Genomic DNA, 56050 nt, shown 5'->3' on the forward strand with positions numbered 1-56050 from the left:
ATGTCGGCCGCGACCTCCTTCAGCCGCGCCTCGTCGCGCGACACCAGCACCAGGTCGTACCCCTCCAGCGCCAGCTTGTCCGCGAACGCTCGGCCGATCCCGCTCGCCGGCCCGGTGATGAGCGCAGTCGCCACGTGTCAGTCCTCCCGTCGGTGACGCACCCCAGTCTGTCACTACTCTGGTCTGGTGCTCACGGACATCGACACCTGGGTGCTCGACCTCGACAACACGCTGTACCCAGCCGGCTCCGCCTTGGCCGGCCAGCTCACCCACGGCATCCTCTCGACGATCGCCGAGTACTACGACACCGACGTCGCCGGCGCTCGCCAGATCCAGGCCGAACTGGTCGCGCAGTACGGCACGTCACTGCGGGGAGCGATGGTGACCGGCACCATCGATCCGCACGACTTCCTCAGCTTCGAGCGCCGGATCGACTACTCGGTCATCGCTCCGGACCCGACGCTCGCCACCGCGCTCACCGCACTGCCCGGCCGCCGCTACGTGTACACGAACGGGTCGGCGTACCACGCCGAGCAGGCACTCGGGCAGCTCGGCTTGACTGCCTGCTTCGACGGCATCTTCGACATCCTCGCGGGCGAGCTGATCCCGAAGCCGTACGCCGAGAGCCTGGACGCGTTCCTGAATCTCTTCGGTATCGAACCCACCCGGGCAGCCATGTTCGACGATCTCGAAGTCAACCTCACCCTCCCGCGGGAGCGCGGGATGGCGACGATCCTGATCGACGGCAGCGGTACGCCGTACGAACAGCTCGACCGGCGGCACTGGCGGGTGCGAGATCTGCCGTCCTTCCTGCAATTGCTGGCCGCCCAGCGATAGGGCCCGGCGTACAGCCCGTTGCCGCCTAGGACCAAGTGGTTGGCATCGTGAGGGTCGAGCGCCATGACCGAAACCGGCGTGGTGGACAGCCGCCGTACTGTCCGACCACCGTCGTCGGAGCGACGTCTGAGGAATTGGTCGAGAGTTCGTGGCGGCTTCGCGATCAGTAGGCGAGAACGACCAGAATGTGACGGCAAATGGTCTGAGGACTTACCCTTCACGGGGGATATCGAGGAGGGTGGCGAATGGCAGCTACGGACAAGGCGCTGGCCGGCCTGCGGCAGATGATCGCGTCCGGCAAGCTCGGCCCGGGGGCCAAGTTCCCGCCGGAGCCCGAGCTGTGTGACCACCTCGGCGTCTCCCGCAGCTCGTTGCGCGAGGCGGCCCGGTCGCTGGCCGCGCTCGGCGTGATCGAGTCGCGGCACGGCTCGGGGACGTACGTCTCCGCGCTGGATCCCGCCGAGATCATCAGCCGGTTCTCGCTGTCGGTCGAGCTGATCCCGCTCGAGGGAGTCCTCGAGCTCCTCGAGGTCCGCCGGGTGCTCGAGTCCCACGCCACCGCCGCGGCCGCGGCCCGCCAGGACCCTGAGCTGCAGGCGCGGCTGGGCGACATCCTCGACCGCCTCGAGGCGACCACCGACGCGACCGAGATCCAGCACCTCGACGCCGAGTTCCACGGCGCGATCTGTACGGCGGGCGGCAACCCGACCGTCACCGCGCTGACCGGCGTGATCCGCGGCCGGGGCGGTCACTACCGCATCTTCGAACCCGGCGCGGACTTCGACGCGATCAAGCGGACCAGCGACCGCGGCCACCGCGCGATCCTCGACGCCATCGCCACCCGCGACCCCGCGGCCGCCGCCACCGCGGCCTCCGCCCACATCGCCCAGACCGAACTCTGGCTCCGAGCCATCCGCCCCGAACCCCAGGTGGAACTCCCCGCCGACTGACCACCTTGGGCACCCACCAACCACAATCCGCGGGCAAGAACGGTTGACCGGTGCCCAAGGTCGCGCCGCGCGACGGCGACATGGTCGTGGTTTGATTTTTTCTGGTTCTTGTCGAGATCTTGCGGTGAGTTGGTTGGATGCATAACCTCCAGACACGTTCGTCCGGAGGGGATCCGCCAATGTCCCGATCACACCTGCGCCTGACTGCCGTCGCACTCTCGACCGCCCTGCTCGGCGGCCTGCTCATCAGCCCCGCGTCAGCTCACCCGGCCGCGCGGATCACCCGCGCCGGCCTCGATCCCGCGCTCGTCGCCGGACGTGGAGCCGACGTCCCGTTCGTCGAGCAGGAGGCCGAGAACGCCTCCTTCACCGGCGAGAAGATCGGCCCGAGCCGGGAGGCGTACACGTTGCCCGCCGAGGCGTCCGGGCGGACCGCCGTACGCCTGCAGCCCAAGCAGTACGTCGAATTCACGCTGACTCGGGCCACCAACGCTTTGACGCTTCGCTACAGCATTCCGGATGCGCCGGGCGGTGGTGGGATCACAGCGCCGCTGGACGTCACGGTGAACGGCAAGCACAAGCGGACGATGACGTTGACGTCGCAGTACGCCTGGCTCTACGGGATGTATCCGTTCTCCAACGACCCGAACGTCGACCCGATCCCGGGCTGGTGGAAGCCCGAGCCGGACCCGGTCGCCAAGCCGTTCCGGCCGAACCACTTCTACGACGAGCAGCGCATGCCGCTCGACCACACATACCAGGCCGGTGACCGGGTCCGGTTCGCCGTACCGCGCAACACACCAGCGGCCTGGACCGTCCTCGATGTCGCCGACTTCGAGCTCGTCAACGCACCGATCCGGCAGCCCGCCCGGTCGCTCGACGTCCGGCTGTTCGGCGCCGACCCGACCGGCCGGCATGACGCGGCGCCCGCGATCGAGCGCACCATCGCGGCGGCGCAGAAGATCGGCTGGTCGGTATTCATTCCGGCCGGCACCTTCCAGGTCAACCGGCACATCGTGGTCGACAAGGTGACGATCCGCGGCGCCGGGAACTGGTGGACGATCATCAAGGGCAAGGTCCTCCCCTTGCCCGAACCCGCGCCGGACAAGTCCGTACACAGCGCCCCTGGTTTCTACGGGAAGTACGCCGCCGACGGCGGGAGCACCCGGGTACACCTGGCCGACTTCGCGATCGAGAGCGACGTACGCGAACGGATCGACACCGATCAGGTGAACGGGATCGGCGGCGCGATCGGTGGCGGCTCGACGATCGAGAACCTCTACCTGCACCACACCAAGGTCGGGATCTGGCTGGACGGTCCGATGGACGGCCTGCTGATCCGCAACAACGTCATCACCGACGCGGTCGCCGACGGGATGAACCTGCACCTCGGCGTCTCGAACGTGAGGGCGACCAACAACTTCATCCGCAACAGCGGCGACGACGGCCTCGCGATGTGGTCGGAGTCCAACCCTTCCGGCGCGGTGAACCACGACAACGTCTACGACCACAACACGGTCCAGACGCCTGTACTCGCGAACAACATCGCCATCTATGGCGGTCGCGACAACGCGGTCACGGACAACCTGGTCGCCGACCCGATCCGCGAGGGCAGCACGTTGCACGCCGGATCGCGGTTCAACGCGACGCCGTTCGAGGGGACGCTGACGTTCGCCCGCAACACCACCGTCCGGGGCGGTCCGCGGGATCTCAACTGGGACATCGGGCTCGGCGCGATCTGGCTGTACGCGTTGCAGTCCACGATGTCCGGGACGATCGAGATCACGGACAGCTCGTTCCTCGACTCGACGTACAACGCGGTGATGTTCGTCGTCGACTGGCCGGTCAAGGACGACTACGCGATCACGAACGTTGCCGTGCGCAACATCAAGGTCGACGGGACCGGGACGAACGTGGTCAACGCCCGGGTCGGCGGCTGGGCGACGTTCGAGAACGTCGACACCCGCAATATCGGCGCTCCGTTCGTCAACAACTGCGGCACGTTCCACTTCGACGGGCCGCCGGAGTTCGACGTACGGCTGCTGGCCGGCAACGACGGCGGCTGGACCGGCGCGACGTGGTGCGAGGACCGCCCTGCCGTCGTACCGCCACCGCCGCCGTCACCCTGGAACTGAAGCCCGGACCGTCAGCCCATCACAATCGCCCGGTGCCGGCGCGCTCCCGCCTGAGGGGCCGCGGTTCCGGCGATTGTGATGGCGTGGCGGTCCGGAATGCCAGCACCAGAACGATCGCGCCGACCAGGACGATGGCCCCGCCGACCAGCGCCGCGGTGTGCATGGCGTGGATGAAGGCGTCGTCCGCGGCCTTCACCAGATCCGGGCGGCCCACCGTGCCCGCCACGTGCCGGGTCGCCTCGGCCGACGTCCCGGCCGCCTCCCGGACGCCGGCCGGCAGACCGGCCAGCGACGACGCGATCCGATGCTGGTATGCCGACGAGACGATCGTGCCGAGGATCGCGACACCGAGGACGCTGCCGACCTGACGGAGGACGTTGTTGACCGCTGATCCGGCACCCATCCGATCGAGCGGGAGCGTCGCCATCACGGCGGCCGTGGTGGGCGCAGTGGTCATGCCGATCGACAGGCCGACCAGCCCACCGACGACGCCGATCCACACCAGCGGGGTGTCGACGTCGTACAGCACGTTCAGCGCGGCACACACTGCGAGCGTGAAGACCGCCGTACCCGAGACCTTGGCCACTCCGAACCGGGCCGCCAGCCGGGCGCCCAACTGTGAGCCGACGATCACACCGGTTGCGGCAGGCAACGACATCAGGCCGGCCGACAGCGCGCTCATCCCGCGCGCACCCTGCAGGTAGAACGCGAGGTAGAAGCTCTGGCCGGTCAGGTTGAGAAAGACGACCGCCAGGGTGAAGTTGCCGGCCGCGAAGCGGCGGTTGCGGAACAGGCGCGGGTCGAAGCTCGGCTGCTGTTCGCGCCACTCGGAGAAGATGAACCCGGCGAGCAGGACCAGACCGCCGACGATGCTCGCCCAGACCTGCCAGCGGCCCCAGCCGCCCTGGTGGCCGCCTTCGATCAGTCCGTACGAAAGACCTAGCAGGCCGAGGGTGGACAGCCCGAGGCCGAGCGGGTCGAGCCTGCGGCGCTGCGGGCTCCGGGGGTTCGGCAGGACGAGTGCGGCGCCGAGCAGGCCGAGCGCGACGATCGGCAGGTTGATGGTGAAGACCGATCCCCACCAGAAGTGGTCGATCAACAGGCCGCCGGGCACCGGGCCGACGGCGACGCCGACGCCGGCCGACGAGCCCCAGATCGCGATCGCGCCGGCCCGGCGCTCCGGCGGGAAGGTCCAGCCGATGATCGCCATCGACGGCGGCATGATCAGCGCGCCGCCGAGGCCCATGGCCGCACGCGCCAGGATGAGCGCGACGGGGTCGGTGGCCCACGCGGCCCAGGCCGACGCGGCGCCGAAGATCAGCAGCCCGAGCATGAGGATGGTCCGGTGGCCGTAGCGGTCACCGAGCGCACCGGCCAGGAACAGCGCGGTGGCGAACAGCAGCGAATAGATGCCGACGGCCCACTGCAACTGGCCGGGCGTGGCGCCGAGCCCGTGCACCGGGTCGGCGAGGCGTTCGAGCGCGATCCCGAGGACGGTCGAGTCGATCCAGATCAGAACGGCCGAGACGACCAGGATCGCGAGGATGCGGCGTTGTTCGAGCGTGCCTGGTGGGGGGTCGATCGTGGACACGAAGTCTCCTATGATTGTCAGGACCCTGACGAGATTCACATCGTCCTAGATTGACAGGAACCTGTCAATCACCTTTTCGTCTTCCCGTGTCCGCGGGACCGGCAGAATGGGGAGCATGGAAGACGACGGCTGCGTGACTTTTCTCGTCCGGCACGCCTGGCTGAGCATGCGTTCGGCCCTCGCGGAGGCTCTCGACGAGCACGGGCTGTCGGTGCAGCAGTACGGGACACTGCTCTGCGTGCGGAAGGATCCGGGCCTGACCATCGCCGACGTCGGCCGAGTGGTCGGCACGACCCGGCAGTCGGCGAACGAGCTGATCACCGGGATGGAGCGGGCCGGCCTCGTCGAGCGGCAGCCGAACCCGAAGGACCGGCGTACCCAGCAGGTCCACCTGACCGCCGCCGGGGCGCGGCGGCTGGCCGAGGCGGCGCCCGCGATCCGCAAGCTCGAGGACGAACTCGAGGCGTCCTTTACCGCCGCCGACCGCAGCACCGCCCGCGCCTGGCTGACCCACATGGTGGAGACGATCGAGGGCTGAGCACGCGGTCCTTGGCTGACGAGGCGAGTTAAGGTCGGGGGCATGCGCGCACACGCTGAGCGGTTGACCGGCCTCGGTACGACGATCTTCGCCGAGATGTCCGCCCTCGCGGTGGCCACCGGCTCGGTCAACCTCGGCCAGGGATTCCCCGACAAGGACGGGCCGGACTCACTGCTCGAGGACGCGATCGACGCGATCCGCGCCGGCGCGAACCAGTACCCGCCGGCCCGCGGCGTCCCCGCGCTCCGGCAGGCGATCGTCGATCACCAGAAGCGGTTCTACGGTCTCTCGTACGACCCCGACACGCAGGTCCTGGTCACCACCGGCGCCACCGAAGCGGTCGCCGCCGCGCTGCTCGCGTTCGTCGAGCCCGGCGACGAGGTGATCGCCCTCGAGCCGTACTACGACTCGTACGCGGCCGGCATCGCCTTCGCCGGCGGCCGCCGTGTCCCGGTCACCCTGCGCGCCCCGTCGTACCGGCTCGACCTGGACGAACTCCGGGCCGCGGTCACTCCGCGCACCAAGGTCCTGCTGATCAACTCGCCGCACAACCCGACCGGCACCGTCCTCACCGACGAGGAGCTCCGCGGGATCTGCGCCGTCGCGATCGAGCATGACCTGGTCGTCATCACCGACGAGGTCTACGAGCACCTCGTGTACGACGGACTCGAGCACCGGCCGCTCGCGTCGTACGACGGAATGTCCGAACGGACCGTGTCGATCAGCAGCGCGGGCAAGACGTTCGCGGTCACCGGCTGGAAGATCGGCTGGGTCACCGGATCGCCTGCCGTGGTGACGGCGGTGACCACCGCGAAGCAGTTCCTCACCTTCACCTCCGGTGCACCCTTCCAGCCCGCCGTCGCCCATGCGCTTGCCCTGGGCAACGACTACTTCGACGCCCTGCGCGCCGACCTGCAGTCGCGCCGCGACCTCCTCTGCGACGGTCTGGCCGACCTCGGCTTCGAGGTCCACCGCCCGCAAGGCACCTACTTCGTCACCACCGACATCCGCCCCCTCGGCCACACCGACGGCATCACCTTCTGCCGCCAACTCCCCGAACGCACCGGCGTAGTAGCCATCCCCCACCAAGTCTTCTACGATAACCAAGCCTTCGGCCGCCCACTGGTCCGCTGGGCCTTCTGCAAACAACCCACAATCCTCCAAGAAGCGTTGACCCGCCTCCAAAAACTCTGAGGCTTGTGGATGCCCGCGAGACATCGACCGGGCGCTTGTGGCAGACTTGAAGTAGCTCGCCAGGTGCTGCTTGGTGAGAAGTGAAGCTGGGACCCCCACCGGAGGATGGGACCCAGCTTTCGCGCTTTCTAGCGGACTTCCACCTGGTGCTCGGTCAGGATCTCCGACATCGCCAGCAACCACCGCGGCTCGCCGAGCCTGGCCGCCGTGACCGCGCCCGCGACGGCGTCGGGGATCCACAGCATCGGCTCGTCTCTGGGCCGCGCGAAGCCGACCTTGAACCCGCGGGGAATCAAGCCCTTGTCCCGGGCGTAGTCGACCAGCCGAAGGTCACGGCGGTCAGGTGTGGCGGTGCGCGATTCCAGCCAGACGTCGGTCACGCCGATCAGGGCCAGCTCGTAGAACAGGCGCTCCATGCAGCACCGTCGGGCACGCTCTTGCTTCGACCGATGGACCGGCGATCCCGCGGTGACGATCGCGGCCAGATCGAGCGACGCGATCGCAGCCGCGATGCTGTCCCGGCGTTTGCTGGACTCGTCGACCCAATGCAACCGGCCGGTCTTGGTCAGAGTGAGGTCACGTAGCACCTCCCGCATTCCACTCACTGATGCGGTCTCGATCACCGCGGCGGCCAGTGTGTACGTGCCTCGCGGATGTAGCGGACCGTCAACGATCACCGACTCGTCGACCCAAGCGGACAAGGTGAATTCGCCGGCGGATGGGAGGGTGGAGTCGCGCACTCGAAGGATTGTCCAGGAAATCCCGGTGCGATCGTTGGCGCCATCCACAGGCTTTGGCGGGCAGCCTGGGGCATCGCGGGGCAGATGCCGGGCGCGGCCTCAGTCAGGTGTTGTGGGGAGGAAGCGGGAGAGGGTTTCGGGGTCTCGGGGGATGGCTGTGGTTGTGTCGTCGGCGGTGAGGATGGGGCGTTGGATGAGGATGGGGTGGGTGATCATCGCGTTGATCCAGTCGGGGCGGTGGGCCTCGTCTCGGGGGAGGTCTTGGAGGGGTTTGGCTTCGGGTTCGTTGTGGCGGACCAGGTGCCAGGGGTCGAGGTCGAGGCGGGTGAGGACGGCTTCGAGTTCTTCGGCGGTGGGTGGGTCATCGAGGTAGCGGCGGACGGTGTAGTCGACGCCGGCCTCGTCGAGGGCCTGGGTGGCGGCTCGGCATTTCGAGCAGGCGGGGTTGATCCAGATCTCCACGGGGTGGCCCTTCGGTCAGCGGCGGTGGAACCAGAGCTTGGTGGGTTGCTGGAGCATGAGGACCAGCAAGGTGATGTGGATCGCCAGACCGAGAATGCTGCCAGGCAGTGCCACCACCCCGCCCGTGATGCCCATCGCGGCGACGCCGATGAGCAGATAGCGGGCCCACGGGCGGCGTTTGCGCAGGAAGATCGCCGGCAGCGTGTACACGACGGCACAGAACAGGGCTGCGGCCACCGCGACGCCCTGATTGTCCTTGTCACCCGTGAGAACCTCGGCGACCTGCTCGCCCGCGGACGTCAGCGCGAGGCCGGCGAGCAGCACGCACAGCGCCCCGAGACCGAGCGCGATCATCGCGGCGATGGTGACCTGCTTCGGCGGATTCTCCTGGTAGCTGGACGTGTCCGCACCGTACAGACCGCCGTACGCACTCGGACGATCGCCGTACGGCGCTGAGCCGGGCGGCTGCGATCCGGGCGACTGCGGACCGGAGGGACCAGGGACTGCCGGACCGGAGGCGGAACCGAAGACGCCGCGGTACGGACCGGGCCTGTCCTCGGTCGAGTCGTCGCCGTGCTGCTCGGTCATGTGGTGAAGAGTTCCTTCCAGCTGCCCCCTGCCCCCGATCCTCCCAGATCAACCAAGCGTGACGGTGATATCGAGGTGCGGGAAGACCAGGTACGGCTGCAAGTCCTCGGCGGTGAGAGGAGCGGCGGGCCTGAAGCGCACCGTCGTACCGGTGGTTCCATCCGATGCGATCGCCTCGAGATCACCGACCGGGACGCCATGTTCGTACCGCTGGGTCCAGGAACCATTGAGGCGACGGTTCGTGTGCGTCAACGAAGCGCTGAGCGCCGCGACCACTGACATGCCCCGGCGCGGACGTCCATCCGGCAGCAGCGGGGCGCCCGAGGCCCGGAAGAAGCGCAGGTCCTCGGTCGCCATGATCGGCTTCTTCACGAGGTTGCCGTCCTCGTCGACGCGAGTGTCGGTCCCGCGGCCGTTGTCCGTGACCGAGATCGAGCCGTCAGCGTGGAGAATGACCACGCAACTCCCCCGCCGTCCCGCCGCCTCGGCCTCGTCGTCCGGGTAGGCGATGACCTCCAGCACGAGGTGCAGTACGCCGGGCGCGTAGACGTCGGCGTGATCGCGGATCTGCTGCAAGTGAGCGAGATCCACCGATCCGGACCAGTCGTGCGTGGTGTTGACCCAGTCGGCCCGAGGTTGTGTCACCAACCCATTCTCCCCGATAAGAAAGCCGGGCCCGGTTGAAGAAACCGGGCCCGGCTGAACGAGGTCAGGCGGGGGCAACCTCGAGGGTGTCCTTGGCCTCGCTGAGTGTCACCTGGACGGTTTCGCCATCCCGGATGGTGCCGTTGAGGATGCCTCGGGCGAGCTCGTCGCCGATCGCGGACTGGACCAGGCGGCGGAGCGGCCGGGCGCCGTAGACCGGGTCGTAACCGGTCATGGCGAGCCACTCCATCGCGCCTTCGTCGACCTCCAGCATGATCCGGCGGTCCGTCAGCCGCCGCTGCAGCGCGGCGATCTGCAGCGCGACGATCTGCGTCAGCTCCTCACTGCCCAAAGCATCGAACAGCACGATCTCGTCGAGCCGGTTGATGAACTCCGGCTTGAACGACTGCCGCACCACGGCCATCACCTGGTCACGCTTGGCCTTGTCGTCCAGCGACATGTCGGCCAGGTAGGCCGACCCCAGGTTGCTGGTCAGGATCAGGATCACGTTGCGGAAGTCGACCGTACGGCCCTGGCCGTCGGTCAGCCGACCGTCGTCCAGCACCTGCAGCAGGATGTCGAAGACCTCGGGGTGCGCCTTCTCGACCTCGTCGAGCAGGATCACCGAGTACGGCCGGCGGCGGACAGCCTCGGTGAGCTGGCCACCCTCCTCGTACCCGACGTACCCGGGCGGGGCACCTACGAGCCGCGCGACGCTGTGCTTCTCGCTGTACTCCGACATGTCGATGCGAACCATTGCCCGCTCGTCGTCGAACAGGAAGTCGGCCAGCGCCTTGGCCAGCTCGGTCTTGCCGACACCGGTCGGACCGAGGAACAGGAACGAGCCAGTCGGCCGGTCCGGATCGGAGATGCCCGCGCGCGCCCGCCGTACGGCGTCACTCACGGCCTGGACCGCCTCGCGCTGACCGATCAGCCGGCGACCCAGTTCGTCCTCCATCCGGAGCAGCTTGCCGGTCTCGCCCTCGAGCAGCCGGCCGGTCGGGATGCCGGTCCACATCGCGATCACCTCGGCGATCTCGGTCGGGCCGACCTCCTCGTTGACCATCGCGTCCGGGCCGTCGGTCACCTCGGGCTCGGCGGAGGCTTCCTCGAGCTCCTTGGTCAGTTCCGGGATCTCGCCGTACAGGATGCGGGACGCGGTCTCGAAGTCACCCTCGCGCTGGGCCCGCTCGGCCCGGCCGCGCAGCTCGTCGATCCGCTCCTTGATCTCACCGACCCGGTTCAGGCCGGACTTCTCCTTCTCCCACCGCGATTCCAGCGCGCGCAGCTCCTCCTCGCGGTCGGCGAGGTCTGCGCGCAAGCGCTCGAGCCGCTCCTGGCTGGAGGCGTCCTCCTCGCGGGCAAGCGCGAGCTCCTCCATCTTCAGCCGGTCGACGGTACGGCGGAGCGAGTCGATCTCGACCGGGGAGGAGTCGATCTCCATCCGCAACCGGGACGCGGCCTCGTCAACCAGGTCGATCGCCTTGTCAGGAAGCTGGCGGCCGCTGATGTAGCGGTGCGACAGCGTCGCCGCGGCGACCAGAGCGGAGTCCGAGATCGCGACCTTGTGGTGCGCCTCGTAGCGCTCCTTCAGACCGCGCAGGATGGCGATCGAGTCCTCGACCGACGGCTCGCCGACGAACACCTGCTGGAAGCGTCGCTCCAGCGCCGGGTCCTTCTCGATGCGGGTCCGGTACTCGTCGAGGGTGGTGGCGCCGATCATGCGCAGCTCACCACGAGCCAGCATCGGCTTCAGCATGTTGCCGGCATCCATCGAGCCGTCACCGGTCGCACCGGCGCCGACGACGGTGTGCAGCTCGTCGATGAAGGTGATGATCTGACCGTCGGACTCCTTGATCTCGGTCAGCACGGCCTTCAGCCGCTCCTCGAACTCACCGCGGTACTTCGCACCCGCGACCATCGCACCGAGGTCGAGGCTGATCAGCCGGCGACCACGCAGCGACTCGGGCACGTCACCAGCCACGATCCGCTGAGCCAGCCCTTCCACGACGGCGGTCTTGCCGACGCCGGGCTCACCGATCAGGACCGGGTTGTTCTTGGTACGGCGGGAGAGCACCTGGACCACCCGGCGGATCTCGGAGTCACGCCCGATCACCGGGTCGAGCTTGCCGTCCTTTGCCCGCTCGGTCAGGTCGACGCCGTACTTCTCCAGCGTCTTGGTGGTGCCCTCGGCCTCCGGGGAAGTGATCCGGCGGTTGCCACGCATCTCGTCGAACGCCTTCAGCAGCGCGTCCGGCGTCACGCCGAGCGCGGTTTTGGCAGCGCCCTCAACGGTGGCGAGTGAAATCAGCAGGTGCTCGGTGGAGACGTACTCGTCCCCGAGCCCGAGGGCCCGCTGCTCTGCCTGGTTCAGCACGTCGCCGGTCTTCGGCGACAGGCTCGGCGCCTGCACGCTGCCGCCACTCGCCTTCGGCAGCCGAGCGAGCTGCTCGGCGGTCTTGCGGCGTACGGCGTCGACGTCGCCGCCCGCGGCCTCGAGGAGACCGATCGTGGTCCCCTCGGGCTGCGCGAACAGCGCGGACAGCAGGTGAACGGGCTCCACGGTCGGGTTGCCCGCCGCGGAGGTCTGACGGATCGCGACCGACAGGGTTTCCCGGGCCAGCGTCGTCAACCGCTGAACGTCCATCTGGTTCCAGCCTTTCAAGCTCACGTAACAACAGTCACTGGGTACAACCTATCCAAACTTGAGTCCATTCCACTCAACTCTGCCAAAACCTGGGGACAATTCAGGGTTGCGGGTAGCTCGCATCGACGGTCGTGGCGACGCGTCCGGTGGCGATGTCGTACACGTGCCCCGAGACGCTCACTTTGGGTGACAGCAACGGGGAGTTCAGTAGCCGCTCGACGTCGGTTTTGACGGTGACGTGCGGGTCGGCGACAGCGGACGCCTCCAGCGCCACCTCGGCGAGGCCGGTCGCCTCGGCGGCTCGTTGGCGGAACCCGGGGTCGGCCAGGAGGCCGGTGCCGCACTGCGTGTGGTGGATGACCGCAACCTCGAAGAGCGTGTCCGCCCCGCCGCTCCACTGCTCGGCGAGGAACGAGAGATAGGCGACGTCCTCGACGACGGCAGGCGTGACGCGTCCACCGGCATTGCGGATGACGGGCGCGTCGCCGAGTTGAAGGCCGAGGACGATCGCGGGATCGACCCGGTGGTCGAGGCAGGTAACGACGATCACCGGTACGGCGGGCAGGCCGAGCGTCGCCGGCGAGTACGTGCGGGCGAACTTCTCGTTGCACTCGAGCAAGGGACTCAGCTTGGTCATCGGTGCCCCTTCGAAGGTCCGACCCCATGACGGGAGGCGATGTCCCGGATTGCGGCGGCGAGCAGGTCCGGGTGCTCGCTCGTGGTCAGGTGACCGCCAGGAAACGTCAGTACGTCGGCGCCAGGCACGCGAGCCCTGGCTGCGTCGACCTGGCGATGCTCGTACGGGTCTTCATCGCTGCCCCCGACGTAGATGGCGACGTCCGGCAGGGCACGGGTGACAGCGGCGAGATCCCAGCGTCGGGCGTGGCGGCGGTGTTCCTTGACGAACCCCGCTGCTTCATGGAGGAACAACGCACCGTCTCGGCGGATGATCGCCGACCGCAGTTCGGCGAGCTCCTCCTCGCTGGGCGGGTAGTTCCGCGAGTACAGGCGCGCCCCCAGCATCGCCGCGTTGAACCGCTTCTGCGACTGCTCCGCCTGGCGCGCCGCCAACGCGCCGATCGGGGTACGCAGCAACGGCGTGCCTTGCCACGGGTGCGTGTGACCGTCGGCGAACAGGCCGCCGTTCATCATGAACACAGCCACGATCTCCGGGCCGGCGTCCGCCCGCTCCGCCTTGCGGCGCAGCAGTTCGAGCAACGCCAGCGACGTGTAGTCGAAGGTGACGACGACGGTTCGGCGTACGCCGTGATGACGCCACAACGCCTCGACCAGATCGGCGCGCTCCATCGTGGAGTACCGGTAGTTGCGCGGCGCATCCGAGTCCCCCTGCCCGACCGGCTCGACGTACAGCCGTGGACCAAGGTCGTCGCCTAGCATCCCGTCGACCTGCGCCCAGCCGTACGAGCCGTCCGGGAATCCGGGCAGCATCGTGAGCCAGGTTGCGTCGACGCCCGGATGTGCGCCGACGAGACGCTGGAAGACCCGGATCGGGCCCCCGGGCACCACCCGGGCGGACTCCGGGTCGTAGGGAATCCGCTCTCCGCCGGCGTACCACTGCTCCGCTGTCACCAGCACGCGGTCCCGCGGCCGCGCCGCCGCGTCGTTGTGAGCCATTGCTCCTCCTCATTTTAGTGGACACTGTCCACATTACATGCTTAGTGGACAGTGTCCACTTGTTAGTCTGTTGCCCATGACACCGGAGGTGACGCGGCGGCGGGCGCGTGGCGCGGTCCGCGACGGCCTGGTCGCCGCGGGGCTGGAGCTGGCGCGGACGGGCGGCCCGGAAGCGGTGCTGCTGCGGGAGGCGACCCGGCTGGTCGGCGTCGTACCAAATGCCGCCTACCGGCATTTCGCCGATCGCGACGAGTTGCTGGCCGCGGTCTGCGCCGCGGCCATGCGCGAGCTGTCCGACCGGATGGCGGCCGGCGTCGCCCGGGTGCGCGGCAAGCATGGCGATGCCGCAGCCGCCGGTCGCCGTTTGGGCGCGATCGGTTCTGCTTACCTGGAGTTCGCTCGCGAGGAACCGGGGCTGTTCGCAACGGCTTTCGCCGTACCGCAGCAGCATGAGTACGCCGCTACGCTCGATGGGACCGGACAGGACCTGTCACCGCTGGGGCAGTTGCGGGCCGTGCTCGACGAGCTGGTCGTCGCCGGTGTGCTCGAGCCCGGACGCCGGGACGGCATCGAGTACCCGATCTGGTCGACGGTGCACGGATTCGCCGTGCTTGCCGGACAAGGCCCCTTGCGCGACGTCCCCGACACGACCCGCCGACGATTCGAGCAGCTCACCCTCGCCTTCATCGCCGGCGGCCTGACCTGAGTGCTGGGTCAGGTGCTGAACTCGGAGCCGCGGATCCGGTAGACCTGCAGGTTGAGGTCGTAGTACTTGTCGGTCTCGCCGACCCACTGCATGCCGAGTCGGCGAGCCGTCGCGATCGCGCGCTTGTTGTTCGGGCGGGCGACGGCGAACAGCTCGTCGACCGCGCCCTCCTTGAACGCCCAGCGCATCAGCTCACGGCTGGCCTCGGTCGCGTACCCGTGGCCCCAGGCGCTCGGCCGCAACTGCCAGCCGATCTCCAGATCCTCCTCGTACGGCGGGAGCAGGCGGATCATCAGCGCGCCGACCAGCTCACCGTCGTCGCGACGGGTGACGGCCCACCGGCCCGCGGGAACGACGAAGTTCGGCTGGGCCTCGATCCAGGACTGCAGCACGAGCCGCATGCTGGTCGCGTCGGGGACCTGTTCGACGGCCGGCGACAGCCAGGGCGCCACATCGGCCGAGCCGTAGATCTCCAGCGCGGCGTCGGCGTCGTCTTCTTCCCAGTCCCGGATGAGCAGCCGGTCTGTCTGCAGACTGAGTGTCACCTCGCCAGCGTAGGCGGTCCTGCGCCGGATACAACAGAAACGCCGACAGCCCCGGATCGCCGAGGCGATCACGGGGCTGCCGGGTCAGAGCGAGCCGCAGGGCGGTCCGGTGAGGGACCACCCTGCGGGGGTCGAAGGGCGCCGGGGGGACGGCGCGCCTTCGACTGTGGAGGCGTCGGGGGGACGACGACCTCCACTGGCCGAAGGCTCCGAGGGGTGGGGGTTCGGAGGCCTCCGGCGGTCTGTGCCGGAAGAGCACGTGCTTTGTACCCATTCCGGGTGCCGCGCGAAACGGTGGGGCTCAGAGCCCGGGCGCGGCCGGGAGCTGGGTGCTGGTCAGCGGGGGACCCGCTCGCTTGTCAGCGGGGGCCCAGCTCCAGGGGCTGGGTCCGGATCCAGCGGGTCGTCGTCTGCTGCCGGCCCATCGCGATCACGTCGCCGGCCGGTCCGGCCGAGAAGACCCGGCTGCCCGTGTTCTGCCGTGACACACCGACACCACGCTGGACTTCTGCCAGGAGCTGGTTGACCCGCCTTCGCAGGTCCTCCACCTCCGACTGTAGCGCGAGGATGTGCCGAATTCCCGCCAGGTTGACGCCCTCTTCTTGTGACAAATGCTGCACGTACCTCAGCTTCGCCACGTCGTACGCCGAGTACCGCCGGCCCCGGCCGGACGCCCGGCTCGGCGTCACCAAGCCGAGCCGGTCGTACTGGCGCAGGGTCTGCGGATGCATGCCGGCCAGCTGGGCCGCCACCGAGATCACGTAGATCGGGGTGCGGTCGTCCCAGGTCGGCACCTGGCTGAACGGGATACCCATCACGAGCTCCCGAACAACCCGGCCCGCAGATCGGGCTGGTCCGACGTCGAGCTGAACTCCTGCAGCTTGGCGCGCTGCTCGTCGGTCAGCTCGTGCGGGACCTGCACCTCGAGGGTGAGCAGGATGTCGCCCTTGGTGCCGTCCCGCCGTACCGAACCCTTGCCACGGACGCGCAGCTTGCTGCCGTTCGCCGTACCGGCCGGGATCCGGACCGTGACGGGCATGCCGTCCAGGGTCGGCACCTTGATCTCGGCGCCCAGCGCGGCCTCGGTGAAGCTCACCGGGACGTTCAGCGTCAGGTGCTCGCCCTGCCGGCCGAAGATCCGGTGGGCGTGGACATGCACGGTGACGTAGAGGTCGCCGGCGGGGCCACCTCGCTCGCCGGCCGCACCCTTGCCCTTCAGCCGGATCCGCTGGCCGTCCTGCACGCCCGCGGGGATGCGGACCTGCATGGTCTTGCTCGACTGGCCGCGGCCGGAGCCGTGGCAGGTCTCGCACGGCTGGTCGACGACCAGGCCGCGGCCCTTGCACTCGGTGCACGGCTCGGTCATGGCGAACACGCCGCCCTGGACCGAGGTCTGCATCCCCGTGCCCTCGCACTTCAGGCAGACCTTCGGCACCGTGCCGTACTTCGCGCCGGTGCCCCGGCAGGTCTTGCACGGCTCGTCGCTGGTCATCCGCAGCGCCACGGTGACACCGTTCACGGCTTCGGCGAACTCGATCGACGCCTCGGTCTCGATGTCCGCACCGCGCCGCGGACGGGCCGTCGACGTGCTGGTCGTGGTCCGGCCACCACCGCCGAACATGCCGCCCAGGATGTCGCCGAGGCCGCCACCGCCGCCGCCCGCACCCGAACCGCCGCGGTTGAACAGGTCGCCGACGTCGAAGTTGAACCCGCCGCCGCCCTGACCACTGCCACCCGGCATCCGGAAACCGCCGCTGCCGAACAGCCGGCGCGCCTCGTCGTACTCCTTGCGCTTCTTGGGATCGCCGACGACGTCGTACGCCTCGGAGACCTCCTTGAACTTGGCCTCCGCGGACGCATCACCGGCGTTGGAGTCGGGGTGGTACTTGCGCGCCAGCTTGCGGTAGGACTTCTTGATCTCGTCGGCCTCGGCGGTCTTGGAGACGCCGAGAACCTTGTAGAAGTCCTTCTCGAGCCAGTCCTTCGTGCTCATCCGACGCCTCCCCTCCCATCGAGTCCGTTACTCCGCGGACTTGTCCGCGGCCTTGTCGTCATCTGTGTTCTCCACCGGTACGTCGGCCTGTACGGCGTCGGCCGGTAGTTGCTCGGTCGGTTCCGAGACGGCCACCCGGGCCGCCCGCAGGACACGCTCGCCGAGGCGGTACCCCGGCTGCATGACCATCGTCGCGGTCGGGCCGTCCACCTCGTCGGAGTAGTTGTGCAGCAGGGCCTCGTGGATCCGCGGGTCGAAGGAGTCGCCCTTCTCGCCGAACTTCACCAGGCCGAGCTTCTCGGTGACCCGTTCCAGCGATTCCGCGACCGCCTTGAACGCACCTTCGAGCTCACCGGCTTCCCGGGCCCGGCCGACGTCGTCCAGGATCCCGAGCAGCTCGGTCAGGACCGACCCGATGACGAGCTCGCGGCTCGCCTCGCGGTCCCGGTCCACCCGGCGCTTGTAGTTGACGTACTCGGCCTGCAGTCGCTGCAGGTCCGCCGTACGCTCGGCGAGCGCCTCGGTCAACAGAGCCTCCTGGGCTGACGGGCCGATCAGGTCCGACGGGTCGCGTGGCGGCTGGGCACCCGGGGTGCCCGGCATGCCCGGTGCGGCACCCGCCGCGGGAGCCTCGGAAGGCTCCCGCAGCGCGCCGGTGTCCGGGTCGATCCGGCGCTTGTCCCGGACGACGGGCTCGCCGTCGCCGAACTCGCTGCCAGTCGGTCGATCCGTCACTTGTCCTCCGTCTTGTCCTGCGGCCGGTCCTCGTCCACGATCTCGGCGTCGACGACGTCGTCGTCGTTGCTGCTCGAGCTGCTCTCGTCGGACGAGGAGCTGCTGTCCTCGGAGCCGCCGGCGGCCTGGGCGTTCGCGTACATCGCGGCACCCATCTTCTGGCTGGACTGGGCGAGCTTCTCCGAGGCGGTCTTGATCACCTCGGCGTCGTCACCCTCGAGCGCCTTCTTCAGCTCCGCGACGCCGTCCTTGACCTCGGTCTTGACGTCGTCGGGGATCTTGTCCTCGTTCTCCTGCAGGAACTTCTCCGTCTGGTAGACCAAGCTCTCCGCCTGGTTGCGGGACTCGACGGCCTCGCGGCGCAGGCGGTCCTCCTCGGCGTACTGCTCGGCGTCGCGGACCATCTGGTCGATGTCGGTCTTCGGCAGCGCGGAGCCACCCGTGACCGTCATCCGCTGCTCCTTGCCGGTGGCCAGGTCCTTGGCGTTCACGTGCACGATGCCGTTCGCGTCGATGTCGAAGGTGACCTCGATCTGCGGCACGTTCCGCGGCGCCGGTGGCAGCCCGGTCAGCTCGAAGTTGCCGAGCGACTTGTTGTCGCGGGCCATCTCGCGCTCGCCCTGGTACACCTGGATCATCACCGACGGCTGGTTGTCCTCGGCCGTGGTGAAGATCTCCGAGCCCTTGGTCGGGATCGTGGTGTTGCGCTCGATGATCTTGGTGAACACGCCACCCTTGGTCTCGATGCCCAGGCTCAGCGGGGTCACGTCGAGCAGCAGGACGTCCTTGACCTCACCCTTCAGCACACCGGCCTGCAGGGAGGCGCCGACGGCGACGACCTCGTCCGGGTTCACGCCCTTGTTCGGGTCCTTGCCACCGGTCAGCTCCTTGACGAGCTCGGCCACCGCGGGCATCCGGGTGGAGCCACCGACGAGGATCACGTGGTCGATCTTCGCCACGTCGATGCCGGCGTCCTTGATGACGGCCTTGAACGGGGCGCGGGCGCGCTCCAGCAGGTCGTTGCTCATCTTCTGGAACTCGGCCCGGGAGAGCTTCTCCTCCAGGTGCAGCGGGCCGGACTCGGTCAGGCTCAGGTACGGCAGGTGGATGGTGGTCTCGGCCGCGGCGGACAGCTCGATCTTGGCCTTCTCGGCGGCCTCGGTGAGGCGCTGCATGGCCATCTTGTCGCCGGACAGGTCGGTGCCGTTCTTGTTCTTGAACTGGGTCACCAGCCACTGCACGATCCGCGCGTCCCAGTCGTCACCACCGAGGTGGTTGTCACCGCTGGTCGCCTTCACCTCGAAGACACCGTCGCCGATCTCCAGCAGGGACACGTCGAACGTGCCGCCGCCGAGGTCGAAGACCAGGATGGTCTGCTCGGTGCCCTTGTCCAGGCCGTAGGCCAGCGCGGCCGCGGTCGGCTCGTTGACGATCCGGTGCACCTTCAGGCCGGCGATCTCCCCGGCCTCCTTGGTCGCCTGGCGCTGCGCGTCGGAGAAGTAGGCCGGCACGGTGATGACCGCGTCCGTGACCTGCTCCCCGAGGTACGCCTCGGCGTCCCGCTTCAGCTTCTGCAGCACGAACGCGCTGATCTGCTGCGGGGTGAACTTCTTGCCGTCGATGTCCACGTTCCAGCTCTCGCCCATGTGACGCTTGACGGAGCGGATGGTGCGGTCGACGTTCGTGGTGGCCTGGCGCTTCGCCACCTCGCCGACCAGGACCTCGCCGTTCTTGGCGAAGGCCACCACCGAGGGCGTCGTGCGCGCTCCCTCGGCGTTGGGGATGACGGTGGGCTCGCCACCTTCCAGTACGGCGATGACGGAGTTCGTCGTACCGAGATCGATACCGACCGCGCGGGCCATGTGTTTACCTCCACACTGTGTGAGTTCGGGGACGTCCCCCGGAACCCCGGACTTGAGTGATGCAGACTCAATGTTGCCGTTCGCCGGCCCCGGTTTCAAATCCGTGACCGCGCAAACTTGAGTTCACTAGGCTCAACATGGCACATGGGTCAGGTCATTCCCAAGGCAACCCCCGGATTTCCGGGTCCCGGCCAGGGTCGGGCCAGGGAGCACCCGAACTGACCCCTGCCGGAGAAAAGGTTTTCCGTGGGAAGGTGTCACCGTGAGACTCCGCCCTATGACCGCCGCTGACTTCGCCGCGGTACTTGCGCTCAACGCCACCGCGGAGGGTCTGGTCGAACCACTCGGCCCGGACCGCCTTGACTGGCTCCGCCTGATCGCCGCGCACGCCGCGGTGGTCGACCTGGACGGCCGCCCGGCCGGCTTCGTCCTCACCTTCACCCCGGGATCGGCGTACGACGGTCTCGAGTTCGGCTGGTTCAGCCAGAACTACGCCGACCGCTTCCTGTTCATCGAACGGATCGTCGTCGACCCCGAACACCACCGCCAGGGCATCGCAACGATGGTCTACCGCGCGATCGAACGCGCCGCCCAACCCTTCGACCGCGCCGTCACCCGCGTCCGCTCCGACCCACCCGACCAGGCCGGCCTCGCCTTCCACGCCGCCCGCGGCTACATAGAAGTAGCCAAACAACGCCACGCCAACGGCACCACCAACGTCCTCCTGACCAAGGACCTGACCACCTGACCGCCTGGGTCGGGGCGATCGACATCTGGATCGACGGACCGCCAGCCCATCACAATCGCGCCAACCTCCGGGCTTCCCGCGTGCGCCGTGGGCCGAAGCGCGAATGTGATGGGCTGGCGGTCCGCCTGTGGACGAACTTCGGCACGATCCGCTACGGTCCGTCATCCTCGGACGTGTGTTCCAGGTCATCGAGGTTCTTCAGCGCCGCGGAGGGACAGCGACATTTGCGGAGCTGCGGGCTGCTGTCTCGGCGCGTGCCATCCGCGGGGCACTGGCCGACGGGGCGATCCGGCGGATCGCCAAGGGCGTCTACGCGATGCCTCCGGCTGCCGATCCACTTGCCGCGGCCCATGCACAGGCCGGAGTCGTGTCCCATCTGAGTGCCGCCGTCCTCCACCGTTTCTCAGTGCTCGACCTGCCGACAGAGCCGCACATCACAGTTCCGCGCGGGCAACACCGCCGATTGAGTCCGGTCGCTTGCGAGCTGCACTGGGCCGATGACGTTCCCGCCGACGGGTTCGTGACCGGCAAGCTCCGGACCGTCCTGGACTGCGCCCGTACTCTGCCGTTCGCCGCCGGCCTCACCGTCGCGGACTCGGCCCTCCGGCTCCATGCGGTCGATCGCTCGCAACTGATGGTCGCGGCCGCCGAACTGAGCGGCCCCGGTTGCCTTCGGGCCCGGCGGGTGGCGGCATCCGCGGACGGCAGGGCGGAGTCACCACTGGAGTCCGTCCTGCGGGCGATCCTGATCGAAGCGGGCATCGACGGTTTCGAACCTCAGGTCGTGGTTCGGGACCACGGATTCTCCGCCCGAATCGATCTTGGCCACCTAGGACTACTGATCGCCCTCGAGGCCGAGAGCTTCGCGCATCACGGCACGCGGACGGCACTCACCAGAGACTGCCGCCGGCACGTCAACCTCACCATCCGTGGCTGGCGTCTACTCCGCTTCTCCTGGGAGGACGTGATGTTCGACCCCACCTGGGTGGTGGAGGTGATCCGGCAGGCGATGGCCGGATCTCCAGGCCATCACAATGCGGCCGAAACCGTCTCCGCCGGCCGTGGCCGGCGCGCGCTGTGACGATTGCGATGGCCTGGGGGTCCGCCCCCACGGACGTTCACCTCAGACCGGCCGACCCCCGACGAACGTTTGGGCTATGAGGGGGACGGCGGGGCGGTAGGAGAGGTGTAGGTGGGTGGGGGCGTTGAGGATGGTGAGGTTGGCTTGGGCGCCGGGGGTCAGGTGGCCGATGTCGGGGCGGCGGAGGGAGGCGGCGCCGCCGGCGGTGGCGGACCAGAGGGCTTCGGCGGGGGTCATGTGCATTTCGCGGACGGCCAGGGCGATGCAGAAGGGCATGGAGGAGGAGTAGCCGGAGCCGGGGTTGCAGTCGGTGGCCAGGGCTACGGTGACGCCGGCGTCGAGGAGGCGGCGCGCGTTCGGGTACGGCGAACGGGTGGAGAACTCGATCGCGGGGAGTAGGCCGGCAACGACGCCGGTGGAGGCGAGGGCGTCGATTTCGGCGTCGGTGAGGTAGGTGCAGTGGTCGGCCGCGGCCGCGCCGACTGAGCAGGCCAGCTGGACGCCTGGCCCCTCGCCGAGCTGGTTGGCGTGGACACGGGCCTGCAGACCGCGTGCCAGTCCGGCCTCGAGGATCGCGCGACCCTGGTCCTCGTCGAAGGCACCTCGCTCCACGAACACGTCGACCCACTTGGCATGCTCCGCGGCCGCGTCGAGCATCGGCCCGGTCACCAGCGACACATAGCCCGCTGGGTCATCGGCGTACTCGGCCGGGACGACATGCGCTCCCAGGTACGTCGTCTCGTCGGTGAAATGGCTCGCGATCTCGAGCGCCCGCGCCTCATCGCCGACGGTCAGCCCGTACCCGGACTTGATCTCGACCGTCGTCGTCCCCTGCCGCCGCATCTCGGTCACCAGCCGGGCGACGTTCGCGGTCAACTGCTCGTCGGTGGCCTGCCGAGTCGCCGCCACCGTCGTCCGGATCCCGCCGGCGGAGTACGGCGTACCCGTCATGCGGGCCGCGAACTCCTCGGCCCGGTCACCGGCGAACACCAGGTGGGAGTGCGAGTCCACGAACCCCGGGATCACCGCCCGACCGCCGACGTCCATCGACGAGTCCGCCGCGGGCGCCTCGCGCTGTGAGCCGACCCACGCCACCTTGCTGCTCTCGATCACCAGCGCCGCATCGTGAATCTCGCCGAGCAGGTCACCTCGCGCCGGATCGTTGGTCACCAGCGAACCGATCCCGGTCAACAGCAGAGAAGTCATCGCGTCACCGCCGCGATCGAGGCGGCCAGCTCGCCCGCTACATCCAGCGAAATATGCTTGCCCTCAGCAACCACGTGTTTGCCGGACACCACCACATCGCGAACGTCGGCGGCCGACGCCGCGAACACCGCGGTCTCCGCGGCCCCGCCGGTCCCTGCCGTACGGACGCTGTCCAACCGGACCGCGACCAGATCGGCGCGCGCCCCCACCTCGATCACCCCGGCGTCGCCGAACCCGATCGAGCGATGACCGTCGACCGTTGCCGCGCGCAACAGCTCCGGCGCCGACCAGTGACCGCGCTCCTGGGAGGCGAGCCGCTCGTTGAGCTCCACCGCGCGCATCTCCTCGAACAAGTCGATCACCGCATGACTGTCCGACCCCAGCGTCAACGGCGACCCCACGTCGCGCAGTGCCGTCGACGGCCCGATCCCGTCGGCCAGGTCCCGCTCGGTGGTCGGGCAGACGCATGAGTACGTCGCTGAACTGCCGAGCAACCCCACATCGACATCGGTCAGGTGGGTCGCATGGACGGCACTCGTCCGGCCACTGAGCAAGCCGGCTTCGTCGAGGACCTGCGCCGGCGTCCGCCCGTACGCCTCGAGACAGGCCGTGTTCTCGGCGACCTGCTCGGACAGATGGATATGAAGCGGTACGTCGGGGAACGCCGAGGCGACCGCGCCGAGTTGTTCTTGCGGCACCCCGCGGACCGAATGCGCGGCCGCACCGATCACGACATCATCGGAGCCGGACAGCACCGACACCCGCGATGCCCAGGCCGCGGCGTCGCCATCGCTGAAGCGTTGCTGCACGTCGTTGAGTGGCTGATCGATCCCGCCGGCGACGTAACACGTGTCCAGCAAGGCGATCCGGATCCCGGCATCGCGAGCCGCCGCGATCAACGCCGCACCCATCGCGTTCGGGTCGTCGTACCGGCGGCCGCCCGGGGCGTGATGCAGATAGTGGAACTCGCCGACCGCGGTGATGCCGGCAAGCAGCATCTCGCCGTACACGGCCCGGGCGAGGTCGTAGTACGAGTCCGGGGTCAGCGCCGCGGCGACGGCGTACATCTGCTCGCGCCAGGTCCAGAAGGTGCCGCGCTCGGTCTGCGTTCGGCCGCGCAGCGCTCGGTGGAAGGCGTGGCTGTGGCAGTTCGCCAGGCCTGGCAGCACCAGCCCGTCCAGGCGGACAGCGTCGCCGGGGTCGGCGTCGGCCGAGACCGAAGCGAAACGGCCGTCGACGACTGTGACCAGGACGCCCGACGCGATGCCGGTCGGGAGGAGTGCGGTCGAGCACCAGTACGACGTCACTTGGCGAGGTCCCTCAGTACGGCGGCCAGCGCGTCGACGCCGGCGAGACAGTCGTCCAACTCGGCGTACTCCGCGGGCGAATGGGACACGCCGGTCGGGTTCCGGACGAACAGCATCGCGGTCGGGATCCCGGCCGCCGAGAACACCCCGGCGTCGTGGCCGGCGCCGGTCGGGAGCACCGGTGCACCATCCAGTACGTCGACCAGCCGGTCCCGCAGGCCGGCCGGGAAGTCCACGATCGGTGACACGGACTCCGGCGTCACCTCGAGCGTCGTACCGTCGCGTTCGGCTCGCTCGGTCGCCTGCTTGGTGATTGCTGAGAGCAACGACTGGAGAGCGTCGTCAGTGGCGGCGCGGGCGTCCAGCCAGGCGGTGACCTGGGACGGTACGGCGTTCGTACCGTTGGGCTCGACGGAGAGCCGGCCGAACGTCGCGCGGGCTCCGGCGAGGCGGGCCTGCTTGTTGGCGGCGAGCGCGGTCATGGCGTAGGTGAGCATCGGGTCATGCCGGTCTTCCATCAGGGTCGTGCCGGCGTGGTTTGCTTCACCGCCGAACGTGAACCGATACCTACCGTGCGGCCAGATCGAACTCGCGACACCCACCGGCGCCGTCAGCCCGCGGCCCTGCTCGACATGCAGCTCGAGGAACGTCCCCATCCGGTCGAGCAACGGCGACGGCCCGAGACCCGCCGGATCCGTCCCCGCGGCCTCCAACGCAGCACCGAGTGAGACGCCTGAGCGATCCTTCAAAGCCAAAGCCTTCGCGGCAGGCAACACCCCGGCCGCGACCCGGGATCCCAAACAAGGCATCCCGAACCGCGACCCCTCTTCCTCTACAAACGCACCTACACCGATTGGCACCGACGGCGTGAACCCTTCAGCCCGCAACTGATCAACAGCAGCCAGAGCCGAAACCACACCAAGAGGCCCGTCGAACGCCCCTCCATCAACCACAGAGTCCAGATGACTACCCGTCACCACACCTGCGCGATCCGATGAACCCCACCAGGCGATGAGGTTGCCTATGCCGTCGGATTCCAGGGTCAGGCCGCGGGTGGCGCACTGGTCGGTGAACCAGTGCGTCGCCTCGCGTTCTGCCGGCGTCCAGCCGCCCCGGTGGTAGCCCCCGGTGTCGGGGTCACAACCGATGGCGGCCAGCGCCGTCCACATGTCCTCGAAACTCAAGACAGCGGGTTCTTCGACAGCCAGTCCTTCGCGACCGCGTCCGCGCTCTCCTTGCCGACGTCGATGCGCTTGACCAGGTCGGTCAGGGCCTCGGTGGTCAGCTTCGCGTCGACCGCGTTGAGCGTCGCCACGATGTCGTCGGACTTGTGGTCGGTCCGGATCAACGGAACGATGTTGTTCGGCGGCAGGATGTTCTCCGGGTCGTCGAGCTGGACCAGGCCCTCGTCCTTGATCACCGCCTGGGTGGTGAACAGGTTCGTCACCTGGATCTGGTTGTCCAGCAGCGCCTTGATGCTCAGCGGACCACCTGCGTCCAGCGTCTTGTACTCCTTGAACTCGACGCCGTACTTGTCCTTCAGGCCCTTCAGACCGGCCGACCGGACCTTGAACTCCGAGCTGCCACCGGCGACCAGTTCCTTGCCGACCGGCTTCAGGTCGGCCAGCGACTTCAGGCTGTACTTGTCCGCGGTCGCTTTGGTCACCACGATGGTGTCCTCGTCGGTGGCCGGCGACATCTCCAGCACCTCGAGGCCCGGCGTCAGCGCGCCCTTCAGCGCGTCGTACGCCTTGTCCGGGTCGGTCTCGGTGGAGTTCTTGTCGAAGTACGCCAGCGCGGCGCCGGTGTACTCCGGGACCAGGTCGACGGACCCGTCCTTGATCGCGGCCATGTAGGTCTCGCGGTTGCCGATGTTCGGCTTCTTCTTGACCTCGATGCCCTTGGCGGCGAGGGCCTGGCCGTAGATCTCCGCCAGCAGCTGGCTCTCGGAGAAGTCGGCCGAGCCGACGGTGATGCTCGACACCTTGGACGGTGCGGGTGAGGAGCCCGCGTTGTCGCTACCGAGCTGGTCGCCCCCACCCCCACAACCGGCCAGGCCGAGCACCGCCACTCCGGCGATCGCAGTACGGATGAGTGTGGATCTCAACACGAGAGCCTCCAGTGTTCTCGTCAGCCACCGGCAGGTGCCGATGGGTGTTGCCAAGTTCATCAGGTACGTCGGACAGTTCAGCTGATCTTGAGCCCCTGCGAGACCGTGATCCGGCCGATCACCGCGAAGAGCACGTCGAGCAGGATCGCGAGCAGGGCCACCAGCAGGGCGCCGGTGAACATCTGCGGAAAGTCCCGGAGCTTCAGCCCGTCGACCACGTAGCGTCCGAGACCGCCCAGCGACACCAGCGCGGCGATCGTCGCGGTCGAGACGATCTGCAGCGTGGCGCTGCGCAGGCCGGAGATGATCAGCGGCAGCGCGATCGGGATCTCCACCTTGGTCAGGATCTCGCGGCCGGTCATCCCCATCCCCCGGGCCGCGTCGATCGTGGCCGGATCGACACCGGACACCCCGGCGTACGTCGAGGCCAGGATCGGCGGTACGCCGAGGGCGAACAGCGCGATCAGCACCGGCAGGAAGCCGATCTGGTCGGTCAGCAGGACCGCGATCATCAGCAGGCCGAGGCTCGGCAGGGCGCGGGCGGCGTTGCCGAGGTTGATCGCCAGGAACGCGCCGCGCCGGGTGTGGCCGATCCGCAGGCCGATCGGCAGCGCGACCACCGCGGCCAGCCCGAGCGCGGCAAACGTGTACCAGACGTGCTCGACGATCCGCGCCCAGATCCCTTCGTTCCCGGACCAGTTGTAGGAGTCGGTGAGGTACTGCCACATGTCAGGCCACCTCTCCCACGGGAGCGGCGACGCGCGCCCACGGAGTCAGGAGTCGCTGCAGCACGACCAGGATCACGTCGGCGACCAGCGCCAGCAGCAGCGACAGCACCACGCCGACCACGACCGGGGTGAGGAAGTCCTTCTGGAAGCCGAGCGTGAACAGCTCACCCAGACCGCCGATGCCGATCACCGCGCCGACGCTGACCATCGAGATGTTGGCCACCGTGACCACGCGCAACCCGGTGAAGATCACCGGTACGGCGATCGGCAGGTCGATCGCGATCACCCGGTGCAACGCGCCGTACCCGACCGCGACCGCCGACTGCCGGACGTCGGCCGGTACGGAGCGAAGTCCGTCGATCACGTTGCGGATCAGCAGGGCGACGGTATAGATGGTCAGCGCAACGATGATGTTGACCGTGGACAGCACCTTGGTGCCGAGGACCGCCGGGATCACGATGAACAGCGCGATCGACGGCAGTGAGTACAGCACGCCGCCCAAGGCGATCAGCGGGTTCGCCAGCCAGGAGTACCGGGTGGCGACGTACCCGAGGGGCACCGAGATGATCAGCCCGAGGATCACCGGGATGATCGCCAGGTAGAGGTGCTCGCGGAGTTGTTCCCAGATCAGCGCGACGTTGTCGGCGATCCAGCTCATGATCGCAACACCTCGGCGACAGTGGCCTGGTCGACGACCCCGATCGCACGGCCGTCGTCGTCGACGCACACGCCACACCCGGTCGGTGAGGTGAGCACGGCGTCAAGGGCCGCGCGGAGCGAGTCGCCGCGCTTGAACACGGAGCCGATCGGAAGCAATTCCGTCGCACTCCCGTTGCGCCACCCGACCGGTACGCCGTCCTGCACCGCGAGCGCCTCCGGCAACGGCTTGAGCGGCAACTCGTCCGGATGGACGAACGTCAGCGCCCGGTAACCGCGATCCTGCCCGACGAACCCCCGGACGAAGTCGTCGACCGGATTCGCGAGCAGCTCCGCCGGCGGGGCGAACTGGGCCAGCTTGCCGCCGACCTGCAGGACAGCGACGTTGTCGCCGAGCTTGATCGCCTCGTCGATGTCGTGGGTGACGAACACGATCGTCTTGCCGATGTCGCGCTGCAGCCGGAGCAACTCCTCCTGCAACTGATGGCGGACGATCGGGTCGACGGCACTGAACGGCTCGTCCATCAACATGATCGCCGGGTCGGCCGCGAGCGCGCGGGCGACGCCGACTCGTTGCTGCTGGCCACCGGACAGCTGGGCCGGATACCGCTCGGCCAGCTTGGGGTCGAGGCCGACGCGCTCGAGCAGTTCCATCGCCGTACTGTGCGCCTTGCGCTTGTCCCAGCCGAGCAGCTTCGGCACGGTGGCGACGTTGTCCACGACCGTCCTGTGCGGGAACAGGCCGGCGTTCTGGATCACGTACCCGATGCCGCGGCGCAACGTGACCGCGTCCTTGCCGTTGATGTCCTCACCGTCGATCGAGATCGTCCCACCGGTCCGCTCGATCGTACGGTTGATCATCCGCAGCGACGTGGTCTTGCCGCAGCCGGACGGACCGACGAACACGGTGATCTCGTTGCTCGGGATCCGCAGGGACAAGGTGTCGACGGCGACGGTGCCGTCCGGATACCGCTTGGTGACGTCCTCGAACTCGATCATGGCGCCCCTTCGCGCTCGTCGTCGGTCGCCCGATCGACCCTAGCGGAACGAGAGACCGAAGCCACGTGATCGCCCGGTTTCTCGCTCCCCGAGAAAGTGCACCATAGCGGTAGGGATTGCTACAGTCGCACTCTGCTATTACCTTCGCCGTCCCGCCGCCCCAGTCAGGGCAGTCAGGATTCCCGCATCGGAACCCTGACACCTTGTTCGGCCGCGACCTCCGCGGCCTTGTGGTAGCCGGCGTCGACGTGCCGGATGACACCCATCGCCGGGTCGTTGGTGAGTACCCGCTCGAGTTTCTGCCGGGCCAAGTCGGTGCCGTCGGCAACCGATACCTGGCCGGCGTGGATGGACCGGCCCATCCCGACGCCGCCGCCGTGGTGGATCGACACCCAGGACGCGCCGCTGGCCACGTTCACCATCGCGTTCAGCAACGGCCAGTCCGCGATCGCGTCCGAACCGTCCAGCATGCCTTCGGTCTCCCGGTACGGCGATGCCACGCTGCCGGTGTCCAGGTGGTCCCGGCCGATCACGATCGGCGCTTCGAGCTCGCCGGAGGCAACCATGTCGTTGAACCGGACGCCGGCCTTGTCCCGTTCGCCCTGGCCGAGCCAGCAGATCCTTGCCGGCAGCCCCTGGAACGCGACCCGCTCGCCGGCCATCTTGATCCAGCGCGCCAGGTGCTCGTTGTCCGGGAAGAGGTCGAGGATCGCCTGGTCGGTCTTGGCGATGTCGGCCGGGTTGCCCGACAGCGCGGCCCACCGGAACGGGCCCTTGCCCTCACAGAACAGCGGCCGGATGTATGCCGGTACGAAGCCGGGGAACTCGAAGGCCCGGTGGTAACCGGCCTTGCGAGCCTCGTCGCGGATCGAGTTGCCGTAGTCGAACACCTCGGCACCCGCGTCCTGGAAGCCCACCATCGCGGCGACGTGCCGGGCCATCGAGGCCTGCGCGCGCTCGGTGAAACCGGCCGGGTCCTTCTCGCGGGCGGTGGTCCAGTCGTCGAAGTCGATCCCCACCGGCAGGTACATCAGCGGGTCGTGCGCCGAGGTCTGGTCGGTGACGATGTCGATCGGCGCGCCCAGCTCCAGCAGTTCCGGCACGATCACCGCGGCGTTGCCGAGGACACCGATCGACAGCGGCCGGCGAGCTTTCTTGGCCTCCTCGGCCAGCCGCAATGCGTGCTCCAGCGAGTCCGCGCGGACGTCGAGGTACCGGTGCTCGATCCGCCGGTCGATCCGGGAGGAGTCGACATCGATACAGATCGCGACACCGTCGTTCATGGTGACGGCCAGCGGCTGCGCGCCGCCCATGCCGCCGAGTCCGGCGGTCAGCGTGATCGTCCCGGCCAGCGAGCCGCCGAACTTCTTCGCGGCGACCGCGGCGAACGTCTCGTAGGTGCCCTGCAGGATGCCCTGGGTGCCGATGTAGATCCACGACCCGGCCGTCATCTGGCCGTACATGGTCAGCCCCATCGCCTCGAGCTTGCGGAACTCCTCCCAGGTGGCCCAGTCGCCGACCAGGTTCGAGTTCGCGATCAGTACGCGCGGCGCCCACTCGTGAGTCTGCATCACACCGACCGGCCGGCCGGACTGCACGAGCATCGTCTCGTCGTCCTTCAGCGTGGTCAGGGTCCGGACCATCGCGTCGAACGAGTTCCAGTCGCGGGCGGCCTTGCCGGAACCGCCGTACACGACGAGCTCGTCGGGGTGCTCGGCGACCTCCGGGTCGAGGTTGTTCTGCAGCATCCGCAGCGCGGCTTCCTGCTGCCAGCCGCGGGCGGTCAGGGTGGTACCGCGGGGCGCGCGCACAGGACGGGGTCCGGACATGGGTGATCCAGCCTTTCTAGTTCAGCGGGCCGGTGACGGCCTCGGTGACGGTGATATAGGTGCCGTCGGCAACAAGCCGGACGGAGTGCTCGATCTCGGGGGCGAGGTGCCGGTCGGTGCCCGGTCCCTCGACGTGGGCCCGCAGGGCGGTCCGGACGGCGGCGGTGGCCGGGGCCGGAGTGAGTGGCGCGCGCAGGTCGAGCGCCCGCGCGGCGGTCAGGATCTCGATCGCCAGCACCCGCTGGAGCCCGTCGATCGCCTTGCGCAGCTTGCGTGCGGCCGACCAGCCCATCGAGACGTGGTCCTCCTGCATCGCGCTGCTCGGGATCGAGTCGACGCTGGCCGGTACGGCGAGCCGCTTCAGCTCGGACACGATCGCGGCCTGCGTGTACTGCGCGATCATGTGACCACTGTCGACCCCGGGATCGTCGGCCAGGAAGGCGTTCAGCCCGTGGTTGCGCGCGACATCGAGGAAGCGATCGGTACGGCGCTCGCTGATCGACGCGACGTCCGCGACGGCGATCGCGAGGAAGTCGAGCACGTAGCCGACCGGAGCGCCGTGGAAGTTGCCATTGGACTCGACCCGCCCGTCCGGCAGGACAACCGGGTTGTCGATCGCGGAGGCGAGCTCATAACCCGCGACGGTGGCCGCGTGGGAAGCGGTGTCGCGCGCGGCGCCGTGCACCTGTGGTGAGCAGCGCAAGGAGTACGCGTCCTGGACGCGGTTGCAGTCCGGGCCGCGATGGCTGGCGACGATCGCGCTGTCGGCGAGGATCGCGCGCAGGTTGGCGGCCGCGAGGGCCTGGCCGGGCTGGGGGCGCAGGGCCTGGAGTTCCGCCGCGAATACCCGGTCGGTGGCGAGCTGCCCTTCGACGCTCATCGCGGCGGCGATGTCGGCGGTCTTGAAGAGCCGGTCGAGGTCGGCCAGCGCGAGCAGCAGCATGCCGAGCATGCCGTCGGTGCCGTTGATCAGCGCGAGGCCTTCCTTCTCGGCCAGCACGACCGGCGTCAGGCCGTGCGCCGGCAGCGCATCCCGGGCGTCAAGAAGATTGCCCTCGGCATCTCGGACCGGACCTTCGCCCATCACCGCGAGCGCGACGTGGGACAGCGGCGCGAGATCACCGGAGCAGCCGAGGCTGCCGTACTCGTGGACCACCGGAGTCAGGTGCGCGTTGAGCAGACCGGCGTACGCCTGGGCGGTCTCGACCTTCACGCCCGTACGGCCGGTGGCGAGGGTGGAGAGTCGCAGCAGGGCAAGCGCCCGGACCACTTCGGTCTCCACCTCGGGGCCGGAGCCGGCCGCGTGCGACCGGACCAGGCTGCGCTGCAGCTGGGCGCGCAACTCGGGCGCGATGTGCCGGGTCGCGAGCGCGCCGAAGCCGGTCGATACGCCGTAGTGCGGGGTGTCCGCGTGGGCGAGGGCCTCGATGGCGGCCCGCGACTTCGCGATCTCCTCGAGTGCCTGGTCGCTGATCCGCACCTGGGCTCCGTGCCGCGCCACCGCGACCACGTCGGCCGCGGTCAGCGGCCCGACGCCGACGATCACTTCATTGGTGTGTTCCACTCGAACATTGCACCGCGCGGCACCGGCAACCGACAGCAGCGCCGCACAGTTTCTGTCTCGGATCTGAGACACCTTGGTGGACCACCTGACACCTAGAGTGAGGGAATGGTGTTCGAGATCCGGCCGGCGAGGCCGGAGGATGCGGCGGGGATCGCTCGGGTCTGGGCCGCGGCCGTGCCACATCTGGTGAAGACGGCGGGCGCGATCGAGGTTCAGCTCCGCAGCGGCACCGGCCGGGTCGACCTGATCGCGGTCGACGGCTCCGACGTGGTCGGCTTCGGCAACATCTTCCTGCCTGGTCCCGAAGACCGGTCGCCGCGGGTCCGGATCGCGGTCCAGGTCCCCCCGGACCTGCGCAAGCGCGGTATCGGGGGCGCCCTGGCGGAGACGATCTGCACGGAAGCCGCCGCGGCCGGTGCGGCGAGCCTGCTGGTCGTCGTCGCGGACGACGACGGGTCCAAGGAGTTCGCGACCCGGCGTGGGTTCACCATCGGTCGCCGGATGAGCCATTCCAGTGCGGAACTGAGCGCCGTACCGGAACCGCCGGCGCTTCCCGCGGGTCTACAGGTCGTGAACTACGAACAAGCGGATCCGCGGGAGTTGTGGCGTGCCGTGGTCGCCGTCGCCGACGGTGATCCCAGTGGCCTGTCGTTCGCACCGCCGTACGACGAATGGCTGGCCGTCGACTGGGGGAACCCGGATCTGCGGCGCGACCTCAGTGCCGCGGTGCTGGACGGCGACACGGTGCTGTCGTTCGTGACCACGACCGCGGATCCGGGGCGGGGAGTGATCTGGTCGAACTTGACCGGGACGATCCCGGCTGCGCGTGGGCGCGGGCTGGCCAAGGTGGTGAAGTCGGTGGCGCTGACGCGGGCCCGGGACGCGGGGTTCGTCACGGCGAACACCGGGAACGACGCGGCGAACGCGCCGATGCTGGCGGTGAACGCGTGGCTCGGCTATCACGTGTCGTCGGCCGCCTGGACCGCGGAGAAGACCCTCTGATGCGGATCGCCCTGACCCTGGTGTTCTTCGGCGTCCTGTCGTTGTTCGTTGGTGCCTTGGTGTCCGGCGAGGACTATTTCGACTGGGGCGTCGCCGGCGGGCTGTTCGCGCTGGCCGTGGCGGGCGAGGGCGTGCGGTTCTGGCTGAAGCGGAGCCGCGCCAAGAAGCGCCAATCGTCCGGGATCTGAGACCGGGACGGTTACCCTGCCGTTGTGAGCGGCAACGTTCCCGCCTCGACCCGGACCCTGCGGGTGCTGACGTTCCTGGCCACCCAGCCCGGACCGGTACCGATGGAGCGCATCGCCTCCGCGGTCGACCTGCCACGCTCATCGACGTACCACTTGCTGCGGGCAATGATCGACGAGGGCTTCGTCGTGCACCTGCCCGAGGAGAAGCGCTACGGGCTCGGGGTGGCCGCGTTCGAGATCGGTTCGGCATACCTTCGGCACGATCCGCTCGAGCGACTTGCCCGGCCGCTGCTCGTCCAGCTCGTCGCGGAAGTCGGTCAGACCGCGCATCTCGGCGTACTGCATGGTCGTGAGCTCGTCTACCTGCTGAAGGAACAGCCGCCTCGCCCGGTCACGTTGGTCACCGACGTCGGCGTACGGCTCCCGGCCACCCTCACCGCCTCCGGCCGCGCGCTGCTCGCCGAGCTCCCGCCGGCCCAGGTCCGCGCGCTCTTCCCCACTCCGGAGAGCTTCGTACGGCGTACCGATTACGGACCCCAGACCCTCACCCAACTCCGCCGGCTCCTCGCCGACGAGAAACGCCAGGGCTTCGCGGTCGAGGACTCCTTCATCACCCCCGGCGTCGCCTCCGTCGCCAGCGCCGCCGTCGACCACGCCGGCCACCCAGCCGCCGCCATCAGCGTCACCTTCCGCACCGACGCCGTCCCGCCCTCCGAACGCCCCCACCTGGCCCACCGAATCCGCCAAGCCGCCACAGCCCTCACCCGCCGCCTCCACGGGTAGTGGACGTCCACCACTCACCAAGGCCCGCACCACCGGCAACCGCACGCTCACCGACCTGCCTGAGCGGCGCGGACTCGGGGGTTGGTGAGTGGGGGACGTCCGGGTCCACCGCCGTCCGGCGCTGGGGATCGACCGTTGGGCGATAACCGGTTGCGAGGGGGCAGCGACTTTAGGTGAGATCGGGGTGACGGTCACACCGCGGAAGGATGACCTCGCCGGTACGCCGACAGTCGATCCGGCCGAGCTGGTCACGGTGTTGTTCGGCGGGCGCTCGGCGGTGACGATCCCGGTAGGTGCTGAGTGGGTGTCCGATCCGGTGCGCGTCGCCGTACCGGATGACACCGACCTGGTGGTCAGCAGGTACTTCCCGGGTCCGACCGGTCCGCTCACGCAACACCCGGCCGGGTACGCGACCGGCTTCTCCGCCACCGGGGACCAGACGGCCGGCGACGGGTCGTCGTACCAGGCGATCCCGGGCATGGCCCGTTACATCATCGAGGGCGTCGACGTGCAGAGCCGGGCGCGTTCAACCTCAAAGAGCTCTAGCCGGACTCGGCGGGATGCTCGACCTGGCGGTCGCCCCATTGCGTCATCAGACCGCGGGCGATCTCCAGGTCCTCCCGCAGCGAACGGTCGGCCAGGTCGTCCGGCAGAGCCGCGAGCGCATCCGCCAGCCACGGGCCGACCGCGGCCGGCGCGAGATCGTCAGGCGTCAAGCCGGCCAGGCGAATCGCGCGTACGGCGGTGACCAACTCACTGGCCAGCACTTCGCGCAGCGCGTCCAGGAGCTGAGCAGTCAGTACGGCGGCCTGCGGCGCGAAGCTGGCGTGGTGCTCGGCTCCCCGCGACAGCGTCGCCGTACCGAGAGTGGCCGGCTGAGCCGCTGAACGAACCGAGGCCAGCGCATCGTGCGCGACGTACTCGATCATCATCACCCCGGAGCTCGCCTCGGCCCCGCTGGCCAGGAACCGGGTGAGTCCGGTGAATTCCGGGTCGACCAGGTTCGCCACCCGGGACGTCGACAGCGTCGCGACGCTGTGCAGGCTGAGCCGGAGCGAGTCGAGGGCGAGGGCGATCGGCATCGCGTGCCAGTTGCCGTTGTGCAGCACGGTGTCGCCGGCCACGAGCGGGTTCTCCGCGGAGGCGTTGATGTCGATCCGCAGGCTGTTGCCCAGCGCGTCCACGTGGTCGACGGCAGGCCCGAGTACCTGGGCGAAAGCGCGCAGACCGAAGGGATCCTGAATGCGGGCCGGCGGGAGCGGCAGGTCGTCGAGCAGTCCGCGCATCCGGCGCGCGACCCGGACCTGCCCGGGTTGCGGACGGGCCTCGTGCACGCGAACGTCGTACACCTCGGCATTGCCGCGCAGCGCGACATGCGACAGCGCACCGACCAGCGGTACGACGTTGATCAGCGTGGAGGCCTCGACGTACGCGAGGCAACACTCGGCCAAGGTGATCGCATTGCTCGAGAGCAGCGGGAGCGCGCTGACTCCGTCGACGACGGGGCCGAGGGCCAGTCCGAGCTCGGCCAGTGGACCGAGGTCACCGGTGCCGATCGCACCGCCCCGGTGCAGATCCGGCAGGACGTCATCGTTGAGCAAGGCAACGATCGCGTCGGCGACCTCGGGCTCGAGCCCGGAACCGCCCGAGGCGAGCTGGTTGACCCGGATCAGCAGCCCGAGCCGGACCACATCCTTCGGGTACGACGTCGTACCGGTGGTGGAATGCGATCCGAGCAACCGGGCGCCGTGCTCGGGGTCGGCGGTGAGGACGTCCCGGTTGGCGCCGACGCCCGTGGTCCGCCCGTACACCGGTCGATGCCGCGCGACCTCGGCCACCGCGGTGGCCGACTCGTGCATCCGCTTCCGCGCGTCGTCACTCAGCCGCACCGCGGTACGCCGTTGCCCCAGCGCCACCGCTTCCAACGGGCTCAGCCCGGCCCCCACCAGCTCCACCGGTTCCATCCACCCAGTGTGAGCTGCCACACCCGCCCACAGACACCAGCGACCCGAATCCGCCGTCTCGAATCCGAGACGTGTCCGAGCCTCAGACAGCAAAACGGGGCCTCGAACAGGTTATTTCCTGTCCGAGGCCCCGATTCAGGTTCAAGCCGACGGCGGTTACTTCTGGCCGTAGCGCTTCTTGAACTTCTCCACGCGGCCCTGGGTGTCCATGACGCGCTGCTGACCCGTGTAGAACGGGTGGCTGGCGGACGAGATCTCGACGTCGACGACCGGGTAGGTGTTCCCGTCGTGCCACTCGATGGTCTCGTTGCTCTCGCGCGTCGACCCGGTGAGGAAGCTGAAGTTGCCGGACTTGTCCCGGAAGACGACCCGGCGGTAGTCGGGGTGAATGTCCTTCTTCATGCTGCGGTACTTCCTTCCAAGTAAGGGGCGAACGGATCGGTCAAGGGGTGGACCGCTTCATCCGCACGAAGGACACAACCATCCAGGCGCTCCCGTAATTCCCGGACGTCCAGACCGACTCCGGTGATCGACAGGTACGACGCGCGATCGCCGGACTCCGGGTGCCACTCGAGCGCCGACCGGGCCTGGTGCTGCTGCCCGACCGCGGGCCAGCGATCGGCGGGGAGATCCGCGAGCCACGGACCCAGGACGCCGATGGCGACGTTGGTGCCGAAGCTGTCCCAGCTCAGCCGGTTGCGGTGCTGGGTCGCGATCCACACGGTCCCCCGGCCGCGCGCCGTCCCGGCGACCAGGTCCTCCAACGCGTCGTACAAGCGCTCCGGATGGAATGGGCGATCCGACTGCCAGACGAGCGTCCGCACCGGACCGTCGTCGTGCAGCGGAGCCACGATCGATCCGGGCTCGGCGGCGGCGTCGGCATCATGCAGCCGTACGCCGAGCAGCCCGGCCGGCGTGGTCCTGGTGATCAACTGGGGGTTGATCGCACGCACCAGTGCGCGGGCGGTCTCGTCGTCGCTGCTCAGGACCGCGGCGTTCGCGTACTCGAGCTGGCTCGCAACCACCTCGGCGACGGCCCGGCCGTCCTCGGCCGCGGTCGGGATGCCGCGCTCCCGGACCAGCTGGTCGCCGGTCAGGTCGTCGATCACACTGCCCGTGTCGACCGTCGTGATGACCGCGTCCACCCGGAGCTCCCCGCCTCCGTCCCGGGCGATCTCCTCGGCGAGTGCCTTGGTATCTCCGGCGGACGGCAGGTTCACGATCGCGACGTCGTACTGCTCGACCGCCCCGATGCTGAGCAACAGCTGCACCAGCGAGCCCCGCATCGCGCAGGAGGTGCACGGGTGGCTCATCCGGATCACCTCGCGGTCGATCACGCCACCGGCGGTCCGGGCGACCCGTACGACGGAGCCGTCGGTCAGGCCACTGACGTCGTACTCGACCAGGACCCCGGCCGGCCCGGCGGCCAGCAGATTGGCCGCGACCGCGCCACGGAACTCCTCGTCGACACCTGTCAGCAAGGTCACCGGCAGCATCCGCACCTCCGCCTTATTGAAAACGATAACCAGTACACCGTACCCTCCGAGCCGGAATAGCGGCCACCCCGCCGGCGTTATCACCAGCGAGGGTCACCCGCCAGGTGATCCGGGAAAGGACAGTATGGCCAAGCGCAACGACCTCCGCCCGATCGTCAAGCTCCGCAGCACGGCGGGCACCGGCTTCACCTATGTAACGCGGAAGAACCGCCGGAACAATCCCGACCGGCTGGTGATCCGCAAGTACGACCCCGCGCTGCGGCAGCACGTCGACTTCCGCGAAGAGCGGTAAAGCACAGCCGAAGGCCCTCCCCGGCACCCGGGGAGGGCCTTCGGCTGTCTTCAGATGCGGTTGTAGGCCTTCAGCGTGCGGAGGGCACCGACGGTGACGATGCCTCGGTACTCCATGGTGGAGGCGGGGCCCGGGGGTTCCCAGGTGATGGCCCAGCCGCCGTCGGGTTGCTGGTCTGCGACGAGGCGATCCAGGTGGGCTTCCAGTTGGGCGTCGGTAAAGAGCGGGCGCCAGAAGCTGTCCGGTGTCGACGCGAGGTGCAGCGGAGTGACGCCGTACGTCGGGTCTGCGGCGTCGGCCCGGAACCACTGGAGCTTCGGGAGCCAGTCCCGGACCCGGTCGATGTCCGCGTCATCGGTGTGTTCGAGGAACTCGAGCGCCTCATGCAGGCCGTGGGCGTCCTCGGGCAAGCCCTTGGCCAACTCGGCGGCGCACCAGGCCCCGGCCTTGTCGCGCCACGGGTGCGCGACGCCGAGCTTGTACAGGCGACCGACCAGCCCCGCGGTCGGGTTGAGACCGGGCTGGTAGGTCCACTCGCTGATGTGCTCGGCGCGCGGGTACTGCTCGACGACCGGTGCACAAAGCGACACCGCACCGTCGGAGTTCGCGGTGAGGCCCAGCCAGTCCACGGCCCGGCGGATCATCACGTCGTCGCGGGCTCCCGCCGCGAGCATGGTGTCGAACGCGACCTCCACGTCCAGCGCGAGGCTGTCCGGGCAGCGCTTGTCCGGCTCCAGACCGTGCCCGAAACCACCATCGGCGTTCTGGTATCCGCGCAGCGCATCGACCACGCCGTGCGGGTCGGCGTCCTCGAAGACCGTCGCGAACAACCGGCTCTCGACCAGCCGGGCCTCCCGGCGTACGAAATCACGACCTGCGGTGAAGATGTCCATGCCTCTACCTTGGCGCAGATCCGGGCCGAGGTCTTGAACGAAACAGACACTCGTGAGGCCGACGGCCGTGTTCGTGGCGGCCATCCTGACAGTGAGGTAGCCATCAGCCGGGCTTAAGGCTCGAAGCGGTAGCCCATTCCTGGTTCGGTCAGGAGGTGTTTGGGGCGGGCGGGATCGGTCTCGAGCTTGCGGCGGAGCTGGCCCATGTAGAAGCGAAGGTTGCCGCTGGCGGTCTCGTAGCCAGGGCCCCAGACCTCGGTGAGGAGCTGGCGCTGGGACATCAGCTTGCCGGGATGCCGAACCAGGACCTCGAGCAGGTGCCACTCGGTCGGGGTGAGGCGGATGTCCTCGCCGGTCTCCAGGGTGACCCGCTTCGCGGCCAGGTCGACCGTGGCACTGCCCACTGTCACCACCGGCTGGTCCTGCGCGATGTTGCTGCGACGCAGTACGGCGCGCATCCGGGCCAGCAGCTCGTCGATCCCGAACGGCTTGGTCACGTAGTCGTCCGCGCCGGCATCCAGCGCCTCGACCTTGTCGGTCTGGTCGCTCCGCCCGGACAGCACCAGGATCGGCGCCTCGGTCCAGCCCCGCAGCCCACGGATCACGTCGACCCCGTCGAGGTCCGGTAGCCCCAGGTCGAGGATCACCAGCTCCGGCGGGTGTTGCGCCGCCACCTTCAACGCCGCCGTACCGCTGCCGGCCAGATGAACCTCGTAGCCGCGGGCCTTCAGGTTGATCTGCAGCGCCCGCACGATCTGTGGCTCGTCGTCCACCACCAAGACCCTGGTCATGGGGCCTCCCGGCCTGGACTGAGGAGCGGAGGGAGCGCAGCGACCGGAGGGAGCGCAGCGACCGGAGGGACAAGGGAAGGCCGGGAGTAACAGCCCCATGACCCGCCGCGCCGGAGGCGTGGCATCAATACCGTCATTCGTACACCTCCGGTTCGGAGCGTTCCCGAGCCCCTGGCACCGGTACGTCGGCTGGTCGCAGGGTTGCGGTCGGGATCGCCACCACCATGGTCAGCCCACCGCCCGGGGTGTCCTCGGGCTGCAACGTGCCGTGCATCGCCTCGGTCAGACCGCGGGCCAGCGCCAACCCGAGGCCGACGCCGACCGTGTTGTCGGTGTCGCCGAGCCGCTGGAACGGCGCGAAGACGCGGTCCCGATCCTGGCGCGGGATCCCCGGTCCTCGGTCGATCACCCGGATCTCGACGGTGTCGCCGAGCGCGCTCCCGGTGATCAGCGGCGGCCGTCCGGGCGGCGAGTAACGGACCGCGTTGGCCAGCAGGTTCGCCATGACGCGCTCCAGCAGCGCTGGGTCGGCCTCGACCAGCGGCAGCGTGTGCGGGATATCCACCGTGACCTTGTCGCCGTCGTCGCCCAGCTCGGCCAGGACGCCGGGAATGATCTCGTCCATCGCCATCGGCCGCGTGAAGACAGGCAGTACGCCGGCCTGCAGCCGGCTGAGGTCGAGCAGGTTGTCCACGAGTCGCGACAACCGGTCGAGCGACTCGTCCGCCGTCTCCAGCAGCTCGGCGCGCTCGGACTCGGTCCACTCCACATCGTCGCTGCGCAGGCTGGTCACGGACGCCTTCGCCGAGGCGAGTGGCGAGCGGAGATCGTGGCCGACCGCCCGGAGCAACGCCGTACGCAGCTTGTCGGCCTCGGCCAGCGGCTTCGCCTCGGCGGCGGCCTCGCTCAGCCGCGCCTTGTCGACCAAAGCAGCCGCGTGGGCGGCGAACGCCCCGACCAGCCGGCGCTCGTCCGCGGCCAGCTGATGGCCCTGGAGAACCAGGACCAGGTTGTCGCGGGCCGGGATCTCGGCATCGCCTTCCTCGGGCCGGCCGCAGGTCATCGTCCCGGCCGACGCCAACGGCCGCCAGACCTCGGTCAGCTCGTCGTCGTCCACCCGCTCCATCAGGCAGGCTCCGGTCATCCCGAAGGCCTCGCGAACCCGTTCGAGCAGGGCGGGCAGAGCGGTCTCGCCCCGCAACACGGAACCGGCCAATGTCGCCAACGTCTCCGACTCGGCGGCCGCGCGGGCCGCCTGTCTGGTCCGGCGGGCCGCCCGGTCGACGACCGAGCTGACCATCGCGGCCACCAGGATGAAGATCGCGAGGGCGAGCGCGTTGTTCAGCTCGGCGATCGTGAAGGTCCGCTTCGGTGGCGTGAAGAAGTAGTTCAGTACGACGGTGCCGCCGATCGCCGTGACCATGGCCGGCCACAACCCACCGACGAGGGCCACGACGACCACGGCCAGCAGGAAGGCCAGCACGTTGCTGGTCAGGTTGAGGTTGTCCCCGCCCAGGCCGAGCACCAGGGCGAGCACCGGCGGCAGAACGATGGCCAGGATGAAGCCCTGGACCTTGCGGCGCCGGGACAGGCTGCCCCGCAACCGCGGTAGCCGGCCGCGGCCCATCTGCGAGTGGGTGACGATGTGAACGTCGATGTCACCGGAATCGCGGATCGTGCTGGACCCGATCCCCGGGCCGGTCAGCACCGACGACAGCCGGGACCGGCGGGAGCCGCCGAGCACCAGCTGGGTCGCGTTCTCGGCGCGGGCGAACGTCAGCAGTGCGGCCGGGATGTCGTCACCGACCACCTGGTGATAGGTGCCACCGAGGCTCTCGACCAGATTGCGCTGCTCGGCCAGCCGTTTCGGGTCGGCGCCGGTCAGACCGTCGGAGCGGGCGACGTGGACGGCGAGCAGGTCTCCACCGGCGGACCTGGCGGCGATGCGGGCGGCACGCCGGATCAGCGTCTCACCCTCGGGACCGCCGGTGAGCGCGACGACGACGCGCTCCCGGGCCTCCCAGGTCGAATCGATGTCATGCTGCGCACGGTACTGCTGCAGGCCGGCGTCGACCCGGTCGGCGAGCCAGAGCAGCGCGAGTTCGCGCAGGGCGGACAGGTTGCCGACCCGGAAGTAGTTGCCCAGGGCAGCGTCGATCTTGTCCGCCGTGTAGACGTTGCCGTGGGCCATCCGGCGGCGCAGCGCCTCCGGCGTCATGTCCACCAGCTCGATCTGGTCGGCGGCCCGGACCACCCGGTCCGGGACCGTCTCCTGCTGCGGTACGCCGGTGATCTTCTCGACCACGTCGTTGATCGACTCGAGGTGCTGGATGTTGACCGCCGAGATCACGTCGATCCCGGCGGCCAGCAGCTCCTCGATGTCCTGCCAGCGCTTCTCGTTCCGGCTGCCCGGCACGTTGGTGTGCGCCAGTTCGTCGACCAGCGCGACCTCGGGCCGCCGGGCCAGCACCGCGTCGATGTCCATCTCGGTGAAGCTGGCACCGCGGTAGTCGAGGATCCGGCGCGGAACCACCTCGAGGCCCTGGAGCATCTCGGCGGTGTGTTCCCGGCCGTGGGTCTCGATGAACCCGACCACCACGTCGGTGCCGCGGGTCAGCCGGCGCTGACCCTCGCCCAGCATCTTGTAGGTCTTCCCTACACCGGGCGCGGCACCGAGGTAGATCCGCAGATGCCCGCGGCCGCTCTTACTCATACCCCCATGCTCTCAGTTCAGCTCAACGCCGCGAGAGCGTTGTTGAGCTTGACCACGTTGACGCGGGGTTCACCCAGGAAGCCCAGGGCTCGACCCTCCGTGTTCTCCTTCACCAGTTGCTGGACCTTGGCCACGTCCAGGCCACGCTCGCGGGCGACTCTGTTCACCTGCAGCGCGGCGTACGCCGGGCTGATGTGCGGGTCGAGGCCGCTCGCGCTGGCCGTGAGTGCGTCCGGCGGCACCTGGGACGGGTCCACGCCCTCGAGCGCGGCGACGGCCTTCTTCCGCTCCTCGATCGCCGCGAGCAGGTCGGCGTTGTTCGGGCCGAGGTTCGAGCCCGAGCTGGCCATCGCGTCGTAGTCGACCGCGGACGGCCGGGACTGGAACCACATCGGGTCGGCCTCCATCACCGGCTTGCCGTCGGCGTCGACCTCCGGCTTGCCGTCCTTGGTCGCCTGCTTGGTGTACGGCTGGCCGATCAGGTCGGAGGCCACGTCCTTGCCGTTGACCTGGACGATCGAGCCGTTCGCGTTGCTGTGGAACAGCGCCTGCGCCACGCCGGTCATGGCCAGCGGATAAATGATGCCGAGGGCAACGGTAAAGACCAGCAGGGCCCGGATTGCGACCCCGAACTGGCGAACCGAGCCGGGGAGATTGCTTGCCATTGACAAATACCTTTCAGCCGAGCCCGGGGATCAAGGAGATCACCAGGTCGAGGAGCTTGATACCGATGAACGGGGTGATCAGACCGCCGACGCCGTAGATCAGAAGGTTGCGCCGCAGCATCGCCGACGCCGACGACGGCTTGTACTGGACACCCCGCAGAGCCAGCGGCACCAGCGCCACGATGACGAGCGCGTTGAACACGATGGCGGACACGATCGCCGACTCCGGCGAGTGCAGCCCCATGATGTTCAGCTTGTCCAGTCCCGGGTACGCCGCCGCGAACAACGCCGGCAGGATGGCGAAGTACTTCGCGACGTCGTTGGCGATCGAGAACGTGGTCAGCGAACCACGGGTGATCAGCAACTGCTTGCCGATCTCGACGATCTCGATCAGCTTGGTCGGGTTGGAGTCGAGGTCGACCATGTTGCCGGCCTCCTTGGCGGCCGACGTACCGGAGTTCATCGCCACCCCGACGTCGGCCTGGGCCAGCGCAGGTGCGTCGTTGGTGCCGTCACCCGTCATCGCGACCAGCCGGCCGCCCTCCTGCTCCTTCTTGATCAGCGCCATCTTGTCCTCGGGCGTCGCCTCGGCCAGGAAGTCGTCGACCCCGGCCTCCTCGGCGATCGCCTTCGCGGTCAGTTGGTTGTCACCGGTGATCATCACGGTCCGGATGCCCATCCGGCGCATCTCGTCGAACCGCTCCCGCATGCCTTCCTTGACCACGTCCTTGAGGTGGATGACGCCCAGCGGACGCGCCTTCCCGTTGACGTTCTCGGCGACGACCAGCGGCGTACCGCCAGAGGCCGAGATGCCGTCGACCATCTCGCCGAGCTTCGGGTCGGTGGTGCCGCCGTTCTGGTTGATCCAGGCGTTGACCGCACCGGCCGCGCCCTTGCGGACCTGACGGCCGTCCACGTCGACGCCGCTCATCCGGGTCTGCGCGGTGAACTCCACGAAGTGCGCGTGCGGTAGTTCGCCGGTGTGCCGTTCCCGCAGGCCGTAGCCGGTCTTCGCCAGTACGACGATCGATCGGCCCTCCGGTGTCTCGTCGGCCAGGCTGGACAGCTGCGCCGCGTCGGCCAGCTCGGTGTCCGACACGCCCTCGACCGGGATGAACTCCGACGCCTGCCGGTTGCCCAGCGTGATGGTGCCGGTCTTGTCCAGCAGCAGCGTGTTCACGTCACCCGCGGCCTCGACCGCACGACCCGACATGGCCAGCACGTTGCGCTGGACCAACCGGTCCATGCCGGCGATACCGATGGCCGACAGCAGGGCCCCGATGGTGGTCGGGATCAGGGCGACCAGCAAAGCCACCAGGATCACGATGTTCAGGTGCACGTTGGCGTAGTTCGCGAACGTCGGCAGCGTCGCCACCGCGATCAGGAAGACGATCGTGAGGCTGGCGAGCAGGATGTTCAGCGCGATCTCGTTCGGCGTCTTCTGCCGCGAGGCGCCTTCGACCAGGGCGATCATCCGGTCGATGAAGCTCTCGCCTGGCTTGGTGGTGATCTTCACGACGATCCGGTCCGACAGGACCTTGGTGCCGCCGGTGACCGCGCTGCGGTCGCCACCGGACTCGCGGATCACCGGCGCGGATTCACCGGTGATGGCGGACTCGTCGACGCTGGCCACGCCCTCGATCACGTCGCCGTCGCCGGGGATGATCTGTCCGGCCTCGACGACCACCCGGTCGCCCAGTTGCAGCGCGGTGGCCGGGACCTCTTCCTCACCGGTGTCGGTGAGGCGTCGCGCGGTGGTCTCGGTCTTCGCCCGCCGCAGCGTCTCGGCCTGCGCCTTGCCGCGGCCTTCGGCCACAGCTTCGGCCAGGTTGGCGAACACGACGGTCAGCCACAGCCAGACCACGATCCACCAGACGAAGACGCTGGGGTCGGTGATGGCCTTGATCGTGGACGCGACCGCCCCGACCTCGACCACGAACATCACCGGGTTCCGCACCATCACCCGCGGGTCGAGCTTGCGCAGCGCGTCCGGCAAGGAGGTGAGCAGCATCTTCGGGTCGAACGCACCCGAGGCTGCTTTCTTCGCCACCTTCTCCGGAGCCGGAGGAGGGGTCTTCACTAGCGTGGTCACAGTCCCTCCGCGAGGGGTCCGAGGGTGAGAGCAGGGAAATAGGTCAGGCCGGTGACGATCAGGACTACTCCGACCAGCATCGCCACGAACAGCGCCTTGTGAGTGGGCAGCGTGCCCTGGGTCACCGGGACCGGCTGCTGCTGGGCGAACGAGCCGGCCAGGGCCAGCACGATCACGATCGGCACGAACCGGCCGAGCAGCATGACGAGCCCGAGGGCCGTGTTGTAGAAGGGGATGTTCGCGCTGATACCGGCGAACGCGCTGCCGTTGTTGTTACCGGCCGAGGTGAAGGCGTACAGCACTTCGGAGAAGCCGTGTGGGCTGTCTGTGTTGAGAATCGAAGCCCGCGCCGTCGCCAGGCCCATCGCGATCGAGGCACCGACCAGTACGAGGGTCGGGGTGGCCAGGATGTAGAGCGAGACCAGCTTCATCTCGCGGCCGGTGATCTTCTTCTTCAGGTACTCCGGGGTCCGGCCGACCATCAGCCCGGCCACGAAGACCGTCAGGACGGCGAGCACGAGGATGCCGTACAGACCGGTTCCCGTACCGCCAGGCGTCACTTCTCCCAGCATCATGTGGAACAGGGGCACGCCTCCACCGAGTGGGGTGAACGAGTCGTGCATCGAGTTGACCGCGCCGGTCGACGTACCCGTGGTGGAGACGGCGAACAGCGACGACGCCCACTCACCGAAGCGGGTCTCCTTGCCCTCCATCGCGGCGCCGGCGGCCCGGGTCGCGGTGCCCGCGCCCTGGACCTCGAAGATCGTCGCGAGGGCGACGAAGGAGGCCCAGATCGTAGTCATCACGCCGAGGATCGCGTAGCCCTGCCGCTTGTCCTTCACCATCACGCCGAAGGTCCGGGTCAGGCAGACCGGGATCAACAGCAGCAGGAAGATCTCGAACAGGTCGGACAGCGGGTTCGGGTTCTCGAACGGGTGCGCGGAGTTCGTGTTGTAGTAGCCACCACCGTTGGTGCCGAGCTCCTTGATCACTTCCTGGCTCGCCACCGGACCACCGGGGAGGGTCTGCGTCTGGCCGACCACCGAGGTGACCTCGTGGCCGCCGGAGAAGTTCTGGACGACACCCATCGCGACGAGCAGCAGGCCGCCCAGGATCGCGATCGGCAGCAGGACCCGGATCACGGTCCGGGTCAGGTCGACCCAGAAGTTACCCAGCCGGTCGGTCTTGTTCCGGGCGAAACCGCGGATGACCGCGATCGCGACCACGATGCCGACGGCCGCGGACAGGAAGTTCTGGACGGCGAGGCCGGCGAACTGGACCAGGTGGCCCATCGTGACCTCGGGGACGTAGGACTGCCAGTTGGTGTTCGAGACGAAGGATGCGGCGGTGTTGAACGCCAGTCCCGACTCGACTCCGGGCAGACCGTTGGACAGCGGCAGGGCGTGCTGCAGCCGCTGGATCAGGTAGAGCAGGATCACGCTCACGGCGGAGAACGCGACCACCGACCGGGCGTAGACCGCCCAGGTCTGCTCGGCCTTCGCGTCTACCCCGAACAGCTTGTAGGCACCACGCTCGACCCGAGAGTGCTTCTCGCTCGAGTAGACCCTGGCCATGTACCCACCGAACGGCCGGTATGCGGCGGCCAGGAGCACGATGAGTAGGCCGACCTGCAACAGGCCGGCTCCGGTGTCGGACATCAGAACCTCTCGGGAAAGATCAGGGCGGCGACCAGATAGAGGACCAGGGCCACGGCGACCACCAGGCCGGCGATGTTCTCGGCGCTCACAACTTCTCCACTCCACGCAGCGCGTACCAGATGGCCGCGAACACGACGACAGTGACGGCGAGATAGATGACGTCAGCCATGACGGCTCCACCTCGTGGCAAAAGTGCTCATGAGTTCACTGCACACCGCTAGCTGCCCGCTCAGGAGTGTTCTGACAGCCCTCTCACACCCGCTGACAGAGCTCTCACACGCTTCTCACATACTTACGCCTGGCATTCCCACCAACGGACAAGGGAAGAACAAGCACGTGACTGAACTGGACACCACCGCCCCCGCAGAGCAGTTCTTCTCCGCGGAGACCCGGGACGCGCTCGTCGAGGCGAGCCGCAAGCTCGCCGAGCGTCTCCAGGCCCACACCGACGCCCTGCTCGCGATGACCGGCGAGGAGGAGCAGTCCGCGCTCTACGAGCAGAACGCCGCCCTCGAGGAGCTCGTCGAGGACTGGAACGACGCCGTCTTCGAGCACACCGGCACGTCGCCGCTGCTGCTGGACGACGCGGTCGACGACGAGGACGAGGAAGACATCGAGCAGAACCAGGTGATCAGCGTGGTGTCGCGGTTCGACCTGCGCGTGGTCGACCTGGACGCGCTGCTCGAGGCCGGCCGGGCCGCGCAGGAACGGCACCCGGCCGAGCTCGACGAGAGCGTCGAGGCCGAGCCGGTGAACTCCGCCGAGCAGGCCATCTACGAGATCAGCCGTGAGGTCGGGGAAGCGTGGTTCGAGCTCCCCGGGATCGAGATGGTGGCCGGCGCCCGCGCGTACGTCGTACCGGAGCACCCGTTCGAGCCCCTGGACGCGGACGCCGAGGACGTGGTCACCGAGCTGATCGCCCCGAACGGCGTGGCCACCCACGCCGAGACCTGGGCCTAGACGAGCAGTTCACCGTCGAGCACGGTGAGCGCTTGTCCTCTCATGTAGACCCGGTCTCCGGCTGACACGACCCGGACGACACCGCCTCGGGGGGACGCCTGGTAGCCGACCAGCTCGTCCCGCCCGAGGCGCCCGGCCCAGTACGGCGCCAGCGCGGTGTGCGCACTCCCGGTCACCGGATCCTCCGGGATTCCGCTCCCAGGCGCGAAGAACCTCGACACGAAGTCGTACTGCGCACTCGCGGCGGTCACCGTGACACCACGGATCTTCTCCCGGTCGGTGATCTCGGCGATCGCCCGCAGGTCCGGAGTGACGCCGAGGACCGTCGGCTCGTCCGGCACCACGACCATCAGGTCGCGCAACTCACCGGTGATGCAGACGGCCTCCGGCTCAATACCCAGCGCCGCGGCCAGCCCGTCCGGGACCGGCGTCTCGATCGGCCGGTTGACCGGGAAGTCGAGCGTGATCCAGTCCCCCGCCGCCTCCGCGATCAGGATGCCGCTCAGGGTTGCGAACGCGACCTTGCCGGCCACCTTCCCGTCCGCCGCCAGCGCGTGTGCGGTCGCGAGCGTCGCGTGCCCGCACAGAACCACTTCCTTCACCGGCGTGAACCAGCGCAGGTCCCAGTCCGCGTCGGCCCGTTCCGACGGCCGCGCGAAGGCGGTCTCGGCGTGCTTCAGCTCGGCCGCGACCGCCTGCATCCAGGACTCGTCCGGCCAGGCTCCGGCCGGGAGCAGACACACTCCGGCCGGGTTTCCGGCGAACGGACGATCAGCGAAGGCGTCGACAACCCGAATCCTCATACGCTCGACGCTAGAGCGGCGTACGCACGCTTTCCATAGCCACTTCCGGACCGAGTGGACCGCTCAGGCCATGGCCACGGCGTCGATCTCGAGGAGCCAGTCCTCGGCGTAGATGTCGCAGATGATGACCGTGAGAGCCGGTGCGTGCGCGCCGAGGACCTCCTCGCGGATCTTCGAGTTCAGCGCGCGGTACTGCCGGTCGGACAGGTACGTCGTCACCTTCACCAGGTTCCGGATCCCCATCCCGCCCTCGGACAGCACCGAGAGCACGTTCCGCCAGACCATCCGGCACTGTGCCTCGAAGGTCTCCGGCACCCGGCCGTGCTCGTTGCCCCACGGCACCTGGCCACTGACGAACACCATCCGCCGGGCTCCGTCGACCTGGACGCCGTGCGTGTAGTTCCCGGCCGCCGCCGGCAGGATCGCCGGGTTCAGCGGCTCGATCGCAAGTCCTGACATGTATTCCCCCTCCTACTCACCCAAGTGCTTCCCCGCCCCGAGGTACTCGCTCATGTCTACCTTGCCGCGGTTGAACCGCCTAGCCCACCTGGCCGTATCGATGGTGTTCCGCATCCCGACCGACAGGAAAGTGACATGTCGCTTCGCTCGAAGGGCCGTCCACTCGCTACTGCGGCCGCATTTGTCAGCGGTCTTGCGCTGATCGCCCCGGCAACCGCCAGCGCACACCAGTCCCACCACACGCCACTCGCCGTACAGCAGGTCAACCTGGTCTCGGACCAGGCCGGCAAGGCCGCTCTGCAGGACGCCGACCTGGTCAACCCGTGGGGCCTCTCCCTCGGCGCGGCCACCCCGGTGTGGTCGTCCAACAACGGTACGTCGACCTCCACGCTGTACTCGTCCGCGCCAGGCTCGACCACCGCGACCAAGGTGCCTACGGTCCGGGTGACCGTCCCGTTGCCGACCGGGCAGGTCAACAACCCCGGCACCGGGTTCGTCCTCACCAACGGGACAGTGAGCGCGCCGGCCCGGTTCATCTTCGCGACCCTGACCGGCCAGATCGCCGCCTGGGGTCCGCCGGTCACCCCGGCGATCGGTGCCGCTCAGATCAAGGCGACCACGCCAGGCGCCGTCTATACCGGTCTGGCGATCTCCCCGACCGCTGACCGGCTGTTCGCGGCCAACTTCGCGCAGGGCCGGATCGACGTGTTCGACACCACGTTCACCCTGGTGAACAAGCCACGGTGGGCATTCCGGGACTTCCACCTGCCGAAGGGGTACTCGCCGTTCAACGTGCAGACCCTCAACGGCCGGATCTTCGTCGCCTACGCCAAGGTCGACCCGAAGACCGGTGAGGAGAAGGCCGGCCGCGGACTCGGCTTCGTCGACGAGTACACCGTGGACGGAAGACTGGTCACCCGGGTCGCCTCGCGGGGCACGCTGAACGCTCCATGGGGTCTGGCGCTGGCTCCTGCCGCCTGGGGTGAGCCCGCCGGGACCCTCCTGGTCGGCAACTTCGGCGACGGCCGGATCACCACCTTCGTGCCGAAGTCGCACGGCGGGTACAAGTCCGACGGCCTGGTCCGGAACACACACGGCAAGACCCTGGTGATCGACGGCCTGTGGGCACTCCTGCAAGGTACGGCGACCACGGGCGGCACCGACGCGCTGCTGTTCTCGGCCGGACCGGACGACGAGACCCACGGCTTGCTCGGCGTACTGCGCAAGCCCTGACCTATCGCAGGGACTTCTCGAACCAGTGGTGGGCGTAGGGCTCGGTGTTGAACGCCGGCACCTCCCGATAGCCCGCCGCGCGGTAAAGGGCGATCGCCTCGGTGAGATTGCGGTTGGTCTCCAGCCGCACTACGGGGGCACCGTAGGCGATCGCCTTCCGCTCGAGCTCGACCAGTAACCGCCGCCCCAGCCCGAGGCCTCGCGCCTCCGGCGACACCCACATCCGTTTGATCTCGGCCGGTTCGTCGCCGTGCAGCTTCAACCCACCACAGCCGACCGGTTCCGTGTGCAGCGTTGCCACCAGCAACAACCCGGCCGGCAACGTGAGCTCGTCCTGATCCGCCGAGATGCTCTTGGCGGGATCGAATCCGGCGTCGAACCTCCTCCCGAGCTCGGTGAAGTACGACTCCACGCAGTACTGCGCATCCGCCCGCCGCGGATCCACCACCTCGACCCGCACCATCGACGCGACCAGCAACCGCGACACCTCATCCATCGCCGCGACCAAGCGAGCCTGCTGCCGCTCACTCAGGGGCTCCAGGATCGAAGCCGCGAGTTCGTCGGATCGTTCGTCGAGCAGGTCACGCTCGGCGATTCCCCTGGCAGTCAACCGCGCGATCCGCACCCGGCCATCACCATCGCCGGCCTCGACCCGGACCAGTCCGGCTCCTTCCAGCGATCGCAGCAACCGGCTGAGATACCCGGAGTCGAGCTCGAGCCGAGCCCGCAGCGACCTGACGTCACAGCTGTCCGGACCGATCTCCCACAGCACCCGCGCCTGCCCGAGCGGCCGATCACGCGAGAGGTACGCGTCGTTCAGCGCCCCGACCCGCTGCGTGACGACCCGGTGGAATCTCCTGACCTCGGCGACACCCATTCTCTGACTTTAGTCAGAGAATCGCTCAGTTGGCGATACCGACGACTTGTTTGATGCTTTCGGGCTGGTCGATCATGCTCAGCATGTGGTGGGCGACATCGGCGCGCGAGACGCTGAAGCCGCCGCGGATGTTCTGGCCGTACGCCGTGCGATAGACGCCGGTGAGGGGTTTGTCGGTCAGCTTCGGCGGGCGGGAGATCGTCCAGTCCAGGCCGCTGTCGCGGACCACGTCCTCCATCAGCGCGAGGTCCTCGTAGTGCGCGCGGAACATCGACTGCGCGAACCGTACGCCGAGATGCCGCATGAAGAACCCGTCACCCGGATCGTGCTTCGGCGGATGCGGGCGACCCGGCGAGGGCACCGTGCCGATCGGGGCAGCGCTGACCACGATCAGGCGGCGGGTCCCGACGGACTGCATCGCTTCGACGATGGCGCGCGTACCGCGTGAGGTGACGCCCGCGTCGGTCTTCGGGTTCCGCGGGCCAAGGCCGGAGAGTACGGCGTCAGCCCCGTCCACCGCCGCCGCAAGGACATCCCGATCCGGGTCGGCCAGGTCGGCAGCGACGATGTGCACGTTCCCGTCATGGCTCGGCAGGTTCGCCGGCGTCCGGACCACGGCGGTGACCTCCTGCCCCGCGGCCAGCGCCTGCTCGAACAGGTGCCGGCCGATACCGCCGGTCGCAGCGAAGATAGTGACTCGATTTCGTATCATATGAAAACCATACGATACGCGATCAAGCCGATCAACATCCGCGTACTTGTTGGGTGCTAGGCCTCGGCGAGGGCCGCGGTGGCGGAGTTGCCCGCGGTAGTGGTGCGTTGGAGGAAGTCGACGAGGATCTCGAGCTCGGCGACGGAATAGTCGGTGAGGATGCCGTCCAAGGTGCCGTTCATCCCGGAGTAGAGCTGGTACACCTCGGCATTGCGATCTCGGAGGACGCGGACCGTCACAGCCCGGCGGTCGGCGCCCTCCGGATCCCGTTCACGCACGATCCAGCCGCCGCGCTGCAACCGATCGAGTACGCCGGTCAGCGTCGCCGGATGCAGTCCCGCCCGCCGAGCCACCGCACTCGGGCTCATCGGTCCGTACCGCCCGATCAGCTCAAGACAATCCAGATCGACGTCCTTGAGCTCGAGGCGCGCGCCGACCTGCCGATTGAGCAGCGCGAGCTGGTTACTCAACTCCCGCAGCGAGTCCTTGATCTCGGTCGCCAGCCGCCGCCGGCTCCGCCCGCCACCAGAAGCTCCCGAACTCATAAGATCCGCTCCTCAGGTCATACGACATCCACACAAGACCTTAGCCGTCAGGCACGCTGCCCGACACCGAACAGCAGCGAGCTGGCCTGCACCAGGTCCGGATACCTGTCCGCAAGCCGCGCGCACTCCAGTGCGGTCCGCAGCGGATCCGGCTCCAGCAGACTGTCCGGCAACAGCCGTCCCCGGTAGTGCGCGTCGATCATCACCGTCAGCCAGCCGCCCGGACCGGTCAGCCCGTGAATCGTCACCCCGCGCAGACCGGCGTTCATCAGCTCGGACCGCAGTTGAGCGACCGTGTGGTACGTCGTCTGCGCCATCCGATCGTTGTCCGGACTGAACCCGTCGCGAAGGATCTCGCTCACCACGCGCTCCCGCTCGATGAGCGTGTTGGCCAGGGTCGAGCCGATCAGGTTGGCCGCCCGGTTGATCGCGACCACCGCGACGAAGCCGCCGAGCTTGGTCACCCGGATCGCCTCGCGCAGCGCCAGCCGTCGATCGGCCGCCTCTCGCAGGTGGTACATCGGACCGGCGACGAAGGCCGCGTCGAACTCCTCGTCCTCCCAGGGCAGCTCTCGCGCATCACCCTGGACGGCGCTGATCCCGATCTCGGTCGCCTGCGCGATGTGCCGCTCGACCGGGTCGATCAGCTGAACGTCGTACCCACGGTGCCGCAGCCAGCTCGCGTGCACGCCGGGCCCGCCGCCGATATCCGCCACCGCCGCGGGTGGCGGCGGCAGATACCGGCTGAGCAGGTCCTGGACCCGCGCCAGCTCCAGTCGTCCCTTGATCGTCGAGCCCAGCCGGCTCGCTTCGTCATACCGCTCGGTGTAGTGCTTCTCGAGCTCCACATGCGTCGTCATGACCAGCAATCCTGGACACGAACCGCCACCCCCGGCAGGCCAGATCCCGGGGCAACCCGGGGCAGATCTTCTCAGTCGAGCGGGCGGAGTTCGTCGGCGTACGAGACCGAGACCCGGCGGAGCACGCCGTCCTTGACGGAGTACTGGCCCATGCGCCACAGCGGCGGGCTGTAGGCGTGGACGGTGATGCTGCCCTTGTCGAGGCCGGTGAGGCGGTGGATGTGGTCGGGGCCGAAGCCGTAGACGTCGCCGCACTCGACCTCGGTTTCGATCGACTCGGTGCCGATGGCCAGGTTGTGCTCAACGAGCTTGCCCTTGGCCACCGCGACCGCACCGGAGGAGACGTCGTGGTCGTGCCAGCCGGTGTCGTTGACCGGCGTCCAGCAGATCAGCCAGACGTCGACGTTGGCGTCGCGGTGCAGCGAGGCGAACACCCGCTCCTCGTCGCTGTAGGCGACCTTGTCCTCCCACAGCTGCGGCTGCGCGGCGATCGACGCGGCCAGCTCGGACAGCTCCGCGGGGTCGAGGTCGCGGCCCGGAAGGTTGTCCAGCGACAAACAGTCGTTGAGCTCCACGAGCCGGCTGGCCTGGCGCGCCGGCACGACGGGTACGTCGGTGATGGGCTGAGCAGTCACTGCACTCCCCTCTCAGGAGTAGGTGTACCGGCGCCGAACAGCAGCCGGTGCGGATTGTCGTGGCGGATCACCGCGGTCGCGGCGTCGCCCTGGCGGAGCTCGGTGACTCCGGCGTACGGCCGGTCGGTGCCGTGCACGACCTGGTCGATGCCGAGAACGCGGGCCACCGCGTCGATCCCCTGCGGGCCGTAGCTCGAGGTGTCGACGTACAAGTTGGGGTCGATGGTGCCGAGCCGGCCGCCGCGCGCGGCCAGCCGTTCGTGGTGCACCGGGGCCAACCCTGCCGCAGCCGCGAAGCACAGCCGCAACTTCGGGTACGAACGTCGCCCACCGAACGCGTGCCACGACCACCAAGCGGCCTGCAGCTGGCTCGTGTAGTCGACCACCGGCGCCCACCAGCACAGCGCCTCGTCGACCGGCTGGGCCACACCCGGGTGGACGAGGATCGGCTTGTTCAGCCGCTCGACCGCGGCAAGCACTTCACCCAGCGCGGCCCACCCGGTCGGGGTGCCGAGCACATGCGCGGGCAACTGCAGCCCGAGAAAACCCTTGTCCAGAAGGGATTCCAGACCCTCGACGTCAGGATCGAGTAGCTCGACGGCCGCCCAGGCCCTGAACGGCGCCGGGAACTCCGCGGCCCCGGCGTGCCAGGCATCGAGCAGCGCGGCATCCCCGAGATGCTCGATGCCGAGCGGACTCGACAGCGATGCCACGGCGAGCGTCGTACCGGTGTCCTGCTCCAGAGCGACTCGCTTGTCGACCGCGTGCGCCGCCGGATCCACGTCGTACGGCGCTTCGGTCGCGGTGTGCAGCGTCCATCCGTCCAGGTACGGCGGCTCGGAGCGAGCCCGGAGCCGGTCGACGAACTCGGCCGGCCACAGGTGCTGGTGGACGTCGATCATCGGCCCCTCCTCCCGGCGGTTTGATCAGATTGAAGCGCTTCAGGATGATTAGAGTGAAGCGCTTCAAAGATCCCGTTGTCAAGTTTTTGTCCGAGGGGTGGCCTATGGTCATGGGCATGTCCGGAAGCAACCGGAGGCCGACCCTCAAGGACATCGCCGCCGAGACCGGGCTCTCGATGGCTGCTGTGTCCTACGCGCTCCGCGGTCTGCACGGGACTCCGGAGACCATGCAGCGCGTCCAGGACGCTGCCGAGCGCCTCGGCTACCAGGCCGACCCGGTCGCCCGCGCTCTCGCCTCGGGGCGGAGCGGATCGATCGGCGTGCTGTGCGCGTCCCTCGAGGATCTCTGGCAGCAGCGCCTCGCGGCCGCGCTCGGCCGGGAGCTGCTCGCGCCGGACCGGAACGCGTGGATCATCGACTCGGCCGGCGACGCCGACCGGCAACTCGAGCTCGCCCAGCACCTGGTCGACCACCGCGCCGACGCGATCGTGGTGATCCCGATCAACCCGGCCGCGAAGGGCTGGGCCGAGATCACCCGGCAGGCGCGGGTGATCGCGATCGGCGACGCACTGCCGGGTGCGAAGGCCAAGTCCGAGGTCGTGCTCGACAACGAGAGTGGTGTCAGCACGGCTCTGCGCCGGCTCGCGGACGCCGGCCACCGGCAGATCGCCGTACTCAGCCCGGCCCGCCGGTTCGAGGTCGAGCGGCCGGCCGAGGAGATCGCCCAGCGCGTCGGCGTCGACCTCAAGCTGAAGATCCGCATCCTGCAGTGCCCGCACGACCTGGCCGGCGCGACCGACGTCGCCCGTACGCTGCTCACCAGCACGCCACGCCCGACCGGCATCCTCGCGCTCGCCGACTCGATGGCCTTCGGGGTGTACGCCGCCGGCCGCGAGCTCGGCCTGAGAGTCCCGGACGACATCTCCCTGCTCGGGTACGACGACCAGCCGCTGTCCCAGCTGCTCACGCCGCCGCTGTCGACCTTCCACTGGCCGCTCGACGAGCTGGTCGCCGACGTCGTCGCCCGCGTCACCTCGGCCGTCGACACGAACCGCCGGGTCCGCCGGACCACCATCACCCCGACCCTGATCGAGCGCGGCTCGGTCGCCGCCCCGCCCTCCAACTGACGATGTTGGACAGCTCATCGCGACTGAAGATATTGGACAGCTCATCGCGTCAGGGCGGGACGACGACTGCTGAGCACCGGCATCCACACCCGCGAAACTAGACTATTTCACTAGACTTACTTCGCGTTGTCCACGATGCGAGCGTCACTTCGCGGCGAGATGCGGCCGCAGCTGCTCGGTCGCCGTCCACACGCGCCGCGCGAGCTCCCCGTCGTACGACACAGCCGACGACCGGACCGGCGTGAAGCGGTCGTAGTAGCCAGCGGGCACTTCTGGTCCGACCGCGAGTCGCACAACCGGCTCGGCGCCGCGGCGGGCCGGCAACGCGAACGCCTGGACCGCCGCGACCTGAAGCCGTGGGAACTGCC

General features: G+C 68.8%; 57 protein-coding genes (2 of these 57 only partly in view). 15 read left to right on the forward strand and 42 right to left on the reverse strand.

The window, feature by feature from the left end; all coding sequences use genetic code 11:
* A protein-coding gene (locus ACZ3HV_RS24135) for an SDR family NAD(P)-dependent oxidoreductase (RefSeq protein ID WP_465687228.1) crosses the window boundary here: on the reverse strand, positions 1 to 134 show its start. Its footprint begins 637 nt before the window's first position; 134 of the gene's 771 nt are visible here — the first part of the coding sequence; its start codon is at positions 132 to 134; its stop codon lies off the left edge, out of view.
* A 52-nt stretch (positions 135 to 186) separates the two neighbouring features.
* Here ACZ3HV_RS24135 and ACZ3HV_RS24140 point away from each other — a divergent pair, with 52 nt between their 5' ends.
* The 3 genes from ACZ3HV_RS24140 (at position 187) to ACZ3HV_RS24150 (ending at position 3922) form a co-directional block, all read left to right on the forward strand.
* Positions 187 to 837: a pyrimidine 5'-nucleotidase gene (locus ACZ3HV_RS24140; protein ID WP_465687229.1), complete on the forward strand. Its 651-nt coding sequence runs from the start codon at positions 187 to 189 to the stop codon at positions 835 to 837.
* Positions 838 to 1082: 245 nt separating this feature from the next.
* Complete coding sequence (locus ACZ3HV_RS24145) at positions 1083 to 1787, forward strand: FadR/GntR family transcriptional regulator (protein WP_465687230.1); 705 nt, start codon at positions 1083 to 1085, stop codon at positions 1785 to 1787.
* Positions 1788 to 1966: 179 nt separating this feature from the next.
* Positions 1967 to 3922: a glycosyl hydrolase family 28-related protein gene (locus ACZ3HV_RS24150; RefSeq protein WP_465687231.1), complete on the forward strand. Its 1956-nt coding sequence runs from the start codon at positions 1967 to 1969 to the stop codon at positions 3920 to 3922.
* A gap of 19 nt (positions 3923 to 3941) precedes the next feature.
* On the opposite strand, the gene ACZ3HV_RS24155 is transcribed toward ACZ3HV_RS24150, so the two are convergent.
* Positions 3942 to 5513, reverse strand: coding sequence for an MFS transporter (locus ACZ3HV_RS24155; protein WP_465687232.1), 1572 nt, complete (start codon positions 5511 to 5513; stop codon positions 3942 to 3944).
* Positions 5514 to 5628: 115 nt separating this feature from the next.
* Here ACZ3HV_RS24155 and ACZ3HV_RS24160 point away from each other — a divergent pair, with 115 nt between their 5' ends.
* Entirely contained in the window at positions 5629 to 6051 is a 423-nt protein-coding gene (locus ACZ3HV_RS24160) for a MarR family winged helix-turn-helix transcriptional regulator (protein ID WP_465687233.1), read from the forward strand.
* Between the two features lie 42 nt (positions 6052 to 6093).
* A complete protein-coding gene (locus tag ACZ3HV_RS24165; RefSeq protein ID WP_465687234.1) occupies positions 6094 to 7245 on the forward strand; it encodes a pyridoxal phosphate-dependent aminotransferase in 1152 nt (383 codons plus the stop codon).
* Positions 7246 to 7373: 128 nt separating this feature from the next.
* On the opposite strand, the gene ACZ3HV_RS24170 is transcribed toward ACZ3HV_RS24165, so the two are convergent.
* The 7 genes from ACZ3HV_RS24170 to ACZ3HV_RS24200 all read right to left on the reverse strand — a co-directional run bounded on the left by ACZ3HV_RS24170 (position 7374) and on the right by ACZ3HV_RS24200 (position 13962).
* Complete coding sequence (locus ACZ3HV_RS24170) at positions 7374 to 7985, reverse strand: hypothetical protein (protein WP_465687235.1); 612 nt, start codon at positions 7983 to 7985, stop codon at positions 7374 to 7376.
* A gap of 99 nt (positions 7986 to 8084) precedes the next feature.
* A complete protein-coding gene (locus ACZ3HV_RS24175) occupies positions 8085 to 8447 on the reverse strand; it encodes an ArsC/Spx/MgsR family protein (protein WP_465687236.1) in 363 nt (120 codons plus the stop codon).
* A gap of 15 nt (positions 8448 to 8462) precedes the next feature.
* On the reverse strand, positions 8463 to 9035 hold the full coding sequence (locus ACZ3HV_RS24180) for a hypothetical protein (protein WP_465687237.1): 573 nt from the start codon (positions 9033 to 9035) through the stop codon (positions 8463 to 8465).
* 48 nt (positions 9036 to 9083) lie between these two features.
* The gene (locus ACZ3HV_RS24185; RefSeq protein WP_465687238.1) at positions 9084 to 9680 is read right to left on the reverse strand and encodes a hypothetical protein; all 597 of its coding nucleotides are present in this window, start codon (positions 9678 to 9680) and stop codon (positions 9084 to 9086) included.
* A gap of 64 nt (positions 9681 to 9744) precedes the next feature.
* Positions 9745 to 12327, reverse strand: coding sequence for an ATP-dependent chaperone ClpB (clpB, locus tag ACZ3HV_RS24190; RefSeq protein ID WP_465687462.1), 2583 nt, complete (start codon positions 12325 to 12327; stop codon positions 9745 to 9747).
* 100 nt (positions 12328 to 12427) lie between these two features.
* Positions 12428 to 12964: a carbonic anhydrase gene (locus tag ACZ3HV_RS24195; RefSeq protein WP_465687239.1), complete on the reverse strand. Its 537-nt coding sequence runs from the start codon at positions 12962 to 12964 to the stop codon at positions 12428 to 12430.
* The gene (locus ACZ3HV_RS24200) at positions 12961 to 13962 is read right to left on the reverse strand and encodes an alpha/beta fold hydrolase (protein WP_465687240.1); all 1002 of its coding nucleotides are present in this window, start codon (positions 13960 to 13962) and stop codon (positions 12961 to 12963) included. The genes ACZ3HV_RS24195 and ACZ3HV_RS24200 overlap by 4 nt, the downstream gene beginning before the upstream one ends.
* Positions 13963 to 14038: 76 nt before the next feature.
* Between ACZ3HV_RS24200 and ACZ3HV_RS24205 the strand changes: the two genes are divergently transcribed.
* The gene (locus tag ACZ3HV_RS24205; RefSeq protein WP_465687241.1) at positions 14039 to 14668 is read left to right on the forward strand and encodes a TetR/AcrR family transcriptional regulator; all 630 of its coding nucleotides are present in this window, start codon (positions 14039 to 14041) and stop codon (positions 14666 to 14668) included.
* Between the two features lie 8 nt (positions 14669 to 14676).
* Here the strand turns inward: ACZ3HV_RS24205 and ACZ3HV_RS24210 are convergent, their stop codons facing one another.
* The 5 genes from ACZ3HV_RS24210 to dnaK form a co-directional block, all read right to left on the reverse strand.
* Complete coding sequence (locus tag ACZ3HV_RS24210) at positions 14677 to 15213, reverse strand: GNAT family N-acetyltransferase (protein ID WP_465687242.1); 537 nt, start codon at positions 15211 to 15213, stop codon at positions 14677 to 14679.
* Positions 15214 to 15572: 359 nt separating this feature from the next.
* Positions 15573 to 16028, reverse strand: coding sequence for a heat shock protein transcriptional repressor HspR (locus ACZ3HV_RS24215; RefSeq protein WP_465687243.1), 456 nt, complete (start codon positions 16026 to 16028; stop codon positions 15573 to 15575).
* A complete protein-coding gene (dnaJ, locus tag ACZ3HV_RS24220) occupies positions 16028 to 17206 on the reverse strand; it encodes a molecular chaperone DnaJ (protein WP_465687244.1) in 1179 nt (392 codons plus the stop codon). Before dnaJ ends, ACZ3HV_RS24215 begins: the two co-directional genes overlap by 1 nt.
* A gap of 27 nt (positions 17207 to 17233) precedes the next feature.
* Positions 17234 to 17941 carry a nucleotide exchange factor GrpE gene (grpE, locus tag ACZ3HV_RS24225; protein ID WP_465687245.1) on the reverse strand — a complete coding sequence of 236 codons (708 nt, stop codon included), beginning with the start codon at positions 17939 to 17941 and terminating at the stop codon, positions 17234 to 17236.
* Positions 17938 to 19803, reverse strand: coding sequence for a molecular chaperone DnaK (dnaK, locus tag ACZ3HV_RS24230; RefSeq protein ID WP_465687246.1), 1866 nt, complete (start codon positions 19801 to 19803; stop codon positions 17938 to 17940). The genes grpE and dnaK overlap by 4 nt, the downstream gene beginning before the upstream one ends.
* Positions 19804 to 20080: 277 nt before the next feature.
* On the opposite strand from dnaK, the gene ACZ3HV_RS24235 reads away from it, so the two are divergent.
* Positions 20081 to 20551: a GNAT family N-acetyltransferase gene (locus ACZ3HV_RS24235; protein ID WP_465687247.1), complete on the forward strand. Its 471-nt coding sequence runs from the start codon at positions 20081 to 20083 to the stop codon at positions 20549 to 20551.
* A 175-nt stretch (positions 20552 to 20726) separates the two neighbouring features.
* Complete coding sequence (locus tag ACZ3HV_RS24240) at positions 20727 to 21632, forward strand: type IV toxin-antitoxin system AbiEi family antitoxin domain-containing protein (protein WP_465687248.1); 906 nt, start codon at positions 20727 to 20729, stop codon at positions 21630 to 21632.
* A 42-nt stretch (positions 21633 to 21674) separates the two neighbouring features.
* Here the strand turns inward: ACZ3HV_RS24240 and hutI are convergent, their stop codons facing one another.
* The 9 genes from hutI to hutH all read right to left on the reverse strand — a co-directional run bounded on the left by hutI (position 21675) and on the right by hutH (position 32032).
* Positions 21675 to 22838, reverse strand: coding sequence for an imidazolonepropionase (hutI, locus tag ACZ3HV_RS24245; RefSeq protein ID WP_465687249.1), 1164 nt, complete (start codon positions 22836 to 22838; stop codon positions 21675 to 21677).
* Positions 22835 to 24145: a formimidoylglutamate deiminase gene (locus tag ACZ3HV_RS24250; RefSeq protein WP_465687250.1), complete on the reverse strand. Its 1311-nt coding sequence runs from the start codon at positions 24143 to 24145 to the stop codon at positions 22835 to 22837. The genes hutI and ACZ3HV_RS24250 overlap by 4 nt, the downstream gene beginning before the upstream one ends.
* Positions 24142 to 25314, reverse strand: a complete 1173-nt coding sequence (locus ACZ3HV_RS24255; RefSeq protein ID WP_465687463.1) for an allantoate amidohydrolase — start codon at positions 25312 to 25314, stop codon at positions 24142 to 24144. The genes ACZ3HV_RS24250 and ACZ3HV_RS24255 overlap by 4 nt, the downstream gene beginning before the upstream one ends.
* Before the next feature lie 11 nt (positions 25315 to 25325).
* Positions 25326 to 26255 (reverse strand): ABC transporter substrate-binding protein, encoded by a 930-nt coding sequence (locus ACZ3HV_RS24260; protein WP_360361625.1) that lies wholly within the window; start codon positions 26253 to 26255, stop codon positions 25326 to 25328.
* Between the two features lie 77 nt (positions 26256 to 26332).
* Positions 26333 to 26983: an ABC transporter permease gene (locus tag ACZ3HV_RS24265; RefSeq protein WP_465687251.1), complete on the reverse strand. Its 651-nt coding sequence runs from the start codon at positions 26981 to 26983 to the stop codon at positions 26333 to 26335.
* 1 nt (position 26984) lies between these two features.
* The gene (locus ACZ3HV_RS24270) at positions 26985 to 27641 is read right to left on the reverse strand and encodes an ABC transporter permease (RefSeq protein WP_465687252.1); all 657 of its coding nucleotides are present in this window, start codon (positions 27639 to 27641) and stop codon (positions 26985 to 26987) included.
* Entirely contained in the window at positions 27638 to 28639 is a 1002-nt protein-coding gene (locus ACZ3HV_RS24275) for an ABC transporter ATP-binding protein (protein WP_465687253.1), read from the reverse strand. The genes ACZ3HV_RS24270 and ACZ3HV_RS24275 overlap by 4 nt, the downstream gene beginning before the upstream one ends.
* Positions 28640 to 28812: 173 nt before the next feature.
* Positions 28813 to 30468: a urocanate hydratase gene (hutU, locus tag ACZ3HV_RS24280; protein ID WP_465687254.1), complete on the reverse strand. Its 1656-nt coding sequence runs from the start codon at positions 30466 to 30468 to the stop codon at positions 28813 to 28815.
* Positions 30469 to 30484: 16 nt separating this feature from the next.
* Positions 30485 to 32032: a histidine ammonia-lyase gene (gene hutH, locus ACZ3HV_RS24285; protein ID WP_465687255.1), complete on the reverse strand. Its 1548-nt coding sequence runs from the start codon at positions 32030 to 32032 to the stop codon at positions 30485 to 30487.
* A gap of 105 nt (positions 32033 to 32137) precedes the next feature.
* On the opposite strand from hutH, the gene ACZ3HV_RS24290 reads away from it, so the two are divergent.
* Genes ACZ3HV_RS24290 through ACZ3HV_RS24300 form a run of 3 tightly spaced genes read left to right on the forward strand, consistent with a single transcriptional unit; the run spans position 32138 to position 34005 of the window.
* Positions 32138 to 33034 (forward strand): GNAT family N-acetyltransferase, encoded by an 897-nt coding sequence (locus tag ACZ3HV_RS24290; protein ID WP_465687256.1) that lies wholly within the window; start codon positions 32138 to 32140, stop codon positions 33032 to 33034.
* Positions 33034 to 33222 carry a hypothetical protein gene (locus ACZ3HV_RS24295; RefSeq protein ID WP_465687257.1) on the forward strand — a complete coding sequence of 63 codons (189 nt, stop codon included), beginning with the start codon at positions 33034 to 33036 and terminating at the stop codon, positions 33220 to 33222. Before ACZ3HV_RS24290 ends, ACZ3HV_RS24295 begins: the two co-directional genes overlap by 1 nt.
* A 24-nt stretch (positions 33223 to 33246) precedes the next feature.
* A complete protein-coding gene (locus tag ACZ3HV_RS24300; protein WP_360361605.1) occupies positions 33247 to 34005 on the forward strand; it encodes an IclR family transcriptional regulator in 759 nt (252 codons plus the stop codon).
* A 542-nt stretch (positions 34006 to 34547) separates the two neighbouring features.
* On the opposite strand, the gene ACZ3HV_RS24305 is transcribed toward ACZ3HV_RS24300, so the two are convergent.
* From ACZ3HV_RS24305 to ACZ3HV_RS24315, 3 genes are all read right to left on the reverse strand, one after another.
* The gene (locus ACZ3HV_RS24305; RefSeq protein ID WP_465687258.1) at positions 34548 to 35969 is read right to left on the reverse strand and encodes an aromatic amino acid lyase; all 1422 of its coding nucleotides are present in this window, start codon (positions 35967 to 35969) and stop codon (positions 34548 to 34550) included.
* A 156-nt stretch (positions 35970 to 36125) separates the two neighbouring features.
* Positions 36126 to 36371, reverse strand: a complete 246-nt coding sequence (locus tag ACZ3HV_RS24310; protein ID WP_325024287.1) for a type B 50S ribosomal protein L31 — start codon at positions 36369 to 36371, stop codon at positions 36126 to 36128.
* A complete protein-coding gene (locus ACZ3HV_RS24315; RefSeq protein ID WP_465687259.1) occupies positions 36368 to 37465 on the reverse strand; it encodes a CobW family GTP-binding protein in 1098 nt (365 codons plus the stop codon). The genes ACZ3HV_RS24310 and ACZ3HV_RS24315 overlap by 4 nt, the downstream gene beginning before the upstream one ends.
* Positions 37466 to 37589: 124 nt before the next feature.
* Here ACZ3HV_RS24315 and rpmG point away from each other — a divergent pair, with 124 nt between their 5' ends.
* Positions 37590 to 37757 carry a 50S ribosomal protein L33 gene (gene rpmG / locus ACZ3HV_RS24320; RefSeq protein ID WP_465687260.1) on the forward strand — a complete coding sequence of 56 codons (168 nt, stop codon included), beginning with the start codon at positions 37590 to 37592 and terminating at the stop codon, positions 37755 to 37757.
* 50 nt (positions 37758 to 37807) lie between these two features.
* Here the strand turns inward: rpmG and ACZ3HV_RS24325 are convergent, their stop codons facing one another.
* The 7 genes from ACZ3HV_RS24325 to kdpF form a co-directional block, all read right to left on the reverse strand.
* Positions 37808 to 38650, reverse strand: coding sequence for a hypothetical protein (locus ACZ3HV_RS24325; RefSeq protein WP_465687261.1), 843 nt, complete (start codon positions 38648 to 38650; stop codon positions 37808 to 37810).
* Positions 38651 to 38763: 113 nt separating this feature from the next.
* The gene (locus ACZ3HV_RS24330) at positions 38764 to 39441 is read right to left on the reverse strand and encodes a response regulator (RefSeq protein WP_465687262.1); all 678 of its coding nucleotides are present in this window, start codon (positions 39439 to 39441) and stop codon (positions 38764 to 38766) included.
* Positions 39442 to 39574: 133 nt separating this feature from the next.
* Positions 39575 to 42154 (reverse strand): sensor histidine kinase, encoded by a 2580-nt coding sequence (locus tag ACZ3HV_RS24335; RefSeq protein ID WP_465687263.1) that lies wholly within the window; start codon positions 42152 to 42154, stop codon positions 39575 to 39577.
* A 17-nt stretch (positions 42155 to 42171) separates the two neighbouring features.
* Positions 42172 to 42819, reverse strand: a complete 648-nt coding sequence (gene kdpC, locus ACZ3HV_RS24340; protein WP_465687264.1) for a K(+)-transporting ATPase subunit C — start codon at positions 42817 to 42819, stop codon at positions 42172 to 42174.
* Positions 42820 to 42832: 13 nt separating this feature from the next.
* Positions 42833 to 44869, reverse strand: a complete 2037-nt coding sequence (kdpB, locus tag ACZ3HV_RS24345; RefSeq protein ID WP_465687464.1) for a potassium-transporting ATPase subunit KdpB — start codon at positions 44867 to 44869, stop codon at positions 42833 to 42835.
* Between the two features lie 38 nt (positions 44870 to 44907).
* Positions 44908 to 46569 carry a potassium-transporting ATPase subunit KdpA gene (kdpA, locus tag ACZ3HV_RS24350; protein ID WP_465687265.1) on the reverse strand — a complete coding sequence of 554 codons (1662 nt, stop codon included), beginning with the start codon at positions 46567 to 46569 and terminating at the stop codon, positions 44908 to 44910.
* Positions 46569 to 46658, reverse strand: coding sequence for a K(+)-transporting ATPase subunit F (gene kdpF / locus ACZ3HV_RS24355; RefSeq protein ID WP_131363646.1), 90 nt, complete (start codon positions 46656 to 46658; stop codon positions 46569 to 46571). The genes kdpA and kdpF overlap by 1 nt, the downstream gene beginning before the upstream one ends.
* A gap of 247 nt (positions 46659 to 46905) precedes the next feature.
* Here kdpF and ACZ3HV_RS24360 point away from each other — a divergent pair, with 247 nt between their 5' ends.
* Complete coding sequence (locus ACZ3HV_RS24360) at positions 46906 to 47529, forward strand: hypothetical protein (protein ID WP_465687266.1); 624 nt, start codon at positions 46906 to 46908, stop codon at positions 47527 to 47529.
* Here the strand turns inward: ACZ3HV_RS24360 and ACZ3HV_RS24365 are convergent.
* Both ACZ3HV_RS24365 and ACZ3HV_RS24370 read right to left on the reverse strand, forming a co-directional pair.
* The gene (locus ACZ3HV_RS24365) at positions 47526 to 48332 is read right to left on the reverse strand and encodes a PhzF family phenazine biosynthesis protein (protein ID WP_465687267.1); all 807 of its coding nucleotides are present in this window, start codon (positions 48330 to 48332) and stop codon (positions 47526 to 47528) included. The genes ACZ3HV_RS24360 and ACZ3HV_RS24365 overlap by 4 nt on opposite strands.
* A 63-nt stretch (positions 48333 to 48395) precedes the next feature.
* Complete coding sequence (locus ACZ3HV_RS24370; protein WP_465687268.1) at positions 48396 to 48791, reverse strand: RidA family protein; 396 nt, start codon at positions 48789 to 48791, stop codon at positions 48396 to 48398.
* 135 nt (positions 48792 to 48926) lie between these two features.
* Between ACZ3HV_RS24370 and ACZ3HV_RS24375 the strand changes: the two genes are divergently transcribed.
* Entirely contained in the window at positions 48927 to 50024 is a 1098-nt protein-coding gene (locus tag ACZ3HV_RS24375) for a TIGR03118 family protein (RefSeq protein WP_465687269.1), read from the forward strand.
* A gap of 1 nt (position 50025) precedes the next feature.
* Here the strand turns inward: ACZ3HV_RS24375 and ACZ3HV_RS24380 are convergent, their stop codons facing one another.
* From ACZ3HV_RS24380 to ACZ3HV_RS24405, 6 genes are all read right to left on the reverse strand, one after another.
* Positions 50026 to 50901 (reverse strand): GNAT family N-acetyltransferase, encoded by an 876-nt coding sequence (locus ACZ3HV_RS24380; RefSeq protein WP_465687270.1) that lies wholly within the window; start codon positions 50899 to 50901, stop codon positions 50026 to 50028.
* A 25-nt stretch (positions 50902 to 50926) separates the two neighbouring features.
* On the reverse strand, positions 50927 to 51613 hold the full coding sequence (locus ACZ3HV_RS24385) for an NAD(P)-dependent oxidoreductase (protein WP_465687271.1): 687 nt from the start codon (positions 51611 to 51613) through the stop codon (positions 50927 to 50929).
* 56 nt (positions 51614 to 51669) lie between these two features.
* A complete protein-coding gene (locus ACZ3HV_RS24390; RefSeq protein WP_465687272.1) occupies positions 51670 to 52158 on the reverse strand; it encodes a MarR family winged helix-turn-helix transcriptional regulator in 489 nt (162 codons plus the stop codon).
* A gap of 47 nt (positions 52159 to 52205) precedes the next feature.
* A complete protein-coding gene (locus ACZ3HV_RS24395; protein WP_465687273.1) occupies positions 52206 to 53018 on the reverse strand; it encodes a class I SAM-dependent methyltransferase in 813 nt (270 codons plus the stop codon).
* A 71-nt stretch (positions 53019 to 53089) separates the two neighbouring features.
* A complete protein-coding gene (locus tag ACZ3HV_RS24400; RefSeq protein WP_465687274.1) occupies positions 53090 to 53653 on the reverse strand; it encodes a cysteine dioxygenase in 564 nt (187 codons plus the stop codon).
* Positions 53650 to 54555 (reverse strand): amidohydrolase family protein, encoded by a 906-nt coding sequence (locus ACZ3HV_RS24405; protein WP_465687275.1) that lies wholly within the window; start codon positions 54553 to 54555, stop codon positions 53650 to 53652. Before ACZ3HV_RS24405 ends, ACZ3HV_RS24400 begins: the two co-directional genes overlap by 4 nt.
* A gap of 116 nt (positions 54556 to 54671) precedes the next feature.
* On the opposite strand from ACZ3HV_RS24405, the gene ACZ3HV_RS24410 reads away from it, so the two are divergent.
* On the forward strand, positions 54672 to 55682 hold the full coding sequence (locus ACZ3HV_RS24410; RefSeq protein ID WP_465687276.1) for a LacI family DNA-binding transcriptional regulator: 1011 nt from the start codon (positions 54672 to 54674) through the stop codon (positions 55680 to 55682).
* Between the two features lie 144 nt (positions 55683 to 55826).
* Here the strand turns inward: ACZ3HV_RS24410 and ACZ3HV_RS24415 are convergent, their stop codons facing one another.
* On the reverse strand, positions 55827 to 56050 hold the 3' portion of the coding sequence (locus ACZ3HV_RS24415; protein WP_465687277.1) for an SDR family NAD(P)-dependent oxidoreductase. Its footprint extends 592 nt past the window's final position; only the last 224 of its 816 coding nucleotides appear in the window; its start codon lies beyond the right edge, outside the window; its stop codon occupies positions 55827 to 55829.

Source organism: Kribbella sp. NPDC020701, from assembly GCF_055562215.1.

Coding starts and splice junctions, on each gene's coding strand:
- ACZ3HV_RS24145 (WP_465687230.1), top strand. CDS start 1,083: ATGGCAGCTACGGACAAGGCGCTGGCCGGCCTGCGGCAGATGATCGCG.
- ACZ3HV_RS24150 (WP_465687231.1), top strand. CDS start 1,967: ATGTCCCGATCACACCTGCGCCTGACTGCCGTCGCACTCTCGACCGCC.
- ACZ3HV_RS24160 (WP_465687233.1), top strand. CDS start 5,629: ATGGAAGACGACGGCTGCGTGACTTTTCTCGTCCGGCACGCCTGGCTG.
- ACZ3HV_RS24165 (WP_465687234.1), top strand. CDS start 6,094: ATGCGCGCACACGCTGAGCGGTTGACCGGCCTCGGTACGACGATCTTC.
- ACZ3HV_RS24180 (WP_465687237.1), bottom strand. CDS start 9,035: ATGACCGAGCAGCACGGCGACGACTCGACCGAGGACAGGCCCGGTCCG.
- clpB (WP_465687462.1), bottom strand. CDS start 12,327: ATGGACGTTCAGCGGTTGACGACGCTGGCCCGGGAAACCCTGTCGGTC.
- ACZ3HV_RS24195 (WP_465687239.1), bottom strand. CDS start 12,964: ATGACCAAGCTGAGTCCCTTGCTCGAGTGCAACGAGAAGTTCGCCCGC.
- ACZ3HV_RS24200 (WP_465687240.1), bottom strand. CDS start 13,962: ATGGCTCACAACGACGCGGCGGCGCGGCCGCGGGACCGCGTGCTGGTG.
- ACZ3HV_RS24205 (WP_465687241.1), top strand. CDS start 14,039: ATGACACCGGAGGTGACGCGGCGGCGGGCGCGTGGCGCGGTCCGCGAC.
- ACZ3HV_RS24215 (WP_465687243.1), bottom strand. CDS start 16,028: ATGGGTATCCCGTTCAGCCAGGTGCCGACCTGGGACGACCGCACCCCG.
- dnaJ (WP_465687244.1), bottom strand. CDS start 17,206: ATGAGCACGAAGGACTGGCTCGAGAAGGACTTCTACAAGGTTCTCGGC.
- dnaK (WP_465687246.1), bottom strand. CDS start 19,803: ATGGCCCGCGCGGTCGGTATCGATCTCGGTACGACGAACTCCGTCATC.
- ACZ3HV_RS24235 (WP_465687247.1), top strand. CDS start 20,081: ATGACCGCCGCTGACTTCGCCGCGGTACTTGCGCTCAACGCCACCGCG.
- hutI (WP_465687249.1), bottom strand. CDS start 22,838: ATGACTTCTCTGCTGTTGACCGGGATCGGTTCGCTGGTGACCAACGAT.
- ACZ3HV_RS24255 (WP_465687463.1), bottom strand. CDS start 25,314: ATGTGGACGGCGCTGGCCGCCATCGGTTGTGACCCCGACACCGGGGGC.
- ACZ3HV_RS24265 (WP_465687251.1), bottom strand. CDS start 26,983: ATGTGGCAGTACCTCACCGACTCCTACAACTGGTCCGGGAACGAAGGG.
- ACZ3HV_RS24270 (WP_465687252.1), bottom strand. CDS start 27,641: ATGAGCTGGATCGCCGACAACGTCGCGCTGATCTGGGAACAACTCCGC.
- ACZ3HV_RS24275 (WP_465687253.1), bottom strand. CDS start 28,639: ATGATCGAGTTCGAGGACGTCACCAAGCGGTATCCGGACGGCACCGTC.
- hutU (WP_465687254.1), bottom strand. CDS start 30,468: ATGTCCGGACCCCGTCCTGTGCGCGCGCCCCGCGGTACCACCCTGACC.
- ACZ3HV_RS24290 (WP_465687256.1), top strand. CDS start 32,138: ATGGTGTTCGAGATCCGGCCGGCGAGGCCGGAGGATGCGGCGGGGATC.
- ACZ3HV_RS24295 (WP_465687257.1), top strand. CDS start 33,034: ATGCGGATCGCCCTGACCCTGGTGTTCTTCGGCGTCCTGTCGTTGTTC.
- ACZ3HV_RS24305 (WP_465687258.1), bottom strand. CDS start 35,969: ATGGAACCGGTGGAGCTGGTGGGGGCCGGGCTGAGCCCGTTGGAAGCG.
- ACZ3HV_RS24310 (WP_325024287.1), bottom strand. CDS start 36,371: ATGAAGAAGGACATTCACCCCGACTACCGCCGGGTCGTCTTCCGGGAC.
- ACZ3HV_RS24315 (WP_465687259.1), bottom strand. CDS start 37,465: ATGCTGCCGGTGACCTTGCTGACAGGTGTCGACGAGGAGTTCCGTGGC.
- rpmG (WP_465687260.1), top strand. CDS start 37,590: ATGGCCAAGCGCAACGACCTCCGCCCGATCGTCAAGCTCCGCAGCACG.
- ACZ3HV_RS24325 (WP_465687261.1), bottom strand. CDS start 38,650: ATGGACATCTTCACCGCAGGTCGTGATTTCGTACGCCGGGAGGCCCGG.
- ACZ3HV_RS24330 (WP_465687262.1), bottom strand. CDS start 39,441: ATGACCAGGGTCTTGGTGGTGGACGACGAGCCACAGATCGTGCGGGCG.
- ACZ3HV_RS24335 (WP_465687263.1), bottom strand. CDS start 42,154: ATGAGTAAGAGCGGCCGCGGGCATCTGCGGATCTACCTCGGTGCCGCG.
- kdpC (WP_465687264.1), bottom strand. CDS start 42,819: ATGGCAAGCAATCTCCCCGGCTCGGTTCGCCAGTTCGGGGTCGCAATC.
- kdpA (WP_465687265.1), bottom strand. CDS start 46,569: ATGTCCGACACCGGAGCCGGCCTGTTGCAGGTCGGCCTACTCATCGTG.
- ACZ3HV_RS24365 (WP_465687267.1), bottom strand. CDS start 48,332: ATGAGGATTCGGGTTGTCGACGCCTTCGCTGATCGTCCGTTCGCCGGA.
- ACZ3HV_RS24370 (WP_465687268.1), bottom strand. CDS start 48,791: ATGTCAGGACTTGCGATCGAGCCGCTGAACCCGGCGATCCTGCCGGCG.
- ACZ3HV_RS24375 (WP_465687269.1), top strand. CDS start 48,927: ATGTCGCTTCGCTCGAAGGGCCGTCCACTCGCTACTGCGGCCGCATTT.
- ACZ3HV_RS24380 (WP_465687270.1), bottom strand. CDS start 50,901: ATGGGTGTCGCCGAGGTCAGGAGATTCCACCGGGTCGTCACGCAGCGG.
- ACZ3HV_RS24385 (WP_465687271.1), bottom strand. CDS start 51,613: ATGATACGAAATCGAGTCACTATCTTCGCTGCGACCGGCGGTATCGGC.
- ACZ3HV_RS24390 (WP_465687272.1), bottom strand. CDS start 52,158: ATGAGTTCGGGAGCTTCTGGTGGCGGGCGGAGCCGGCGGCGGCTGGCG.
- ACZ3HV_RS24395 (WP_465687273.1), bottom strand. CDS start 53,018: ATGACGACGCATGTGGAGCTCGAGAAGCACTACACCGAGCGGTATGAC.
- ACZ3HV_RS24405 (WP_465687275.1), bottom strand. CDS start 54,555: ATGATCGACGTCCACCAGCACCTGTGGCCGGCCGAGTTCGTCGACCGG.
- ACZ3HV_RS24410 (WP_465687276.1), top strand. CDS start 54,672: ATGTCCGGAAGCAACCGGAGGCCGACCCTCAAGGACATCGCCGCCGAG.